47 protein-coding genes (1 of these 47 running past the window's edge) are annotated in these 48,239 nt (G+C 62.0%); 12 read left to right on the plus strand and 35 right to left on the minus strand.

Features of this window, described 5'->3' with window-relative positions; all coding sequences use genetic code 11:
* The 4 genes from uvrD to LOY33_RS25685 form a co-directional block, all read left to right on the plus strand.
* On the plus strand, positions 1-1,879 hold the 3' portion of the coding sequence (gene uvrD, locus LOY33_RS25670; protein ID WP_054916451.1) for a DNA helicase II. It extends 305 nt beyond the left edge of the window; 1,879 of the gene's 2,184 nt are visible here — the last part of the coding sequence; the start codon falls outside the window, past its left edge; the stop codon is at positions 1,877-1,879.
* 192 nt (positions 1,880-2,071) lie between these two features.
* On the plus strand, positions 2,072-2,923 hold the full coding sequence (locus tag LOY33_RS25675; RefSeq protein WP_043861520.1) for a Tim44 domain-containing protein: 852 nt from the start codon (positions 2,072-2,074) through the stop codon (positions 2,921-2,923).
* A gap of 111 nt (positions 2,924-3,034) precedes the next feature.
* Entirely contained in the window at positions 3,035-3,442 is a 408-nt protein-coding gene (locus LOY33_RS25680) for an SMI1/KNR4 family protein (protein WP_014720555.1), read from the plus strand.
* A 157-nt stretch (positions 3,443-3,599) separates the two neighbouring features.
* On the plus strand, positions 3,600-4,412 hold the full coding sequence (locus LOY33_RS25685; protein ID WP_258660533.1) for an alpha/beta hydrolase: 813 nt from the start codon (positions 3,600-3,602) through the stop codon (positions 4,410-4,412).
* Here LOY33_RS25685 and LOY33_RS25690 read toward each other — a convergent pair.
* On the minus strand, positions 4,409-6,169 hold the full coding sequence (locus LOY33_RS25690) for a cation:proton antiporter (RefSeq protein WP_054916449.1): 1,761 nt from the start codon (positions 6,167-6,169) through the stop codon (positions 4,409-4,411). The two genes, LOY33_RS25685 and LOY33_RS25690, sit on opposite strands and share 4 nt — an antisense overlap.
* 323 nt (positions 6,170-6,492) lie before the next feature.
* On the opposite strand from LOY33_RS25690, the gene LOY33_RS25695 reads away from it, so the two are divergent.
* Positions 6,493-6,978 (plus strand): acyl-CoA thioesterase, encoded by a 486-nt coding sequence (locus LOY33_RS25695; RefSeq protein WP_043861517.1) that lies wholly within the window; start codon positions 6,493-6,495, stop codon positions 6,976-6,978.
* Here LOY33_RS25695 and pdxY read toward each other — a convergent pair.
* Positions 6,975-7,847 carry a pyridoxal kinase PdxY gene (pdxY, locus tag LOY33_RS25700; protein ID WP_258660541.1) on the minus strand — a complete coding sequence of 291 codons (873 nt, stop codon included), beginning with the start codon at positions 7,845-7,847 and terminating at the stop codon, positions 6,975-6,977. The two genes, LOY33_RS25695 and pdxY, sit on opposite strands and share 4 nt — an antisense overlap.
* Before the next feature lie 117 nt (positions 7,848-7,964).
* Here pdxY and LOY33_RS25705 point away from each other — a divergent pair, with 117 nt between their 5' ends.
* A complete protein-coding gene (locus LOY33_RS25705) occupies positions 7,965-8,357 on the plus strand; it encodes a DUF3301 domain-containing protein (RefSeq protein ID WP_043861515.1) in 393 nt (130 codons plus the stop codon).
* Positions 8,358-8,411: 54 nt separating this feature from the next.
* Here the strand turns inward: LOY33_RS25705 and LOY33_RS25710 are convergent, their stop codons facing one another.
* The 3 genes from LOY33_RS25710 to zigA are packed head-to-tail and all read right to left on the minus strand — an operon-like array spanning position 8,412 to position 11,224.
* Positions 8,412-9,374 (minus strand): GTP-binding protein, encoded by a 963-nt coding sequence (locus LOY33_RS25710; RefSeq protein WP_258660544.1) that lies wholly within the window; start codon positions 9,372-9,374, stop codon positions 8,412-8,414.
* 42 nt (positions 9,375-9,416) lie between these two features.
* Positions 9,417-10,016: a DUF1826 domain-containing protein gene (locus tag LOY33_RS25715; RefSeq protein WP_043861514.1), complete on the minus strand. Its 600-nt coding sequence runs from the start codon at positions 10,014-10,016 to the stop codon at positions 9,417-9,419.
* A complete protein-coding gene (zigA, locus tag LOY33_RS25720; RefSeq protein ID WP_054916447.1) occupies positions 10,016-11,224 on the minus strand; it encodes a zinc metallochaperone GTPase ZigA in 1,209 nt (402 codons plus the stop codon). Before zigA ends, LOY33_RS25715 begins: the two co-directional genes overlap by 1 nt.
* A gap of 93 nt (positions 11,225-11,317) precedes the next feature.
* Here zigA and LOY33_RS25725 point away from each other — a divergent pair, with 93 nt between their 5' ends.
* Positions 11,318-11,695: a glutamine synthetase gene (locus LOY33_RS25725; RefSeq protein WP_123753557.1), complete on the plus strand. Its 378-nt coding sequence runs from the start codon at positions 11,318-11,320 to the stop codon at positions 11,693-11,695.
* Positions 11,696-11,770: 75 nt separating this feature from the next.
* Positions 11,771-12,670, plus strand: coding sequence for a GTP cyclohydrolase FolE2 (folE2, locus tag LOY33_RS25730; RefSeq protein ID WP_258660548.1), 900 nt, complete (start codon positions 11,771-11,773; stop codon positions 12,668-12,670).
* Here the strand turns inward: folE2 and LOY33_RS25735 are convergent, their stop codons facing one another.
* Entirely contained in the window at positions 12,671-13,198 is a 528-nt protein-coding gene (locus tag LOY33_RS25735; RefSeq protein ID WP_043861510.1) for a DUF3617 domain-containing protein, read from the minus strand.
* A gap of 128 nt (positions 13,199-13,326) precedes the next feature.
* Here LOY33_RS25735 and cls point away from each other — a divergent pair, with 128 nt between their 5' ends.
* Complete coding sequence (gene cls, locus LOY33_RS25740; RefSeq protein ID WP_258660549.1) at positions 13,327-14,766, plus strand: cardiolipin synthase; 1,440 nt, start codon at positions 13,327-13,329, stop codon at positions 14,764-14,766.
* A gap of 9 nt (positions 14,767-14,775) precedes the next feature.
* Here the strand turns inward: cls and cfaB are convergent, their stop codons facing one another.
* On the minus strand, positions 14,776-15,960 hold the full coding sequence (gene cfaB, locus LOY33_RS25745) for a C17 cyclopropane fatty acid synthase CfaB (RefSeq protein ID WP_258660550.1): 1,185 nt from the start codon (positions 15,958-15,960) through the stop codon (positions 14,776-14,778).
* 188 nt (positions 15,961-16,148) lie between these two features.
* On the opposite strand from cfaB, the gene lpdA reads away from it, so the two are divergent.
* On the plus strand, positions 16,149-17,549 hold the full coding sequence (lpdA, locus tag LOY33_RS25750) for a dihydrolipoyl dehydrogenase (RefSeq protein ID WP_258660551.1): 1,401 nt from the start codon (positions 16,149-16,151) through the stop codon (positions 17,547-17,549).
* A gap of 77 nt (positions 17,550-17,626) precedes the next feature.
* On the opposite strand, the gene hcnC is transcribed toward lpdA, so the two are convergent.
* The 3 genes from hcnC to hcnA are packed head-to-tail and all read right to left on the minus strand — an operon-like array spanning position 17,627 to position 20,582.
* On the minus strand, positions 17,627-18,871 hold the full coding sequence (hcnC, locus tag LOY33_RS25755) for a cyanide-forming glycine dehydrogenase subunit HcnC (RefSeq protein WP_043861506.1): 1,245 nt from the start codon (positions 18,869-18,871) through the stop codon (positions 17,627-17,629).
* Positions 18,868-20,271: a cyanide-forming glycine dehydrogenase subunit HcnB gene (hcnB, locus tag LOY33_RS25760; RefSeq protein WP_043861505.1), complete on the minus strand. Its 1,404-nt coding sequence runs from the start codon at positions 20,269-20,271 to the stop codon at positions 18,868-18,870. The genes hcnC and hcnB overlap by 4 nt, the downstream gene beginning before the upstream one ends.
* Positions 20,268-20,582, minus strand: coding sequence for a cyanide-forming glycine dehydrogenase subunit HcnA (gene hcnA, locus LOY33_RS25765; protein WP_043861504.1), 315 nt, complete (start codon positions 20,580-20,582; stop codon positions 20,268-20,270). The genes hcnB and hcnA overlap by 4 nt, the downstream gene beginning before the upstream one ends.
* 176 nt (positions 20,583-20,758) lie before the next feature.
* Between hcnA and LOY33_RS25770 the strand changes: the two genes are divergently transcribed.
* On the plus strand, positions 20,759-22,972 hold the full coding sequence (locus tag LOY33_RS25770) for an LTA synthase family protein (RefSeq protein ID WP_258660558.1): 2,214 nt from the start codon (positions 20,759-20,761) through the stop codon (positions 22,970-22,972).
* A 141-nt stretch (positions 22,973-23,113) separates the two neighbouring features.
* Here LOY33_RS25770 and LOY33_RS25775 read toward each other — a convergent pair whose 3' ends face one another.
* From LOY33_RS25775 to LOY33_RS25790, 4 genes are read right to left on the minus strand one after another with little or no spacing between them, the layout of a single operon-like run.
* Positions 23,114-24,331, minus strand: coding sequence for a pyridoxal phosphate-dependent aminotransferase (locus LOY33_RS25775; RefSeq protein WP_100634880.1), 1,218 nt, complete (start codon positions 24,329-24,331; stop codon positions 23,114-23,116).
* Positions 24,328-24,957 carry an RraA family protein gene (locus tag LOY33_RS25780; protein ID WP_116052434.1) on the minus strand — a complete coding sequence of 210 codons (630 nt, stop codon included), beginning with the start codon at positions 24,955-24,957 and terminating at the stop codon, positions 24,328-24,330. Before LOY33_RS25780 ends, LOY33_RS25775 begins: the two co-directional genes overlap by 4 nt.
* The gene (locus tag LOY33_RS25785; protein ID WP_258660562.1) at positions 24,954-25,619 is read right to left on the minus strand and encodes an RraA family protein; all 666 of its coding nucleotides are present in this window, start codon (positions 25,617-25,619) and stop codon (positions 24,954-24,956) included. The genes LOY33_RS25780 and LOY33_RS25785 overlap by 4 nt, the downstream gene beginning before the upstream one ends.
* A 1-nt stretch (position 25,620) precedes the next feature.
* On the minus strand, positions 25,621-26,283 hold the full coding sequence (locus LOY33_RS25790) for an RraA family protein (protein WP_100634886.1): 663 nt from the start codon (positions 26,281-26,283) through the stop codon (positions 25,621-25,623).
* Between the two features lie 108 nt (positions 26,284-26,391).
* On the opposite strand from LOY33_RS25790, the gene LOY33_RS25795 reads away from it, so the two are divergent.
* Positions 26,392-27,294, plus strand: coding sequence for a LysR substrate-binding domain-containing protein (locus tag LOY33_RS25795; protein ID WP_258660569.1), 903 nt, complete (start codon positions 26,392-26,394; stop codon positions 27,292-27,294).
* Between the two features lie 93 nt (positions 27,295-27,387).
* Here the strand turns inward: LOY33_RS25795 and glmS are convergent, their stop codons facing one another.
* The 21 genes from glmS to rpmH all read right to left on the minus strand — a co-directional run bounded on the left by glmS (position 27,388) and on the right by rpmH (position 47,636).
* The gene (glmS, locus tag LOY33_RS25800) at positions 27,388-29,223 is read right to left on the minus strand and encodes a glutamine--fructose-6-phosphate transaminase (isomerizing) (protein ID WP_058541969.1); all 1,836 of its coding nucleotides are present in this window, start codon (positions 29,221-29,223) and stop codon (positions 27,388-27,390) included.
* 11 nt (positions 29,224-29,234) lie between these two features.
* The gene (locus tag LOY33_RS25805) at positions 29,235-30,002 is read right to left on the minus strand and encodes a DeoR family transcriptional regulator (RefSeq protein WP_054916063.1); all 768 of its coding nucleotides are present in this window, start codon (positions 30,000-30,002) and stop codon (positions 29,235-29,237) included.
* Between the two features lie 192 nt (positions 30,003-30,194).
* On the minus strand, positions 30,195-31,562 hold the full coding sequence (glmU, locus tag LOY33_RS25810; RefSeq protein ID WP_054916062.1) for a bifunctional UDP-N-acetylglucosamine diphosphorylase/glucosamine-1-phosphate N-acetyltransferase GlmU: 1,368 nt from the start codon (positions 31,560-31,562) through the stop codon (positions 30,195-30,197).
* Positions 31,563-31,689: 127 nt separating this feature from the next.
* Entirely contained in the window at positions 31,690-32,109 is a 420-nt protein-coding gene (locus LOY33_RS25815) for a F0F1 ATP synthase subunit epsilon (protein WP_043860662.1), read from the minus strand.
* 44 nt (positions 32,110-32,153) lie between these two features.
* Positions 32,154-33,530: a F0F1 ATP synthase subunit beta gene (atpD, locus tag LOY33_RS25820; protein WP_043860663.1), complete on the minus strand. Its 1,377-nt coding sequence runs from the start codon at positions 33,528-33,530 to the stop codon at positions 32,154-32,156.
* Between the two features lie 27 nt (positions 33,531-33,557).
* Positions 33,558-34,418: a F0F1 ATP synthase subunit gamma gene (atpG, locus tag LOY33_RS25825; RefSeq protein WP_054916061.1), complete on the minus strand. Its 861-nt coding sequence runs from the start codon at positions 34,416-34,418 to the stop codon at positions 33,558-33,560.
* 50 nt (positions 34,419-34,468) lie between these two features.
* The gene (gene atpA, locus LOY33_RS25830) at positions 34,469-36,013 is read right to left on the minus strand and encodes a F0F1 ATP synthase subunit alpha (RefSeq protein WP_043860665.1); all 1,545 of its coding nucleotides are present in this window, start codon (positions 36,011-36,013) and stop codon (positions 34,469-34,471) included.
* A 21-nt stretch (positions 36,014-36,034) separates the two neighbouring features.
* Positions 36,035-36,571 (minus strand): F0F1 ATP synthase subunit delta, encoded by a 537-nt coding sequence (locus LOY33_RS25835; protein WP_043860666.1) that lies wholly within the window; start codon positions 36,569-36,571, stop codon positions 36,035-36,037.
* Between the two features lie 12 nt (positions 36,572-36,583).
* Positions 36,584-37,054, minus strand: a complete 471-nt coding sequence (locus LOY33_RS25840; RefSeq protein WP_043860667.1) for a F0F1 ATP synthase subunit B — start codon at positions 37,052-37,054, stop codon at positions 36,584-36,586.
* A gap of 57 nt (positions 37,055-37,111) precedes the next feature.
* Positions 37,112-37,369 (minus strand): F0F1 ATP synthase subunit C, encoded by a 258-nt coding sequence (gene atpE / locus LOY33_RS25845; RefSeq protein ID WP_003097235.1) that lies wholly within the window; start codon positions 37,367-37,369, stop codon positions 37,112-37,114.
* A gap of 142 nt (positions 37,370-37,511) precedes the next feature.
* Positions 37,512-38,381, minus strand: a complete 870-nt coding sequence (gene atpB / locus LOY33_RS25850) for a F0F1 ATP synthase subunit A (RefSeq protein ID WP_043860668.1) — start codon at positions 38,379-38,381, stop codon at positions 37,512-37,514.
* Between the two features lie 16 nt (positions 38,382-38,397).
* Complete coding sequence (locus LOY33_RS25855) at positions 38,398-38,805, minus strand: F0F1 ATP synthase subunit I (RefSeq protein WP_043860669.1); 408 nt, start codon at positions 38,803-38,805, stop codon at positions 38,398-38,400.
* A gap of 149 nt (positions 38,806-38,954) precedes the next feature.
* Positions 38,955-39,827, minus strand: coding sequence for a ParB/RepB/Spo0J family partition protein (locus LOY33_RS25860; RefSeq protein WP_043860670.1), 873 nt, complete (start codon positions 39,825-39,827; stop codon positions 38,955-38,957).
* A gap of 9 nt (positions 39,828-39,836) precedes the next feature.
* Positions 39,837-40,631 carry a ParA family protein gene (locus LOY33_RS25865; RefSeq protein ID WP_043860671.1) on the minus strand — a complete coding sequence of 265 codons (795 nt, stop codon included), beginning with the start codon at positions 40,629-40,631 and terminating at the stop codon, positions 39,837-39,839.
* Between the two features lie 18 nt (positions 40,632-40,649).
* A complete protein-coding gene (gene rsmG / locus LOY33_RS25870; RefSeq protein WP_258660573.1) occupies positions 40,650-41,300 on the minus strand; it encodes a 16S rRNA (guanine(527)-N(7))-methyltransferase RsmG in 651 nt (216 codons plus the stop codon).
* The gene (mnmG, locus tag LOY33_RS25875; RefSeq protein ID WP_054916064.1) at positions 41,297-43,189 is read right to left on the minus strand and encodes a tRNA uridine-5-carboxymethylaminomethyl(34) synthesis enzyme MnmG; all 1,893 of its coding nucleotides are present in this window, start codon (positions 43,187-43,189) and stop codon (positions 41,297-41,299) included. The genes rsmG and mnmG overlap by 4 nt, the downstream gene beginning before the upstream one ends.
* Before the next feature lie 514 nt (positions 43,190-43,703).
* Positions 43,704-45,074: a tRNA uridine-5-carboxymethylaminomethyl(34) synthesis GTPase MnmE gene (gene mnmE / locus LOY33_RS25880; protein ID WP_043860673.1), complete on the minus strand. Its 1,371-nt coding sequence runs from the start codon at positions 45,072-45,074 to the stop codon at positions 43,704-43,706.
* A gap of 83 nt (positions 45,075-45,157) precedes the next feature.
* On the minus strand, positions 45,158-46,840 hold the full coding sequence (gene yidC / locus LOY33_RS25885; protein ID WP_258660581.1) for a membrane protein insertase YidC: 1,683 nt from the start codon (positions 46,838-46,840) through the stop codon (positions 45,158-45,160).
* Positions 46,841-46,842: 2 nt separating this feature from the next.
* Positions 46,843-47,091, minus strand: coding sequence for a membrane protein insertion efficiency factor YidD (yidD, locus tag LOY33_RS25890; protein ID WP_078481305.1), 249 nt, complete (start codon positions 47,089-47,091; stop codon positions 46,843-46,845).
* Complete coding sequence (gene rnpA, locus LOY33_RS25895) at positions 47,084-47,488, minus strand: ribonuclease P protein component (RefSeq protein ID WP_196933215.1); 405 nt, start codon at positions 47,486-47,488, stop codon at positions 47,084-47,086. The genes yidD and rnpA overlap by 8 nt, the downstream gene beginning before the upstream one ends.
* A 13-nt stretch (positions 47,489-47,501) precedes the next feature.
* Positions 47,502-47,636, minus strand: coding sequence for a 50S ribosomal protein L34 (rpmH, locus tag LOY33_RS25900; protein WP_002551315.1), 135 nt, complete (start codon positions 47,634-47,636; stop codon positions 47,502-47,504).
* Positions 47,637-48,239: the final 603 nt, after the last annotated feature.

The following is a 48,239-nucleotide window of genomic DNA, read 5'->3' on the forward strand; positions in this document are numbered from 1 at the left end:
CCACTGGCAGGAAGCGGGGCTGAACCAGAACTTCCAGATCCTCGACAGCGACGACCAGCAACGCCTGGTCAAGCGGGTGATCCGCGAGCTGGGCCTGGACGAACAGCGCTGGCCGGTACGCCAGGCGCAGTGGTTCATCAACGGGCAGAAGGACGAAGGGCTGCGCCCGCAGCACATCCAGGCCAGCGGCGACCTGTTCCTGGGCACCATGCGCAGCATCTACGAGGCCTACGAGGCAGCCTGCCAGCGCGCCGGCGTGATCGACTTCTCCGAACTGCTGCTGCGCGCGCTGGACCTGTGGCGCGACAACCCGGGCCTGCTGCAGCACTACCAGCGGCGCTTCCGCCACCTGCTGGTGGACGAGTTCCAGGACACCAACGCCGTGCAGTACGCCTGGTTGCGCCTGCTGGCCCAGGGCGGTGACAGCCTGATGGTGGTGGGCGACGACGACCAGTCCATCTATGGCTGGCGCGGCGCCAAGATCGAGAACATCCACCAGTACAGTGCCGACTTCCCCGACACCCAGATGATCCGCCTGGAGCAGAACTACCGCTCCACCGCCGGCATCCTCAAGGCGGCCAACGCCCTGATCGCCAACAACAGTGATCGCCTGGGCAAGGAGCTGTGGACCGACGGCGGCGACGGCGAACCGCTGAGCCTGTACGCCGCCTTCAACGAACACGACGAAGCGCGCTATGTGGTCGAGACCATCGAGAGCGCGCTCAAGACCGGCATGGCGCGCAGCGACATCGCCATCCTGTACCGCTCCAACGCCCAGTCGCGGGTGCTCGAGGAAGCCCTGCTGCGCGAGCGCATCCCGTACCGCATCTATGGTGGTCAGCGCTTCTTCGAGCGCGCCGAGATCAAGAACGCCATGGCCTACCTGCGCCTGCTTGAAGGGCGTGGCAATGACGCGGCGCTGGAGCGGGTGATCAACGTGCCGCCGCGCGGCATCGGCGAGAAGACCGTGGAGGCAATTCGCGAACACGCCCGTCACGCCCAGGTATCGATGTGGGAGTCGATGAGCCTGCTGATCGCCAACAAGGGCCTCAAGGGCCGTGCCGCCAGCGCCCTGGCCGCGTTCATCGAGCTGATCGAGAACCTCTCGGCCAAGGTCATGGACATGCCGTTGCACCTGATGACCCAGACCGTGATCGAGCAGTCCGGGCTGATCATCTATCACCAGGAAGAAAAGGGTGAAAAGGGCCAGGCACGGGTAGAAAACCTTGAAGAACTGGTCAGCGCCGCGCGCAACTTCGAAAGCGCCGAGGAAGACGCCGAGCTGTCGCCGCTGGCTGCGTTCCTGGGCCACGCCTCCCTCGAGGCCGGCGATGCCCAGGCCGAGGAACACGAAGACAGCATCCAGCTGATGACCCTGCACAGCGCCAAGGGCCTGGAGTTCCCCCACGTGTTCCTGGTGGGCATGGAAGAGGGCCTGTTCCCGCACAAGATGAGCCTGGAAGAGCCCGGCCGCCTGGAAGAGGAACGCCGTCTGGCCTATGTGGGCATTACCCGCGCCATGCAGCAGCTGGTGATGACCTACGCCGAGACCCGCCGCCTGTACGGCAGCGAAACCTATAACAAGGTGTCGCGATTCGTGCGTGAGATCCCTGCGGGGCTGGTGCAGGAAGTGCGCTTGTCCAACAGCGTCAGCCGGCCGTTCGGCTCGGGTCAGAAACAGAATTCGAGCAGCCTGTTCGGTGCGGCGAACATCCCCGAAACCGCCTTCAACCTCGGCCAGCGCGTGCAGCACGCGGTGTTTGGCGAGGGCGTGATCCTCAATTTCGAGGGCGCCGGTGCCCAGGCGCGGGTGCAGGTGAACTTTGCCGAAGGCAGCAAGTGGCTGATGCTTGGCTACGCCAAGCTGGAGCCGTTGTAACACCCTCCGCCGGCAAGGCCGTCCCCTGTGGGAGCCGGCCTTGCCGGCGAAGGTGTCGGCCAATTCCTACACGCACTTGATAAACATCCCACAGCGCTAAGCAAAAGATAGAAACATTATGGCGCTAGTCATGTGTCCTACAACCTGTGCACCATGGCGCGCGTGCACTCCACAAAACGGGAATACCCTTCTATGCAACGTTTTCTTAGCATCGCCTTGGCGCTGTGCATCGGCCTTACGCTGAGCCTCGACGCCAACGCCAAGCGCTTCGGCGGCGGCAAGAGCTCGGGCGCCGCGCCGACCCACCAGACGCGCCAGGCCGCTCCGGCCACGCCGGCCGCCACGCCAAATGCGGCAGGCCGTCCACCGGCAGCCGCCAGCGGTGCTTCGCGCTGGCTCGGCCCTCTGGCCGGCCTCGCCGCCGGTGGCCTGCTGGCCTCTATGTTCATGGGCGACGGCTTCCAGGGCATGCAGATCTTCGACATCCTGATCATGGCGGTCATCGCCTTCCTGATCTTCCGTTTCATTGCCGCCCGTCGCCGCAAGCAACAGCCGCAGATGGCCGCTGCCGGTCACGCGCCGTTCCAGCGTGAAGTTCACGAGCAACCGGCTCAGCCGTCGATCTTCGGTGGTTCCGCTGCACCTGCCGCGGCCCGCCCGGTGATCAACGCACCAGCCTGGTTCAATGAAGAGAGCTTCCTGGCCGCTGCACGCAACCACTTCCAGACCCTGCAGCAGCACTGGGACGCCAACGAGATCGACAAGATCGCCGAGTTCGTTACCCCGCAGATGCTGCAGTTCCTGAAAAAGGAACGTGCCGAGCTGGGTGAAGGCTTCCAGTCCACCTACATCGACGACCTGAACGTGCAGCTGGAAGGCGTGGATGACCGTGCCGACCGCACCATCGCCACCCTGACCTTCAGCGGTGTGTCGAAAACCTCGCGTTTCGACCAGGGCGAAGTGTTCAGCGAAAGCTGGAACATGGAACGTGCCCAGGGCGAAAACCAGCCTTGGCTGGTCGCAGGGATCCGCCAGAACGGCTGATCTTGAGGCATTGCACAAAAAACCCCGGGCTTGCCCGGGGTTTTGCTTTTAGCGTAGCGTCCTACTAGGGTATAACGCGCAGCGTGTCGTCAAGGTAAGAGGATTGAACCCGTGGAAGAAATCATCGAGCAACTGCGTGAAGCCAACGAACCGGTACCCGTACCGCTTGAGTTGCCCGACGAAGACCTGCTGGTCGAGATTGAAGAACAGCTGTTCATCGATATCCCGTTCGTCTTCAGGGAGTTCCTGTTGACCGTCAGCGATGTGGTGTACGGCAGCCTGGAGCCGGTGACCGTTACCGACCCGCAATCGCATACCTACCTGCCTGACGTGGCGGCCAATGCCTGGGATGCCGGCGTGGACCGTTCGCTGATTCCGATCTGCCAGGATGGTGACGATTACTACTGCGTCGAGGAAGACGGCACCGTGGTGCTGTGGTCGGCCGAAGAAGAGCTGGTGACCGAAGAAACCTGGGAATCGGTATGGCACTGGGCGCGCGACGTGTGGCTGGAAAGCTGATCCGTCAGTTTGTCGGACAAAAATGATGGCTCTGAGCTATCAATCTTCGTAGAATCGCCGCGCCTTCCTGTGCGCGGCGGTGTTGCTACCGCTCCATCCCCTCGGATATACGACCCGCGCGCACAGGAATGCACCTTCACATGCCGGGGCCCTGTCGATGTACTCCAGACTGTTCACACTGCTCGCCCTGCTGCTGGCGAGCGGCTGCCAGGCGCCGCTGACACAGTTGCAGACCCTCAGCCAGGCCCATGGCCATCGTGTCGAGATCCAGCCTACCCAGCCCTTCCCGCTGGCGCTGAGCGTTCCGCTCAAGGCGCCAGGCGCCCTGCGCCTGCGTGTCTATCTGGAAGGTGACGGACGCGCCTGGGCCACCTCCAGCCAACCCAGCCTTGACCCCAGCCCGCGCAACCTGTTGCTGGCGCGACTGGCCCTTGAAGACCCACAGCCCAGCCTGTACCTGGCGCGCCCTTGCCAGTTCGTCAGTGCGCCTGGCTGCCGCGCAGCGATGTGGACCGACCAGCGCTTTGGCAAGGCAGTGCTCGATAGCCTGGACCAAGCCCTGAGCGGCATCAAGCAACGCTATGGCAACCAGGACTTCGAGCTGATCGGCTATTCCGGCGGGGGTGCGCTGGCCTTGCTGCTGGCCGCCCGGCGAAGCGACGTTACCCAGGTACAGACCCTGGCCGGCAACCTCAGCCCGCGGTACTGGGCACAGACCCTGCAACTGACGCCGCTGGCGGGCTCACTGGAGCCGCTGGACTATCGCCAGCGCCTGCGCGACCTGCCGCAGCGCCACCTTCTCGGGCTGCAGGACCGCAGCGTGCCGGCCTCGCTGTTCGAGCACTACCGCGTGGAACTAGGCAGTGCCCGCTGCATGCAGCAGGTTGCGCTGCCCGGTGTGAGCCACGCCGAAGGCTGGACACAGGCCTGGGCCCAATGGCGGGACCAGCCGCTGCGCTGCAAACCCTAGGGGTGATGTTCCTTCTGATTGTCGAGGGTTTCGAGCAGTGCGATCTGCATGCGCGTGTGCACCCGGATGAACCAGCGCCACAGCAACGCCACCACACCGGCCGCCACCACCGCGATCAGCAACAGCAGCTCGCTGGTGGGCAGGATGCTCGCCGACAACGCCGACAGAAGCAGAAAGATCACCAGCAGCGACAGCAGCGGGATCACCTCGGCGATCACCCGGCGCACGCGCTGGGTATGGCGCCCGGCCATTTCCGGCTTGACCCCCATTTCGGCCAGCAGCATCGACAGCGCCTTGAGCTTGCGATACGCGGCAATCAGGAACGGCAATGACAGCAGCAACGCCGCGCCCCAGATCAGCGCTTTCTGCTGGGCCAGGTCGGGCAACCATTCGCTCAGGTACTCGCCGATGCGTGCCGCGAAGTAACCTCCACTGAAGAAGATCGCCACCACCAGCGCCAGGTTGACCCCCACCTGCAGCAGGATGCGCCGGATCATCGCCGCCACCATCGCGCCCTCGCCTTGCGGCTGGATGCTGCGCAGCCATTCGCCGTACAGCGACAGCACCCGCGACAGGCGCTTGGGCACCACACTGGCAAGCTTGAGCGACAGCGGGTCGGCGGCGCGAATCAGGTAGGGCGTGAGCAAGGTGGTAATGGCCGACACCGCCACCGCCACCGGGTAAAGGAAGTCGCTGGTGACCTGCAGGGTCATGCCCAGCGCAGCAATGATGAAGGAGAATTCGCCGATCTGCGAAAGCCCCATGCCCACCCGCAACGAGGTGCGACCGTCGTTGCCGGCGATGAAGGCGCCCATGCCGCACGAGAGCATCTTGCCCAGGACCACCGCCACAGTGATGACCACGATCGGCCAGATGTACTCGATGAGCACGCTCAGGTCGATCATCAGGCCGATGGCGACGAAGAAGATGGCACTGAACAGGTCGCGAACCGGCTCGATCAACTGCTCGATCTTCAGCAACTGGCGCGATTCGGCCATGATCGCCCCGATCAGGAACGCGCCCAGCACCATGCTGTATTCGAGCTTGACCACCAGCAGGCAGAAGCCGAAGCACAGGCCCAGAACGGTAATCAGCAGCATCTCGTTGCTTTCGAACCTGGCCACGTAGGCCAGTACCCGCGGTACCAGCAGTATGCCGATGACCAGCGCCACGATCATGAACAGCGAGAGCTTGCCGACGGTGGAGAACACCTCGCCGGAACTGACCGCGCCGCTGACCGCAATGCCCGACAGCAGGGCAATGATGCCGATACCGAGGATGTCCTCGACGATCAGCACACCGAAGATCAGCTGGGCGAAGCGCTCGTTCTTCATCTTCAGGTCGTTGAGCGCCTTGACGATGATGGTGGTGGAAGAAATTGCCAGGATTGCGCCCAGGAACAGCGAGTCCATGGTGTTCCAGCCGAACCAGCGGCCGATCTCGAAGCCGATCCAGATCATCAGCACGATTTCGAGGAAGGCCGCAATGAACGCCGTGGCCCCCACCTTGAACAGCTTGCGCAGGCTGAACTCCAGCCCCAGGCAGAACATCAGGAAGATCACCCCGAGTTCGGCCAGCGTCTTGATCGTGTCTTCGTCGTGGATGAGGCCGAATGGCGGGGTGTGCGGGCCGATGATGAAGCCGGCGACGATATAGCCGAGTACCACCGGCTGCTTGAAACGGTGAAACAGGATGGTGACCACACCGGCAACCAGCATGATCACCGCCAGATCCTGAATAAAGCTGATGGCATGCACGGCGTGGAGCTCCTTACTTCGAACCGAAGAACAAGCCCGCCGCTCGATGACATGCCTGTCGTGGAGCGGCGGGGGAATTAGTCTGTCAAATGACGCCAGGCACCACATTGCATGGGCTTGGTCAGGTTAACACCGGCGCCTGCGACGAAAAGGCAGTGTAATATCAAGAAACAGATAGACCGGTAACACGCCACAGATGGCACGAACGGCGTGACGGCAACGGCGCTGTCAGCGTCCCGTTTTCATGGGATTCGAAATTGGGGAAAAGAAGCGTGACAACCACTCGCCACCCCGCCTCAGCGCAACCTTACCGTGAGCACACTATGGAACCTGGAAACGCCCAGCTGTCGATGACCGTCCTGATGACCCCGGACATGGCCAACTTTTCTGGCAACGTACACGGCGGCACCCTGCTCAAGTACCTCGATGAAGTCGCCTATGCCTGCGCCAGCCGCTACGCGGGCCGTTATGTGGTGACGTTGTCGGTGGATCAGGTGGTCTTTCGCGAGCCGGTACACGTGGGCGAACTGGTGACCTTCCTGGCGTCGGTGAACTACACCGGCAACACCTCGATGGAGGTCGGGATCAAGGTCGTCACCGAAAATATCCGCGAGCGCTCGGTGCGCCACAGCAACAGCTGCTTCTTCACCATGGTCGCGGTGGACGACGATCGCAAGCCGGTCGCCGTGCCTCCACGCCAGCCAGAGACCAGCGAGGAAAAGCGCCGCTTCGTGCAAGGCAAGCAGCGCCGCCTGATTCGCCAGGAACTCGAAAAGCGCTACCAGGAACTCAAGGGCGACGCCTTCTAGAGCGACAGTCGCCGCGCCTCGAAGCGCACCCGCGGGTGCATGATGCGGTCCTGAGCACGCACCAGCTCCAGCTCGTAGCTGGTGCAAGCCTGGGTTTCCAGCAGCACCTCGTGCACGGCCGCGGCAGTGAATTCGAAAGCCGCCACCCAGCTGTCACCCAGCAGCACCCGCGCCAGGAACAGGCCGGAGGTCAGGTCGCCGACCCCCACCGGCTGCCGCGCAAACGCCAGCAGCGGTCGTTGCAGGTGCCAACTGCCTTCGGCAGTCACCAGCAGCATCTCGAAGTCTTCGGCCTTGCGTCCCGGGTATGCCAGGTGCTTGACCAGCACAGCCTTGGGCCCGCGGGCGAGCAGGCTGCGCGCCATGGCCACGCAGTCCTCCAGCGACTCGGCCCGACGCCCGCAGAAGCTGTCGAGCTCCAACTGATTGGGGCACAGCACATCCGCCACCGCAACCGCTTCCTCGAGCAGGAAGTCACTGACCTCGGCGGGTACGATGCAGCCTTTTTCCGGATGCCCCATGACGGGGTCGCACAGGTACAGGGCGTTCGGGTTGACCGCCTTGATCCGCGCCACCCCAGTAAGAATCGCACGGCCCTGGGCGGCGCTGCCGAGGTAGCCGGAAAGCACCGCATCACAGTTGCCCAGCTCGCCGATCGTCGCAATCCCGTCCACCAGCGCCGGAATTTGCTCTGGCGCAAGCACTTCGCCGGTCCACTGGCCATACTGAGTATGGTTGGAGAACTGAACGGTGTTCAGCGGCCAGACATTGACCCCGACCCGTTGCATCGGAAACACCGCGGCGCTGTTGCCGGCGTGGCCGAATACCACGTGTGACTGGATGGCGAGCAGATGCGGTGTACGTTTCATGCAGGGCTTCCAAACGATCGAATGAAAAACAAGGCGCGCAGTATGGCGCCAAATGCCACCTGTACGACAGACCGGGGTGGCAGTTAAGCTGAGCCTATCTGGTTGGAGCGAACGTAGATGTTAACCCTCGAAAACCTTCTGGTGCTGATGCTGCTGGCCACCGCAGGCGCCTGGCTGTGGCATAACCACGGCCTGCGCGAAAAGGCACTGGAACGGGTCAAGCAGCATTGCGCCAAGCTCGACCTGGAACTGCTGGATGGCAACGTGGCGCTCAAGCGCATCGGTTTTGTGCGCGATGCCAACGGGCGCAAGCGCCTGGCCCGTGTGTACAACTTCGAATTCACGGTGACGGGCGAACATCGTCACCCCGGTACGGTGACGCAGTTTGGCGCGCATACGATGCAGATCGAACTGGCACCCTACCCGTTCGAGATCAAGCCGCCGGTGCAGGGCGGCAACGTGATCGAGATGAACCAGTGGCGCCAGGAGCACAATCGCTGGCGCCAGTGACGTTCCCTTCGTCTACCGGGGCCAGCCTTGCCTGCAAAAAGGCCGGCCCTGTCTTCAGGGAATCCGGCATTCCTGCATCCCCTGCTCCAAGGCCGCCACTGCCTGCGGCTGTGCAAAAATCAGCTCGATACGCGAGTCGCGCCGCCACTCGCTGGCCTGCCAGTGCAGCGCCTGCCCCTCCAGCGCATTGGCCGACTGCCAACCCTCCGGGCTGTGGATAACCAGTTTGGCCCTGCGCCACCCAAGGCCTGCAAGCCATTGCTGCAAACGCTGCGGGTGCAACTGCTGGCTCGGGTGCCAGCGCCAGCCAATGCTCCAGCCCTGCTCCAGCTGTTGATAAAGACAGATCGGCGTCAGCGGGTTTATCCACAGCGGCGTCGGCAACGGCCTGGCCTCCGGCAACTTGAAGTTATCCACCGGCAACGGATGCACACCAACGCCCGGCAGGCTGTTCAGCGCAATCTGCCCATGGTCCGTCCAAAGCTGGGGTACATCAGGCAACCCCTGGCTTATCCACAGGCGCGTGGCGGCCGCCAAGCCTTCAGATTTGTTGAGCACCAGCAGCCCCGCACCGTGCAGTGCCTGCGCCTGCGGCTGGGGTAATACCTGGCCTGCCGCCAATGCCTGGGCGTCCAGTACCAGCACCGACGGCTGAACCGCCAGCACGCCTTGCCAGGGTGCCTCGCCCAGCTGGGCCAGCAACTGGGCAGGATGACCCAGGCCCGAAGGCTCGATGAACAGTCGATGAGGTCGGGCCTTGCGCAACAAGCGCCCCAGGCCCACCTGGAACGGTGCGCCATTCACGCAGCACAGGCATCCGCCGGCCACTTCGCCCATCGCCACGCCATCATCGTCGGTGGCGAGCAAGGCGGCATCCAGGCCGATCTGGCCGAACTCGTTGATCAGCACCGCCCACCGCTCGTGGGCCGGGCGCTGGGCCAGCAGGTGCCGGATCAGGCTGGTCTTGCCGGCGCCCAGGGGGCCGCCGATCAGGTGGGTGGGTATGTTCTGCAGCATGCGCATCGATTCGTCAGGAAGGATACGCACTATGCTGCGCGCTCAGGCCATCCAGTCAAGCGTCAGCATAAGGCGGCGCTGCCCCGCAGGTACCGCCGGCGAACGGTGCACCAGCCCCTGCCCCTCATTGCCCAGCCACCTCTCGCCCTTGAGCACGGCCACATCACCGGTCGACAACTGCTCCACCTGCACCGCATCGGGCGCCGTCAGCCATTCACTGCCGGGGCCCGCATAGGTACAGATCAGCCGCGCCGGCACGTGGTCGACGTGAAAACGCGGGCACATTGCGCCCTCCAGTGCGCGCAGGCGCAGCCCCACCCGACGCGCGTCGAGCAGGCAGGCGTAGGCGCCCACCAGCCAGCGCACATCGCAGATGAACCCCTCATACCCCTGCAGATCGGCATACGCTGCCGCCAACCCGCGCAGGGCGGGTGCGTCGTCATCTGGCTGCAACTCCAGGGTCAGGGACTCGGCCAGCGGCTGCCCAAGGGACAACAGCACCTGGGCAAAATCGGCCACATGCACCGGCAACTGGCGCTGCCACACGGCCAGATTGACGCCATCCTGCAGCACCTCGGTCAGCACCTGGGGCGATTCGCCGACTGTTTGCCGGGCGCTGCCACGGCGTTTCAGGGCCAGCATCAGGCCGCCTCTTCGTCGTGCCAGTCGCCAAACGGGTCGGGCAGGCGTTGCCAGCCCTCGGCGCCCAATGCCATTTCTTCATCGCTCAGCAGGCAGGCGCCCAGCTCGGCATCCAGTTGCGCAAAGTCGATGTGCTGCCCGATGAACACCAGCTCCTGTCGGCAATCGCCGCATTCGGCCGTCCAGTGCTTGAGGATCGCCGCCGTGTCCTGCGGGTCCTGGGGCCATTGCCCGCGTGGTACGAAACGCCACCAGCGACCGGCAAAGCCGTGGCGCATCATGCCGCCGGCCTGGGACCAGCTGCCGGCTTCCTGGTGCTTGCTGGCCAGCCAGAAAAAGCCCTTGGAACGCAACAGGCGGCCGTTGCTCCAGGGCCTGTGGATAAAGTCGAAAAAACGCTGTGGGTGCAAGGGGCGGCGGGCCTGCCAGGTGGTGGCGGCAATGCCGTACTCCTGGGTTTCCGGCACATGCGTACCGCGCAGTTCCTGCAGCCAGCCCGGCGCCTGGGCAGCACGCTCGAAGTCGAACAGGCCGGTATCGAGAATCTGCGCCAATGGCACCTGCCCCATCACCATCGGCACGATCTGGGCGTGGGCATTGAGCGAGCGCAGAATGGCGCAGAGTTCTTCGCGCTCATCGCTGCCGATCAGGTCGATCTTGCTCAACAGGATCACATCGGCGAACTCGACCTGCTCGATCAGCAGGTCGCTGATGGAACGTTCATCGCCCTCGCCCAGGGTCTCGCCGCGCGAAGCCAGGCTATCGGCGGCCTGGTAGTCACCCAGGAAATTCAGCCCGTCTACCACCGTGACCATGGTGTCCAGCCGCGCCTGGTCGGCCAGGCTGCGGCCTTGTTCATCACGGAAGGTAAAGGTTTCGGCTACCGGTAGCGGCTCGGATATGCCGGTGGACTCGATCAACAGGTAATCGAAACGCCCCTCGCGGGCAAGCCGCGCGACCTCTTCGAGCAGATCTTCGCGCAGGGTGCAGCAGATGCAGCCATTGCTCATCTCGACCAGTTTTTCTTCTGCACGATTGAGGCTGACGTTGCGCTGCACTTCGCTGGCGTCGATATTGATTTCACTCATGTCGTTGACGATCACCGCCACCCGCAGGTTGTCGCGGTTACGCAGCACATGGTTGAGCAGGGTGCTCTTGCCGGCACCTAGAAAGCCGGACAGCACGGTAACGGGGAGACGGTCGGTCATGTCGCAAATACCTCATCAGGGCGTCGGAGCATTCGAAGGATGCCTTTTTCAATGTTATATTATAACAATGCAATTTAGCCAATCGGAGATTGGATGAAAACCTTCGTACTGCTTTCGCTCCTGCTGATCCCCGTCGCGACGGTTCACGCCGAGATGACGCGCAGTGAGCCTGCCCAATGCACGCGCAGCGCCAACCTGCTGGCCTGCCAAGATCGCGATGGCAATGTGTACAGCGTGCACAGCCAAGGCAACACCCAGTACGTGCGCGGCCTTGAGGTGCTGGGGCAGCGGCGCTGGGTACAAACCAACAGCCTCTATGGGCCGCTGACCTTCTACACGGGCCTGGCCAGCGACGGCGAAGCCTGGGTCGGCTATAGCCGCCGGGTGGGTTGGACCACGCAGAACCGGGTGTCCAGCTCCAGCGGCCAACGCTTCAGCCTGCGTTGCAATCGCCTTGGGGGCTGCGAGTGAGGACTCGGAAAAAGCTATGATGAATGAATCGTTATAATGTAACGTATCGGTTTTTAATTCAGCGATGGTTTCAGCATGAACGCCCTGACCCTTCCCGATATCGCCGCTCAAGCCAGCCAGCAATCCATGCCTCTGGAATGGGTTGGCATGTGCGGCATCGCACTGCCGATCACACTCGACGGCGTGCAGGTACGCGCCAGCGCCGATGCCGGCGTCAGCCTGGATGATGGAGCCTCGCGGGGGATTCACATGTCGCGCCTGTACCTCGCGCTGGAGGCATTCGAGCACGCGGCGTTTTCAGTAGGGTTGGTGCGCCAGGTCCTGGAACGGTTTATCGACAGCCATCAGGGCCTCTCTACCACCGCTTACCTGCGTCTTGGCTTTGAATTGCTGCTCAAGCGGCCTGCGCTCGTCAGCCCGCTGGCAGGCTGGAAGGCTTATCCGGTGAGTGTGGACGCGCGTTTGGAAAACGGAGTGTTCCACGTGGAACTAAACGCACAAGTCGAGTATTCCTCCACCTGCCCATGCTCCGCCGCGCTCGCCCGCCAGTTGATTCAGCAGCAGTTCGTCGATGATTTCGCCAACCGCAGTAACCTCGATCATGCTGCCATCCTGCATTGGCTCGGCACCGTCCAAGGCATCGTGGCAACACCACACAGCCAACGCAGCACGGCCCATCTGCACCTGCGCCTGGCCCCAGGCGAGGAGCAAATGCCCTTTCGACAGCTGATCGACCTGGCCGAGGCAGCTCTCGGCACTGCTGTGCAGACAGCCGTGAAACGAGCCGACGAACAGGCGTTTGCGCTGGCCAACGGGCAGAACCTGATGTTCTGCGAAGACGCCGCGAGGCGCCTGCATCTGGCCCTGCAACCGCTGCCGTGGATCGACGGCTTCAAGCTGCGTGTGGAACATGCCGAAAGCCTGCATGCCCACGACGCTGTCGCGCAAAGCCAATGGCAGTGGCACCTGCGCTGATCAGGTGCGCGGCTTGACCGTGCCGCAATCGTTGCCCAGCCACACCGCACGGGTGTTCATGCTGCCCTTTTGCTCAACACCGGACGCATTGAACGTGCCGCTGACCTTGGTCAGAAATTCCCGATCGCTGAGAAACTGCGCTTCACCGTTGCCTTGAGCCTTGGGGCAACTGAAGGTGAACTTCCACACATTGCCGTTGCGCTCGGTGATCTTCTGCGTGCACCCCGACTGCGGGTCCTGCAGCGGAATGTCGTTGGTCTGAACCTGCTCCTGGGTCAGGCACGAACGCACCCCTTTGCCCCCGACGCTGATGCCTTGCTTGGCCAGGCCACCCTCGATCATCGCGCGCTGCTCGGGCGGCAGGTTCTTCAACTGGCCGAGCATGAATTCCATGTCGGGCAGTGGCTTGCCATCGACCTGCATGTTGCTGCTGGTCAACTCCCACAGGCCCGGTTGCAACATCTGCGCATGCACCAACGGGCTCGCCAGGCCCAGTACCAGTGCCAGCATCGGCAGACGACTTTTCATGTAGTGACTCCTTCAGAATCCGGCCCCAAGCCGGAACACAGCTTAGACGCGTTTTCGTGCTTTCAGTTGCAAGTGCAGGCGCGAACGTGCTCTGTTAGCGGGCAGTGCCCTCGGATAGCAGAATGTGTATGGATTACCACAGCCCTTACTTCTTCGGTTACCTCATCGGTTTGATTCACCTGCTGGGCGTGATTGCCGCCCTACATGCCGTGTTCACCGTGCGCACTGCCCAAGGTGCAATTGCCTGGGCCATGTCGCTGCTGTTTATCCCCTACTTCACGCTGATTCCGTACCTGGTGTTCGGCAGTCGCACCTTCGACGCCTACATCCAGGCCCGCCGCCAGGCCAACCGCGAAATGCACGTGGCCATGGCCGACCTCAACTGGCGCCCCTGGGTGGAAGAGGCGCTGACCGCGCGCAACTCCGAATCCTATGCGGCGCTGCGGGCCATGCCCAAGCTTGGGCGCATGCCGTGCCTGGCCAACAACCAGGTCAGCCTGCTGATCGACGGGCAGGCCACCTTCGACGCGATCTTCAAGGCGATAGAAGCGGCTCACGACACGGTACTGATCCAGTTCTTCATCATCCACGACGACGGCATCGGCCGTGAACTCAAGGCGCTGCTGCTGAGAAAGGCCGCGGAAGGGGTGAAGATCTACGTGCTGTTCGACAGCGTTGGCAGTCACGCCCTGCCCTCCGCCTATATACAGAGCTTGCGCGAAGGCGGCGTGAACATCCGCGCCTTCGCCACCCGCCGCGGCTGGTTCAACCGCTTCCAGGTCAACTTCCGCAACCATCGCAAGATCGTGGTGGTCGACGGCATGCTGGGGTTCATGGGGGGCCATAACGTGGGCGACGAATACCTGGGCGGCAACCCCAGGCTATCGCCCTGGCGCGACACCCATGTGCAGGTCAGCGGCCCGGTGCTGGCCTGCCTGCAGGAATCCTTTGCCGAAGACTGGTACTGGGCGGCGCGCCAGTTGCCGCCACTGATACTGCCCGACACCTACCCCGACAACGGCGTACTTTGCCAGGCACTGGCCAGCGGGCCCGCCGATCCGCAGGAGACCTGTTCGCTGTTTTTTGTCGACGCCATCCACGCGGCGCGCGAGCGGCTCTGGATCACCAGCCCGTACTTCATTCCCGACGAGGCCGTGTCGGCCGCGCTGCGCCTGGCGGTGTTGCGGGGCGTCGACGTGCGTATCCTGATTCCCTCGCGCCCTGACCACCGTATCGTGTACGCCGCCTCCAGCCTGTTCGCCTTCGAGGCGGTGCAGGCCGGGGTGCGCATGTTCCGCTACGGGCCGGGGTTTCTGCACCAGAAGGTGGTGCTGGTCGACAACGAGGTCAGCGCCATCGGCAGTGCCAACCTGGACAACCGCTCGTTCCGCCTGAACTTCGAAATCATGCTGCTGACCGTAGACCTTGCCTTTGCCGCGCAGGTCGAAGCCATGCTCCAGCACGACTTCGACCAAGCGCGGGAAATCACCCCTGAGGACAGCCAGCAGACGCGTCGCCTGCAACAACTGGGGATGCGCATCGCCCGACTGATCTCGCCGATCCTCTGAGCGCGACTGTCAGCGGTACAGGTCCTCGCGGGTCAACGGGAGGTCGTGGCCACCATCGGCGAACGGCTTGACTGCCAGAATCTGGTGCAGGTTAATCCAGCCCTTGGCAAAGGCATAGGAGCAACCGGCCAGGTACAGCCGCCAGATGCGCAGGGCCTTTTCCGGCACCAGGCTCGCGGCCTTGTCCAGCTGGCTTTCCAGGCGATCGCTCCACTGCGCCAGCGTCCGTGCGTAATGCAGGCGCAGGCTCTCGACGTCGACCACTTCCAGCCCCGCTTCGCTGATACGCGCACTGATCATCGACAGGTGCGGCAGCTCGCCATGGGGGAACACATAGCGCTCGATGAAATTGCCCGCGCCGCGCCCCACCGGGCGCCCGTCCACATGCTTGGCGGTGATGCCGTGGTTCATCACCAGGCCACCTTCGCGCACCGCGCCGAACAACCGCTGGCAGTACAATGCCAGGTTGGCATGCCCCACGTGTTCGAACATGCCGACACTCACCACCTTGTCGAAGCGACCGTCCTGCGGCAGGTCGCGATAGTCGAGAATCTGCAGTTCCACCTGATCTTCAAGCCCTTCTGCCTTGACCCGTTCACGCCCCAACTTGAGCTGCTCCTTGCTCAGGGTGATGCCGAACACCTTGGCGCCGAACTCGCGTGCGGCATAACGTGACAACCCGCCCCAGCCACAGCCCACGTCCAACAGGTAGTCGCCCTGCTTGAGCCGCAGCTTGCGGCACAGGTGCTCAAACTTGTTCTGCTGGGCCTGCTCAAGGGTGTCGCCGAGGGTCTTGAAGTAGGCGCAGGAATACGCCATGTCGCGGTCCAGCCACAGCTGGTAGAAATCGTTGGACAGGTCGTAGTGGTAGGAAATGGCCGCCGCGTCGGTGGCCTTGTCATGCTCGCTGCGCACCGGCTGGTCTTCTTCCTCGTCCGTGAGCAACGCCTGACTGAGCTCGTCGCACACGCGGATGACTTCGCCGATGGTGCCCTCCAGTTCCAGCTTGCCCTCGACGAACGCCGCGCCCAGCTCATCCAGGCTGGGGTGGGTCAACTGGCCGATCAGCTGGGGATCCTTGACCACGATGGTGACCTGCGGCTGGGGGCCCAGATCGAATTCGTGACCATCCCAAAGCTTGAGTCGCAAGGGCAACCGCAGGCTTTGCAGAACAGGTGGAAGTTGCGCAAGCATGAAATGAGCCTCCCGTAATCTTCGGACGTCTGCACAAAAGGGTAGCCCATCCTCAAGAACAGGGAGGCATGCCGGACTATCGTCGTAGACCGGCCGATGCAAAAAGGTAGTGGCATAAATTGTATACAACCTCCAGATCGGCCCCTAACCTTGGCGGCATTGTCGATTCTTCATCCGGGAGTACAACAATGAAAACCTATGATGTCGTGATCATCGGCGGCGGCCCTGGCGGCTACAACGCTGCCATTCGCGCAGGCCAGCTGGGCCTGAGCGTGGCCTGTGTCGAAGGTCGCCCGACCCTCGGCGGCACCTGCCTGAACGTTGGCTGCATGCCGTCCAAGGCCCTGCTGCACGCCTCCGAACTCTACGAAGCGGCTGCCGGCAGCGAGTTCGCCAACCTCGGTATCGAGGTCAAGCCAAGCCTGAACCTGGCGCAGATGATGAAACAGAAGGACGAGAGCGTCGCGGGCCTGACCAAGGGCATCGAGTTCCTGTTTCGCAAGAACAAGGTCGACTGGATCAAGGGCTGGGGCCAGCTCGATGGCGTGGGCAAGGTCAAGGTCACCGATGACCAGGGCGCCGTGACCAAACTGCAGGCCAAGGACATCGTCATCGCCACCGGGTCCGAGCCGACTCCGCTGCCCGGCGTGACCATCGACAACCAGCGCATCATCGACTCCACCGGCGCCCTCGCCCTGCCCCAGGTGCCCAAACACCTGGTGGTGATCGGCGCGGGCGTGATCGGGCTGGAGCTGGGCTCGGTGTGGCGCCGCCTCGGTAGCCAGGTCACCGTGGTGGAATACCTCGACCGCATCTGCCCCGGCACCGACGAAGAAACCGCCAAGACCCTGCAGCGCGCATTGGCCAAGCAAGGCATGAGCTTCAAGCTGGGCAGCAAGGTGACCCAGGCCACGCCGTCGGCCGACGGTGTCAGCCTGACCCTCGAACCGGCCGCCGGCGGCACCGCCGAAACCCTGCAGGCCGACTACGTGCTGGTCGCCATCGGCCGTCGCCCCTACACCCAGGGCCTGGGCCTGGAAACGGTAGGCCTGCAGACCGACAAGCGCGGCATGCTCGAGAACCAGGGCCATCGCACCAGCGTGCCGGGCGTGTGGGTGATCGGCGACGTCACCAGCGGCCCGATGCTCGCCCACAAGGCCGAAGACGAAGCCATCGCCTGCATCGAGCGCATCCACGGCAAGGCCCACGAAGTGAACTACGGGCTGATCCCGGGGGTGATCTACACCCGCCCCGAACTGGCCAGCGTGGGCAAGACCGAAGAGCAGCTCAAGGCCGAAGGCCGCGCCTACAAGGTCGGCAAGTTCCCGTTCATGGCCAACAGCCGGGCCAAGATCAACCACGAGACCGAAGGCTTCGCCAAGGTGCTGGCCGATGCCGAAACCGACGAGGTACTCGGCGTGCACCTGGTTGGCCCGTGCGTCAGCGAGATGATCGGTGAGTACTGCGTGGCCATGGAGTTCTCGGCCTCGGCCGAAGACATCGCCCTCACCTGCCACCCGCACCCGACTCGCTCCGAGGCCTTGCGCCAGGCGGCGATGAACGTCGAAGGCATGGCCATGCAGATCTGACCCCGGTCAGCCTGCACGCTTGATCCGTGCGCCTGAACCGACGGCGACCATCACCGCAGGTTCAGGCACGCACCGGGTCAGGCCTGGGCGGCTTTGGGCTGAGTACCGAAGCGGTCCGCGAGGAACGGCGTCAGGTCCAGCGGCAGTGCCTCCTCATGCAGCACCTTGTCGATCAGCACGCCAGTGATCGCCGAGGTCAGGATGCCGGTACGAAAGTGCCCACAGGCATTGAGGTAGCCACTCACGCTCTGCACCGGGCCGAGAATCGGCAGCTCGTCCGGCGAACCGGGACGCAGGCCTGCCCAGCTGCGTTTGAGGTTGATCTGCGCCAGCTCCGGAATGCAGCGCACCGCGCCCTGCACCAGACCGTTGATTTCCGGATAGGTGGTGGTGACGTCGAAGCCCTTGTCTTCGGTGGTGCTGCCGATCAGGATCTCACCGTTGTCCTTCTGCGCCATGTAGCAATCGGCGGTGGTCAGGCAGCCCTGCAGCAGCTTGGGCATGCGCTCGGTGAGCAGGATCTGGCCCTTGACCGGCTTGACCGGAATGCTCAGGCCAGTGGCCATCTCGCTCAGTTCTGCCGCCCAGGCGCCGCCGGCGTTGATCAGGGTCTGGCAGTGAAACTCGCCTTCCACGTCGGTCTTGACCCCCACCACCCGGTCGCCCTGGTGCAGCACGCCGGTGACGTTGGTGTTGAGGAACAGGTCGACGCCGTTCTGCCGCGCACCTTCGGTGTAGGCATCGGCCAGACGGAACGGGCTGACCTGGTGATCGCACAGGAACTCCAGCGCGCCGTGGGCATGGTGGCTGACGGCAGGCTCGGCCTTGCGCAGGGCATCGCGGTCGAGCCAGCGAACCTCGTGGGCCAGGTGCGGGATCTGCGCGACGATATGCTCGGCGTACAGGCGGTCCTCGTCGTCGTAGATCACGTATTTGAGGCCGGTGCGCTCGAACTTGAAGTCCATGCCGTGGCGCTCCATCAGCTCCTGGTGCAGGCCGGGGTACAAGGCATTGGATTGCAGCGCGAAGTCGAAGAACGACTGCGGCAGGATGTGCGGGGTGCTGGAATCGACCGCCACGGCGGCGCCGTTGGCTTCGCGCTTGTGCTTTTGCGACATCATGCGAAAGAAGATCACCCCACAGCCCAGGCCGACCGATTCGCCGATCGCCCACAACCCGCCCGCCGAGGCACGGGTAGCGTTGCCGGGGCGCTTGGCGTCGATCAGCGCGATCCTGAGGTTGCCACGCTTGGACAACTGGTAGGCGCAGGAAGCGCCGATCACACCGCCGCCGGCGATGACCACATCATAGGTTCTGTTCATGCTTCAGCTTCCGTGCCGAGGTTCTTGAATGCGGAGAAAGGGATCGGGTCGATGGGGAACCGCGGGCGCAGCCAGCCCACATCGGCACGCCCGGTGGCCTGGCGCAGGCGATCGTTGCAGTAGCCCACGCACATGCGGCCCTGGCAATCGCCCATGCTCACGCGGGTGCGCATCTTCAGCCCGGCCATGTCCTGTACACCCTGCTCCAGGGCGCGGTCGATGTCGCTGCGGGTGACGTGCTCGCAGCGGCAGATGACGGTGTCGGGTGCGGGCAGCGTGATCTGCTCAGTGCCGCGCAGGGTGTAGCGGTCTACCCCGGCACGAAAGCGCTTGATCGCGGCCAGCTTGCCCAGGTAGCGCTCGCGCAGGTCCAGCGCCTGTTCGGGGGTGATGACCTGAGCCTGGTGCAGGATCGACACGGCGGCTATGCGCCCGGTGAGCATCGCGGCTTCGCCACCGCGAATCCCGCCCATGTCACCGGCCAGGTGAATGTGCGGCTCGCTGCTCTGTTGCCACACGTTGCTTTCGGCGCGCAGGTAGCCGTCTTCGTTGAAGCCGTGGGCCAGGCCCATCTGCTGGCTGAGCTGGGTGCGCGGAATGAAGCCGTAGCCCACGGCCAGGGTCTGCGCCGAGACGCGCTGCACACGGCTGATGTCCGGCTGCCAGTTGTCACTGTAGGGAGCCAGGCGCACTTCGGTGAGTTCGCCCTCGCCGTTGGCACCTACCACGCCCCAGCCGTAGTTCATGGGGATACCGTTGAGCTTCAGATAACCGAGCATGCTCAGGCCGTCGAGAAACAGCTGCGGCTTGTTCAGCAGCGCCAGGCTTTCCTTGGCGATCTTGCCGAAGGCACATGCCTCGTACACCCCTTCCACCTTGACCCCGGCCGCGTGCAGCTGGCATGCCACCAGGGGCAGCAGCGGGCCGGTGCCGGCGATGACGGTGGTGCCCAGCGGCTTGACCACGCCGCTCTTGATCTGCAACTGCAGACCGCCCAGCAGCATCACGCCGGGCAGGGTCCAGCCGGGGAACGGCACGTTGCGCTCATGGCAGCCGGCGGACAGTACCAGGTGGCTGTATTCCACTTCGTGCAGCTGCTCGTCGCTGTCCAGCACCATCAGGCGGTTGCCGCCTTCGCCCCCGACCACACGGGTTTCCAGGCGCACGTCGATGCGCTCGGCACAATCGGCGAACTCTTCGTGCAGAGTGTTCAGCGCGCTGGCATAGCGCTTGCCCAGGTAGCCCAGGTCGACGCCGCTGCGCAAAGGGCCGCGATAGACCACCCCACCCAGACGCGAAGCTTCGTCGAACAGCACGCTGGAGACGCCATGCCGGGCCAGTTCGATGGCAGCCGCCATGCCTGCCGAACCGCCGCCGACTATTACCGGACGCAGGCTCATTCGACACCCTCCACGTCGAAGCGGTTGACCCCGGTTTCGACCTGCATGCCCGGCTTGACGATGGTCTGGCAGGCGCGGCGCTTGGGGCGACCGTTGATCGACACCAGGCAGCAGTGGCACACGCCCATGCCGCAGAAGGCACCCGTGACCTGGCCATGGTCGTTGCGCGCCACCTGGCGCAGGCCCACCGCGTGCAGCACGTTGAGCACGCTTTCGCCTGCCGCGGCCGGTACCGGCCGACCGTTGAGCTCGATGGTCATGTCTGCCCGCGACAGGGGCTGAATATCATGATTGCGGTCCATTGACTGCATTGCGTTTCATCCTTGAAAAGAGTGGCAGGAATCCACCACGGTAAGCCATGAAGGCGCATTCGACATTGATCCAGGCCAGAAAACTGGGTTTCGACTTGTTGCCGGAATGCTGTGGAGATGTACTGCACTTGGTACCATCACCACATTTACATGACGACATGATGACGAACGCCCCCGTGAAACGTATCTATCGCTGGTTGCAGCACCCTCGCGCTTCGCTAGCCGCCCTGTTCGGGCTGCTGGTGGTGGTTCCTGTATGCCTGCGCGTGGCGAACGGCTGGGCCGATCCGCTGGGGTACCTGTCCGACGTGGGCCTCGGTGGTGCACTGGTCGTTCTGCTGTACCGTCGTCCGGTATGGCTGGCAGTGCCCGTGGTGCTGGCGTGGGGAGTGCTGAACCTGGCCAGTGCTGAGCTAGTGGCCGCAGTAGGCCGATTGCCGACCCCGGCCGACCTGCACTACCTCACCGATGTGCAGTTCATGGAAAACTCCGCCGGTGGCAGCCTGGCCAACCCTGGCTTCGCCATTGCCCTGGGGCTTGGGCTGCTGTTGTGGCTTGCGACCCGCTGGGCGGCCCGGGCCAGACCCGTCGCGCCATTGCCGCGGCACCTGTGGGCGGTGCCCGTGACCTGCCTGCTGGTGCATGCCGGTACCCAGGCCTGGGAACCTGCCGAAGCGGACGAGTGGCAGGTGTTCAATCTGCCACATCAATTGCTGGCGGTAGGCGTGGGTGAAAGCCAGGCGCGTATCGAAGACTGGCTGGAGGCCGATGTGGTCGACCCGCCCGTGGCCATGGCCGGCCTGACCCGCCTGGACCTGAGCGGCAAGCCGCTGCTCGACGCGCCCGGCAGCGCGCGCAACGTGCTGGTGGTCGCGCTGGAAGGCATCCCGGGGGCTTACCTGGACATCAACCGACGCACCCTCAACCCCGCCTACCAGGAACACCTGATGCCCAAGCTGAGCGCCTGGGCCGAACGCGGCATGAACACCCCCGACTACGTGCTGCATACCCACCAGACCATCCGTGGCCTCTACGCCATGCTGTGTGGCGACTACGACAAGCTCGACAACGGTACCCCCAAAGGGGTCGAGATGCTGACGCAGAACCAGCGCAACCAGGAATGCCTGCCGGCGCAATTGCGCGAACATGGCTTCAGCACGCACTACCTGCAGGGTGCCGGGCTGCGCTTCATGGCCAAGGACAAGATCATGCCGCACATCGGCTTCGATACCACCCTGGGCCTGGACTGGTTCAAGAACCCCAACTACCTGGACTTCCCGTGGGGCAAGGACGACAAGGCGTTTTTCGAAGGCGCGCTGGACTATGTCGGCCAACTGCAGAAGCAGCCTGAGCCATGGATGCTCACCCTGCTGACCGTGGGCACCCACCAGCCCTATTCCGCGCCGGCGGAGTACCTCGAACGCTACGCCACGCCCAAGCAGGCGGCAGTGGCCTACCTCGACGACGCTGTGGATAACTTTCTTGCCGGGCTGGAACGTCAGGGGGTACTCAAGGACACCCTGGTGGTGATCACCTCGGACGAATCCCATGGCATCGACGGTGTACGCCTGGCGTCTTCGTGGGGCTTCAACCTGATGCTGGCGCCCGAGCAGGCACAACTGCCACAGGTGAAATCCGGCGTGTACGGTCACGTCGACCTGACCGCATCGGTGCTCGACTATTTCGGCTTCCCGGTGCCCAACGCCCTCAGTGGGCGTTCGCTGCTGCGCGACTATGACAACGGGCGTGAAATCATGTCGTTCACCAACGGCAAGCTGCGCTATCACGATGGCAATGCCACCTTCACCGAATGCGATTTCCAGCAGCGCTGCCGGTCGTATGCCAGTACCGGCTTCATTGCCGAACGCGCCAACCTGACAGATCGCTTCCGTGGCCAGCGGGCACGCCAGGTGCAGGCGCGCGCCAGCGCACTGGATCAATCAGTGATGGGCTCACCGCTGAACCAGCACTACCAGTTTGGCAGCGCGACAGTGATCCCGCTGCAGCCGCAGATCAAGGATGACTGGGCCGACAACCTGATCGGTGCGCAGTACCTGGAGATGCCCAAGGGCTCGCACACCCGGGTGCGCCTGACGGTACGCTCGGCCGACCCCCAGCAGAACGCCTATATCGTGCTCAAGACCAAGGAGTTCGAGCAGGAGGTGCTGGTGGGGCTACCTACCGAGGAGATGCTGGTCACGCCGGATCAGCCCCTGGAAATGGAGTTCACGTTCGACAACAACGAGTCGCGCAAGGCGTTCTCGTTCCACCTGTTGGGGCATGGGTTGGGGGCGGTCGAAGTGAGCGACTTCAGTGTGGTGACCGAAGCGCCGGGGCAGATTGATGAGCTGGATGAAACGCTGGCGCGGTTGAACGGCAAACCCAGTTGATTCCCTGATTGTCGGTGGACAGTTCACCGGCCTTCAGCGCACAACGCGGCTGTTCAACCAGCAGAAGCGGCTGCCCGCTTTTTCCGGTGTGAAGCGTGGCGCTGGAGCTGGTCGACACTGTGATAGCTTGAGGCACGCGCCTCAAGGGAGCTGACGTACGCTGTGGCAAAAACGACCGATGGCCTCGCAGGCCGCTCGCAGCGACAGGTCATCCAGCGCGTAGGCAATGCGCAGATAGCCCGGCAGGCCAAATGCGCTGCCCTGTACGACGGCAACATCGGCCTCATCCAGCAGCGCCAGCGCTACCGCCTCATCGTCGACCAGCGTGCGCCCGCCCGGGGAGCACTTGCCAATCAACCCCGTACAGTCGGCAAAGGCATAGAACGCACCCGCCGGAAGTTCGCAACGGATGCCTGGCGCCTGATTCAGCAGCGCTACCATGAAATCACGACGACGCTGGAACACTTCGCGGCTGTGGGCGATGAATGCCCTGGGGCCGTCCAGCGCGGCTATCGCCGCATGCTGGGAGATCGAACATGCCCCCGACGTCTGCTGACCTTGCAGCTTCTGCATCGCGTCGAGCAACCAGCGCGGCCCCGTGGCGAAGCCGATGCGCCAGCCGGTCATGGCGTAGGCCTTGGATACGCCGTTCATGGTCAGCGTGCGCGGCGCCAGCTGCGGTTCTACCTGGGCCAGGGTAAGAAAGTCGCGGCCATCGAAGATCAGATGCTCATAGATATCGTCCGCCAGGATCAACACCTGAGGGTGGGCCAGCAGGACCTTTGCCAGCGCTTCGAGCTCTGCACGGCTGTATACCGCACCGGTCGGGTTGGCGGGCGAGTTGAGAATGAGCCAGCGGGTCTTGGGGCCGATAGCACCTGACAATGCCTGCGGCGTCAGCTTGAAGCCTGACCCCGCACCACAAGCGACAATGCGCGGCTCGCCACCACACAGCTGAACCATTTCGGGATAGCTCACCCAGTACGGCGCGGGGACCACCACCTCGTCGCCCTCGTTCAGCGTCGCAGCCAGGGCATTGAAGATCACCTGCTTGCCGCCACTGCCTACCAAGGTGTCCTGCCAACCGACATCCAGACCATTTTCGCGCTGGAACTTGCGCGCGATCGCTTCGCGCAGAGCGCGAAGGCCCGCCACCTGGGTGTAGCGGGTGTGGCCACTATTGATGGCCTGTATGGCTGCGGCGCGGATATGTTCCGGGGTGTCGAAATCAGGTTCGCCGGCACACAGCGAGATGATGCTGCGCCCCTCGGCGCGCAGCACGGCTACACGGTCGATGATGGCGTAAGTCGCCGAAGGCCTGGCGGCCTCCAGGCGATGATTCAGGGCTTCAAGGCTCATGGCTGCTCCTGCGGCCGGGTCAGCCCAAGCAGATCGAGCGTGGTGTGACCTTCGCGCAGCCTGGCCATCAACAGCGCCTCCTTGTCCGCACGTTGCCGGCCTTCGCGCAGGGTGCGCTCCACAGCGGCGACCGGAATGATGATCACGCCATCCTCGTCGGCAACCACCAGGTCGCCGGCGCAGACCGGGGCGCCGCTGAAGACGAACGGCTTGCCCACCGAAGGCGCGGTGGCCTTCACCGTCCCCTTGACCGAGATACCTCGCGCAAACACCGCGAAACCTCGCGCCTGGAGCGCTGCAACATCCCGCACGCCGCCGTTGATCACCAGGCCGACGATGCCGGCGGTTTCTGCAGCCACGGTCAGTACCTCACCCCAGTAGCCGGCGACGAAATCGGCGGTATCACACACCAGCACGCTGCCGCGTGGCGCCTTGGCCACGGCCAGGTGCAGGCCAAGGTTGTCCCCCGGCGCGCACTGCAGCGGGTAGGCCGGCGCGGCAATGAATGCACCGGGCCAGACGGCCCTGATCTGCCGGTCAACCGCGCACGGCAGGCCCGAGGCCTCGTAAAGGGTGGAACTGCCAAGGGCCTTGGCGATGGGTTGATAATCGTGTGGAAGGCTCATGGCTGCTTGCTCTGCAGGGTGTGATAACCGAGGGCGGCCCGGGCTTGCCTGAGGCCTTTGCCACCGGCCAGTTGCTGACGAATCTGCGCCTCGACCTGCTCGATACGGTGTGCTGTGTCGGCGACTTCCCGGGCGCGGCTGCGCGGTACGATGACCACACCGTTGGCGTCGGCCACGACGATATCGCGGGCACAGGCCCGGGCAGTGCCAACCGACACCGGCTGGTTGACGGTAGCCACTTCCACGCGGTCCTTGCCGGTGCGCATGAAGCGGCCTTTGCTGAACATCGGGTAACCGTCACCCAGTGTCTTGTTCACATCACGGCAAACGCCGTCGATGACCGTTGCGGCGACACCACGGGCCAGTGCGTACTGGGTCATGATGTCGCCCCACACCGTGCAATCGGTGCGTCCTTGATTGGCGATCACCACGACATCACCCGGGGCCACGTCATCCATGAAGTCGCCAACCGTGCCTGGCGGAGTGCCTGCGCTGACGTACTGCACGGTGAAGGCCGGACCTACCAGCACCTGGTCGTAGTTGGCCAGCGGCGCAATGCCGAAGGCCTGGCCAGCAAGGCCCAATCTGTCCAGGGCATCGGAGACGCCAGGGGTATCCAGGCCATCGAACAACGCGACGAGGTCTTTATCGGACAGGCTCATTTCAGTGCTCCGCCTTGATGGCTTCGAATTGGGCGTCATGCATCACGTGTTCGACCGAGCGGCCCGCCCGCACGGCATCGAGCATGCCGGCCTGGCGCCGGTCTATCCGCTCGGCCAGGGCCAGAACCTGCTCAATGACAGCGGCTTGAATGAAAACGGTGCCGCATTCGTCGGCGATCACGTAGTCATCTTCTTCGACCTCCACGCCGGCCATGTGCACCTTGACCGCAGCGTCGACTTGAATGAGCCGATTGCGTGCGCTGATCATGGTTATGCCGCGGCCAAACACCGGGTAGCCGATGTCTGCATTGGCGCGGATATCGCGGCTGAAGCCATCGGTGACCGTGCCACGGATGCCCTTGCATCGCGCCGCATTGGCGAGGATGTCGCCCCAGCTGGAAACGCCGTGGAGGCCACCGGCAATGACCAGAACGCGATCATCGGTGGTGATTCGCTCCACCACCGGTGTAATCAGGTGAACGTCTGGCGCCGTTCCCTGCTTGGGGCCGAGCTGCACGGTGCTGGCACGGCCGACGATTTGCGGGCAGTTCCAGAGCGGCATCAGCCCGTTGGTGGCGCCAGGAAGTTCGAGGAAGTCCAGCGCGTCCGACACGGTGTTGGTGTCGAGCGCTGCCAGGCGTTCAAGCGTGGCTTTCAGGCTCATCGGTTGCAGACCTCTTGGGAGATGAGGCCTGAGTATCGACAAGGTGTTTTGATACGTATATTCCTAAGAAACTAAGCTTGTCATAGCCCTGACATATGGAAGCACACTGTGATCAATTTCCGCCTGATACGTCATCTCTGGTTGTTCCTGGCCGTTGCCGAGGACCAGAACTTCAGCCGCGCCGCCAGGCGCCTGGGCATGTCGCAGCCGCCGTTGACCGAACAGATCCAGGCCCTTGAACAGTCCTTGCGCGTGCAACTGTTCACCCGCTCGCGCCGCGGCGCGCAGCTCACCGCAGTTGGGGCGGCGATTCTGCCGGCGGTGCGCAAGTTTGCCGACCAGCTCGAGCGGCTCGAGCTGGCGGTGCATGAAGCCGTGGCCGGTCATGCTGGCGTGCTGACGATCGGGGCGATCACCTCGGCCATGATCGATGTGCTGCCGCCATTGATCGAGCGGTTCAAGCAGGACCACCCACTGATTACGGTATCGGTGCGGGAAATCGACAGTGCAGAAGCCATCCCTGCGCTGGAGGCTGGGGATATCGACATTGCCTTTGCGCGTCTGGAGGGGAACCTGGGCCGCCACCTGCAATCCATGCCGCTGTCCGAGGATCGTCTGGCGGTGGCGCTAACCAACGACCATCATCTGGCGAAGTGTGCGGCGATCAGCCTAGGGGCGCTTGCCGATGAAACCCTAGTGATGGCTTCACGGGATGTGAGCCCGGTGTACTTCGACTGCCTGGTGGGGTTATGCAAAGCCAGCGGTTTCGCGCCACGCATCGTGCACCAGGTGCGCTCGGTATCTTCCCAGGTGGCGTTCGTCAGCTGCGGCCAGGGCATCGCATTGGTGCCCGCCTCGATGGACAAGCTGGCCCCTGAAAACGTACTGGTCCGGCCGTTGCAGCCAGAAGTGAAGGTGGTCACCACCGCCGTGGCCTGGCACGACGGGCACAACAACCCGCTGGTCGAGGCGATGATCGATCAGGCCAGGCAAGGCTTGTTGATGGATTGAGCAGCCGCCGCACGGGTGCGACAAGCAGGATCCGGGAAGGCGAACCTTCCCGGATCTTTTGGCGGTGTGGAGTGCCTGGGCCTGACCGGCCCCTTACTCCACCGTCACCGACTTGGCCAGGTTGCGGGGCTGGTCGACGTCGGTGCCCTTGAGCACGGCCACGTAGTACGACAGCAATTGCAGCGGGATGGTGTACAGGATCGGTGCCAGCGCATCGACGATGTGCGGCATGGCGATCACATGGGTGCCCTCGCCATTGCTCATGCCTGCCTTCTCGTCGGCGAACACGATCAGCTCGCCGCCACGGGCGCGCACTTCCTGCAGGTTGGACTTGAGCTTCTCCAGCAGCTCGTTGTTCGGTGCAACGGTAACGACCGGCATGTCGGCATCCACCAGCGCCAGCGGGCCGTGCTTGAGCTCGCCAGCCGGGTAGGCTTCGGCGTGGATGTAGGAGATTTCCTTGAGCTTGAGCGCCCCTTCCATCGCCACCGGGAACTGCGCGCCACGGCCCAGGAACAGGGTGTGATGCTTGTCGGCGAACAGCTCGGACGTCTTCTCGATGGTGGCGTCCATCGCCAGCGCTTCGCCCAGGCGTACCGGCAGACGACGCAGTTGCTCCACCAGTTCGGCCTCGACGCCAGCCGGCAAGGTGCCACGCACGCGTCCCAGCGACAGGGTCAGCAACATCAGCGACACCAGCTGGGTGGTGAACGCCTTGGTCGAGGCCACGCCGATTTCCGGGCCGGCACGGGTCAGCAGGGTCAGGTCCGATTCACGCACCAGCGAGCTGATGCCGACGTTGCAGATGGCCAGGCTGGCAAGGAAGCCCAGCTCCTTGGCATTGCGCAGCGCCGCCAGGGTGTCTGCAGTTTCGCCCGACTGGGAAATCGACACGAACAGGGTGTCGGGCTGCACCACCACCTTGCGGTAGCGGAATTCACTGGCCACTTCGACCTGGCACGGAATGCCGGCCAGCTCTTCGAGCCAGTAACGCGCAACCATGCCCGCGTGGTAGCTGGTGCCACAGGCCACGATCTGTACATTGCGCACCTTGGGGAACAGCTCGGCCGCCTTGGGGCCAAAAGCCTGCACCAACACGTGATCCGAACCCAGGCGGTCTTCCAGGGTGCGCTGCACCACGGTGGGCTGCTCGTGGATTTCCTTGAGCATGAAGTGGCGGTAATGGCCCTTGTCGGCCGCTTCCGCGCCTTCGTGATACTGCACCGCCTCGCGTTGCACCGGCTGGCCATCGACGGCCCAGATGGTGATCTGGTCGCGGCGAATCTCGGCGATGTCGCCCTCCTCCAGGTACATGAAGCGGTCGGTGACCTGGCGCAGGGCCAACTGGTCGGAGGCCAGGAAGTTCTCGCCGTGGCCCAGGCCGATCACCAGCGGGCTGCCGCTGCGGGCGGCCAGCAGGCGGTCTGGCTGGCTGGCGCTGATCACCGCCAGGCCATAGGCGCCATGCAGTTGCTTGACGGTCGCCTTGAGGGCGTCGGCCAGGTCCGGCAGGCTTTTGAGGGTGTGGTGCAGCAGGTGCACGATCACTTCGGTGTCGGTCTGCGAGGTGAATACGTAGCCCAGGCCCTTGAGCTGTTCACGCAGCACATCGTGGTTCTCGATGATGCCGTTGTGCACCACCGCCAGGTCGTGGCCGGAGAAATGCGGGTGTGCATTGCCTTCGGTTGGCGCGCCATGGGTCGCCCAGCGGGTGTGGGCGATACCCAGGTTGCCGACCAGCGGCTCGGCGGCAACGGCCGCTTCCAGCTCGCTGACCTTGCCGATGCGACGACGGCGTTCAAGGTGGCCCTGCTGGGTGAAGACAGCCAGGCCGGCACTGTCATAGCCGCGGTATTCCAGGCGCTTGAGGCCTTCGATCAGGATGGTGGTGATGTTGCGTTCGGCGACGGCGCCCACGATTCCACACATAGATGTTGCTCCTAGCTGATAGCGGCACAGATGAGGTTGATGCCGCGGGCTTGAATTTGATCGCGTGCCTCCTGGGGCAGGCGTTCGTCGGTAATCAGGGTATTCACGCTGGCCCAGGGCAGCTCCAGGTTGGGAATCTTGCGCCCGACCTTGTCCGACTCGACCATCACGATCACTTCGCGGGCCACCTCGGCCATCACCCGGCTCAACCCCAGCAATTCGTTGAAGGTGGTGGTGCCGCGCACCAGGTCGATACCATCGGCACCAATGAACAGTTGGTCGAAATCGTAGGAGCGTAGTACCTGCTCGGCAACCTGGCCCTGGAACGATTCGGAATGCGGGTCCCAGGTGCCGCCGGTCATCAGCAGTACCGGTTCGTGTTCCAGTTCGCTCAAGGCACGGGCCACGTTCAGCGAGTTGGTCATCACCACCAGCCCCGGTTGCTGACCCAGTTCGGGGATCATCGAAGCCGTGGTGCTGCCGCTGTCGATGATGATGCGCGCATGCTCGCGAATCCGCGCCACGGCGGCACGAGCGATGGCCTGTTTGTAGAGAGAGATGGGCTGGCCCTGGTCGGCGAACAGTTCCTGAGGCAGGGTCACCGCGCCACCGTAGCGGCGCAGCAGCAGGCCGTTGGCCTCCAACGCGGCGAGGTCCTTGCGAATGGTGACTTCGGAGGTTTCGAAACGCTTGGCCAGTGCATCCACACTCACCTCGCCCTGCTCATGCAGCAAGGCCAGGATGTTGTGGCGGCGTTGAGGTGTGTTTCGTTTCGACATGAGAAGTTAAGTTTCGATTCGAAAGATAATTACGTCAATCAAAACCTAAAGCTTTCATTTGGTCAAGCAGGCAATGAAATTATTTTTGTGGATAAGGCGTTGCTGGGGTCAGGTTATCCACACTCGAATGCCAGGCAAAAAAAAAGCCGACTTATGCACAATGCGGTCGGCTTTCTCAGAGCTGTGGACAACTCAGCTCTTCTTGATCTTCTCTGGCCGTTTCCAGCCATCGATATTGCGCTGACGACCGCGGGCCACGCCCAACTGGCCAGCCTCGACCGTCTGGGTGATGGTGGACCCTGCAGCGGTGGTGGCCCCATCAAGGATATCCACAGGCGCCACCAGCGAGTTGTTGGAACCGATGAAGACATCCTCGCCCAGTACGGTACGGAATTTGTTGGCACCGTCGTAGTTGCAGGTGATGGTGCCGGCGCCGATATTGGTGCGCGCCCCCACCTCGGCATCACCCAGGTAGGTCAGGTGGCCTGCTTTGGCACCTTCACCCAGGTGGGCATTCTTCAGTTCGACAAAGTTACCCACATGCGCTCGGGCATCCAGCACGCTGCCCGGGCGCAGCCGCGCGAACGGACCGGCATCGCTGCCCTCGCCCAGCACGGCACCTTCGAGGTGGCTGTTGGCCTTGACCACCGCACCCTTGCGCAGGGTGCTGTTCTTGATCACGCAGTTCGGGCCGATGACCACGTCATCCTCGATCACCACGCGGCCTTCGAGGATAACGTTGACGTCGATGAGCACGTCACGCCCCACGATGACTTCGCCGCGTACGTCGAAACGCGCCGGGTCACGCAGGGTCACGCCCTGGGCCATCAGGCGACGACCTTCGCGCAATTGATAATGACGCTCCAGTTCGGCCAACTGACGACGGTCGTTGGCGCCCTGCACTTCCATCGGGTCCAGCGGCTGCTCGGTGGCCACCACCAGGCCGTCGGCCACTGCCATGGCGATCACGTCGGTCAGGTAGTACTCACCCTGTGCGTTGTGGTTCGACAGGCGGCCCAGCCACTCGGCCAACCGAGCCCCCGGTACGGCAAGGATGCCGGTGTTGCCTTCATTGATCGCCTTCTGTGCGTCGCTGGCATCCTTGTGCTCGACAATGGCAGCCACCTGGCCCTGGTCGTCGCGCACGATACGGCCGTAGCCGGTCGGGTCGGCCAGGGTCACAGTGAGCAGGCCCAGTTGCTGCGGGTTTACCCTGGCCAGCAAACGCTGCAGGGTGTCCACCTCGATCAGCGGTACATCGCCGTAGAGGATCAGCACGGTGTCGGCACTGAGCGCCGGCAAGGCCTGGGCCACGGCGTGGCCTGTGCCCAGCTGTTTGTCCTGCAACACGAAATTCAGGTCATCGGCAGCCAGTCGCTCGCGAACCAGCTCGGCACCATGTCCGATCACCACGTGAATACCCTGGGGCTCGAGCTGGCGGGCGCTGTGGATAACATGGCCAAGCATCGAGTTGCCGGCGACCGGGTGCAGTACCTTGGGCACGGCCGAGCGCATGCGTGTGCCCTGGCCTGCCGCGAGAATAACGATATCGAGAGACATTGACTGGCTACCAAATCCGGGGAGAGGTCGATGAATGACCGAAATGAGATATGCAGAAAAAGAAAAAGGGTAGCCGAGGCTACCCTTTAACTCAATCGCGGCGAAAGCAATCAGCCTGTAGGCCGAATTACCTTCCCTTGCGCAACTGCTGGACGGTGCGCAGCTGAGCTGCGGCTTCGGCCAGACGTGCGGCAGCGGCGCCGTAGTCGAACTCTGCGCCTTTGGCGTTCAGGGCGTTCTCGGCAGCCTTGAGGGCTTCCTGGGCCTGAGCTTCGTCCAGGTCGGCAGCACGTTGCACGGTATCGGCAAGCACCTTGACCATGTTCGGCTGGACCTCGAGGAAACCACCAGAGATGTAGAACACCTCTTGGGCGCCACCCTGCTTGGTCAGCGTGATCGGACCTGGCTTCAGATTAGTGATCAGCGGGGCGTGGCCTGGAGCGATACCAAGATCACCCAGGTTGCCGTGCGCAATCACCATCTCGACCAGGCCGGAGAAGATCTCTCCTTCCGCGCTGACGATATCGCAATGGACTGTCATAGCCATCTGCTTGCCTCAACCTGATTAGCGCCCCTCGCGGGGCGCCGGGATTACAGTTTCTTGGCTTTCTCGACTGCTTCTTCGATGCCGCCGACCATGTAGAACGCTTGTTCTGGCAGGTGGTCGTAGTCACCGTTGAGGATGCCTTTGAAGCCAGCAATGGTGTCTTTCAGGGAAACGTATTTGCCTGGAGAACCGGTGAAGACTTCAGCCACGAAGAACGGCTGGGACAGGAAGCGCTGGATCTTACGAGCACGGGAAACCAGTTGCTTGTCGGTCTCGGACAGTTCGTCCATGCCCAGGATCGCAATGATGTCCTTCAGCTCTTTGTAGCGCTGCAGCACGTACTGAACGCCGCGAGCGGTTTCGTAGTGCTCGTTGCCGATCACGTTCGGGTCCAGCTGGCGCGAAGTCGAGTCCAGTGGATCGACCGCTGGGTAGATACCCAGGGAGGCAATGTCACGGGACAGTACGACGGTGGCGTCCAAGTGGGCGAAGGTGGTGGCTGGCGACGGGTCGGTCAGGTCGTCCGCAGGTACGTATACGGCCTGGATCGAGGTGATCGAACCTTCCTTGGTCGAAGTGATACGTTCTTGCAGAACGCCCATCTCTTCAGCCAGGGTCGGCTGGTAACCTACCGCCGAAGGCATACGGCCCAGCAGTGCGGATACTTCGGTACCGGCCAGGGTGTAACGATAGATGTTGTCGACGAACAGCAGAACGTCGTTACCTTCGTCACGGAACTTCTCGGCCATGGTCAGGCCGGTCAGCGCTACGCGCAGACGGTTTCCTGGTGGCTCGTTCATCTGACCGTAGACCAGCGCTACCTTGTCGAGAACGTTGGAGTCCTTCATCTCGTGGTAGAAGTCGTTACCCTCACGAGTACGCTCACCCACACCGGCGAACACGGAATAACCGCTGTGCTCGATGGCGATGTTACGGATCAGCTCCATCATGTTTACGGTCTTGCCTACACCGGCACCACCGAACAGACCAACTTTACCGCCTTTGGCAAACGGGCAGACCAGGTCGATAACCTTGATGCCGGTTTCCAGCAGGTCGTTGCCGCCTGCCTGGTCAGCGAACGAAGGTGCTTCGCGGTGAATGCCCCAGCGCTCTTCTTCACCGATCGGACCAGCTTCGTCGATCGGGTTGCCCAGCACGTCCATGATCCGGCCCAGGGTCGCTTTACCGACCGGTACGGAGATGGCTGCGCCGCTGTCGACGACGTCCAGACCGCGCTTCAAGCCTTCGGTCGAGCCCATCGCAATGGTACGGACCACGCCGTCGCCCAGCTGCTGCTGAACTTCCAGGGTGGTTTCCGCGCCTTGTACTTTCAGTGCGTTGTACACGCTCGGCACGCTGTCACGTGGGAATTCCACGTCGATGACGGCGCCGATGATTTGAACGATACGTCCGCTACTCATAGCTGGATCCTCTGAATATTTGAACCGTTAAACCGCGGCAGCGCCGCCGACGATTTCCGAGATCTCTTGGGTGATCGCAGCCTGACGCGCCTTGTTGTAGATCAGCTGCAATTCGCTGATCAGGTCGCCGGCGTTGTCGGTGGCGTTCTTCATTGCGATCATCCGCGCAGCTTGTTCGGCCGCGTTGTTCTCGACCACCGCCTGGTAGACCTGCGACTCCACGTAACGCACCATCAGGCCGTCCAGCAGCTCCTTGGCGTCAGGTTCGTAGAGGTAGTCCCAGTGGTGCTTGAGTTCTTGATCCGGGGTTGCAACCAACGGAATCAACTGCTCGACCGTTGGGGCTTGCGTCATGGTATTGATGAACTTGTTCGATACCACGGACAGACGATCGATACGACCATCCAGGTAAGCGTCCAGCATGACCTTGACGCTACCGATCAGATCATTGATCGACGGCTCTTCGCCCAGGTGGCTGATCGCTGCAACGACGTTACCGCCGTAGCTGCGGAAAAACGCCGCACCTTTGCTGCCCACCACGCACAGGTCGATTTCGACCCCTTGCTCGCGGTTGGCTGCCATGTCCTTGACCAGGGCCTTGAACAGGTTGGTGTTCAAGCCACCGCACAGACCACGGTCACTGCTCACAACCACATAACCGGCGCGCTTGACAGGGCGTTCGATCATGAAGGGGTGGCGGTATTCCGGGTTGGCGTTGGCCAGATGACCAATCACCTGGCGGATACGCTCCGCATAGGGACGGCTAGCAGCCATGCGCATTTGAGCCTTGCGCATCTTGCTGACCGCCACTTTTTCCATGGCGCTGGTAATTTTTTGCGTGCTTTTGATGCTCGCAATCTTACTGCGAATCTCTTTTGCGCCTGCCATGTAACACCTATCAGGTTAGCAAGCGGGGGCTGCAAAGCCCCCGCTGCGGCTTACCAGGTTTGGGTGGCCTTGAACTTCTCGATACCGGCTTTGATGCCAGCGTCGATTTCGTCGTTGAAGTCACCCTTCACGTTGATCTTCGCCATCAGTTCGGCGTGATCACGGTTGAAGAAAGCGATCAGCGCTTGTTCGAAGCTGCCGATCTTGGTGATTTCGACGTCGGTCAGGAACCCACGCTCAGCGGCATACAGCGACAGCGCCATGTCCGCGATGGACATTGGAGCGTATTGCTTCTGCTTCATCAGCTCGGTAACACGTTGACCGTGCTCGAGTTGCTTGCGGGTGGCTTCGTCCAGGTCAGAAGCGAACTGGGCGAATGCCGCCAGTTCACGGTACTGAGCCAGAGCGGTACGGATACCACCGGAGAGCTTCTTGATGATCTTGGTCTGAGCGGCACCACCTACACGGGATACCGAAACACCGGCGTTCACTGCAGGACGGATGCCCGAGTTGAACATGGCCGATTCCAGGAAGATCTGACCGTCGGTGATCGAGATCACGTTGGTCGGAACGAACGCGGAAACGTCGCCAGCCTGGGTTTCGATGATCGGCAGTGCGGTCAGCGAGCCGGTCTTGCCAGTTACGGCACCGTTGGTGAACTTCTCTACGTACTCTTCGGAAACGCGCGATGCACGCTCCAGGAGGCGGGAGTGGAGATAGAACACGTCACCTGGGTATGCTTCGCGTCCTGGTGGACGGCGCAGCAGCAGGGAGATCTGACGGTAGGCAACAGCCTGCTTGGACAGGTCATCGTAGACGATCAGTGCGTCTTCGCCGCGGTCACGGAAGAACTCGCCCATGGTGCAACCGGCGTATGGCGCCAGGAATTGCAGTGCGGCGGATTCCGAAGCACTGGCAACCACCACGATGGTGTTGGCCAGGGCGCCGTTTTCTTCCAGCTTGCGAACGATGTTGGCAACGGTCGAACGCTTCTGGCCGACAGCAACATACACACAGAAAATACCGGAGTCTTTCTGGTTGATGATGGCGTCGATGGCCATGGCGGTCTTGCCGATCTGACGGTCACCGATGATCAGCTCACGCTGGCCACGGCCGACAGGGATCATGGCGTCAACCGATTTGTAGCCAGTCTGTACAGGCTGGTCTACCGATTTACGCCAGATAACGCCCGGTGCAACCTTTTCTACAGCGTCGGTCTCGGTGTTGTTCAGCGGACCTTTGCCATCGATTGGGTTACCCAGTGCGTCGACGACGCGACCCAGCAGTTCCTTACCAACCGGAACTTCGAGGATGCGGCCGGTGCACTTGGCGCTCATGCCTTCAGCGAGGGTGTCGTACGCGCCCAGTACTACCGCACCAACGGAGTCTTGCTCCAGGTTGAGGGCCATACCGAACACGCCGCCCGGAAACTCGATCATTTCGCCGTACATAGCGTCGGCCAGACCGTGAATCCGCACGATACCGTCAGAAACGCTGACGACAGTACCTTCGTTGCGGGCTTGGGAGGCTACATCGAGTTTCTCGATGCGGCCCTTGATGATTTCACTAATTTCGGAAGGATTGAGTTGCTGCATTGCTCTGCTGCCCCTTCAAACTCAAGATTTCAATGCTTCGGCCAGTTTCGCGATTTTGCCGCGTACTGAACCATCGATAACCAGGTCGCCGGCGCGGATTACGACACCACCGATCAGGCTGGCATCCTCCGTCGCGTGCAGGCGCACTTCCCGGCTGAGTCGTGCACTGAGAACCTTGGCGAGTTTGTCTTGCTGTTCTTGGTTCAACGCAAAAGCACTGGTGACTTCCACGTCCACGGATTTCTCTTGTTCGGCCTTGTACAGATCGAACAGAGCCGAAATCTCCGGCAACAGCAGGAGACGTTCGTTTTCCGCGGCAACATGAATGAAATTCTGTGCCTGTGCATCGAACTTGTCACCGCACACGTCAATAAACGCGGCGGCCTTTTCTGCGCTCGTCAGTCGCGGGGCCTTGAGCAGGCGCTGCATTGTGTCGTCTTGAGACACTGCAGCAGCCAGGCCGAGCATGGCTGACCAATTGGCCAGTTGCTGATGGGCCTGGGCGTGCTCAAAGGCCGCCTTAGCGTAAGGTCGGGCCAACGTGGTCAGTTCTGCCATGATCGCCCTCGCTTAAATTTCAGCGGCCAGTTTATTAACCAGCTCCGCATGCGCGTTTTGATCGATTGTGGCGCCAAGGATCTTTTCAGCACCGTTGACGGCCAGGCTACCCACTTGGGCGCGCAGCGCGTCTTTGACACCGTTCAGTTCCTGTTCGATCTCGGCTTGAGCCTGGGCCTTCACACGGTCAGCTTCGACGCGAGCCTGGTCACGGGCTTCCTCGACGATCTGGTTACCGCGTTTCTTGGCTTGCTCAATGATTTCGGCTGCCTGAGCTTTAGCTTCGCGCAGTTGCTGACCCGCTTTATCTTGGGCCAGCTCCAGGTCGCGAGCTGCTCGGTTGGCAGCGTCCAGTCCTTCCGCGATCTTCTTCTGACGTTCTTGCAAAGCCGCGATGACCGGAGGCCACACGAACTTCATGCAAAACAGTACAAAAATGAAGAACGCAACGGACTGGCCAATCAGGGTTGCATTAATGTTCACGCCAACACCTCGCTCGTTCTAAGTCCATCACACCAATCCACTCGAAAATTCGAGTGATTAGCCAGCGATTTGACCAACGAAGGGATTAGCGAAGGTGAAGAACAGAGCGATACCAACACCGATCATGGTCACGGCGTCGAGCAGACCGGCGACGATGAACATTTTGACTTGCAGCATCGGAACCATTTCTGGCTGGCGAGCAGCGCCTTCCAGGAACTTGCCGCCCAGCAGGCCGAAACCAATGGCGGTACCCAGGGCACCCAGGCCGATCAGCAGAGCAACAGCGATAGCGGTAAGACCAACTACAGTTTCCATCTTTCCTCCCGACTTTTACGTCGTATTGGTTAGGTTTTTTAGTTTGAAGCGGTAAAACAAAATCGTTTGGTACAGCTGCCCTTGCGGACTTTTTCGGCCTCCCCCCACCCCGGCGGAGAGGCCTCAGACACGCCAGGCGGTCTTAATGGTTATCTTCGTGAGCCATCGACAGGTAGACGATGGTAAGCATCATGAAGATGAACGCTTGCAGGGTGATGATCAGGATGTGGAACACAGCCCACGCCCATTGCAGCACCACGCCCAGGCCGCTCAGCCACAGCAGACCGGCACCGAACATCACGGCGATCAGGATGAACACCAGCTCGCCGGCATACATGTTGCCGAACAGACGCAGGGCCAGCGAGATCGGCTTGGCGATCAGGGTCACGAATTCCAGCAGGAAGTTGACCGGGATCAGCAGGATCTGGACGAAGATGTTCTTGCTGCCGAACGGGTGCAGGGTCAGCTCGCCGATGAAGCCGCCGATGCCCTTGACCTTGATGCTGTAGAAGATGATCAGCGCGAACACGCAGAAGGCCATCGCGATGGTGGCGTTCGGGTCGGTGGTGGATACGGCACGGAACGGGATGTGCGGATCACCGGAGATCAGCATCGCCAGTTGCGGGATCCAGTCGACCGGGATCAGGTCGACGGCGTTCATCAGGAACACCCACACGAAGATGGTCAGGGCCAGCGGTGCGATGACCGGGCTGCGGCCGTGGAACGAATCCTTGACGCTGCCGTTGACGAATTCGACCATCACCTCGACGAAGTTCTGCAGGCCGCCGGGTTGACCGGAAGTCGCTTTTTTCGCCGCCATGCGGAACAGGAGGATGAAGATCAGACCCAGCGCAACGGACCAACCCAGGGTGTCCACGTGGAACGCCCAGAAGCCCATTGCCTTGGCTTCTGCTGCGGAATGGGCAAAGCCCCAACCGCCGTCTGGTAATTGCCCGAAGGTCAAGTTCTGCAAGTGGTGCTGGATATAGCCCGAAGCGGTTTCTGCTGCCATGTTTGCCTCAAACGCCCTAAGGTCTCGAAAGTCTCGTTTTTATCAGCAGGGGCGCGAACCAGCTGACCAACTGGGTCAGCAAGAAGACGCCGAATACTGCTAATGGCGCCAATGGCTTCACTCCTGCGAACGTCAATGCGAACAGCACTGCCGTCAAAATCAATTTGCCTGCCTCGCCAGCGTAGAACGACTTGACGATGGCCTGCGCTGCCCTGGCGCCGGTGTAACGGAACGCCTTGTAGGCAAAGTACAGATTCGGCAGCCAGGCGATCAGTCCTCCGCAGAGTGCCGAATAGCCGCTGACCACCCCATGCCACTGCCACACCCCCAACGATGCCAGCAGCAACACGACAAATTGAGCGAACAGTACCGGAAAAACCGCCCAGCGATGGAAAGGCAAGCGGTTTGGCGTGCGGGTCTCCATCACAACTGCTCCTCGAAAGTCGACCAACCAGTCAGTAATGACTTGGCATAATTTGTGCCGACAAAATGCGCGCAGAGTATAGGGGCGCTTGGACCCCTATTCAACTGCTGGGTAGTGATTTCCGACTGCGCGCTACAAAGCGAATTGTTTCAGCGGATGTGAGCAAGCACGCCCTGCAACTCGTCCAGGGAGTTGTAACGGATCACCAACTGGCCTTTGCCCTTGTTGCCGTGACGGATCTGTACCGCCGAGCCCAGCCGCTCTGCCAGACGCTGTTCAAGGCGGGTGATGTCCGGATCGGGCTTGGCCGGCTCCACCGGCTCGGGCTTGCCGCTGAGCCACTGGCGAACCAGGGCTTCGGTCTGGCGTACGGTCAGGCCTCGTGCGACAACGTGTCGCGCCCCGTCGACCTGCTGTTCTTCAGGCAAACCGAGCAGCGCACGGGCATGACCCATCTCCAGGTCGCCGTGGGACAGCATGGTCTTGATGACTTCCGGCAGCGAGATCAGGCGCAGCAGGTTGGCCACGGTCACCCGCGACTTGCCCACAGCATCCGCGACCTGTTGCTGGGTCAGCTGGAACTCCTGCTGCAGGCGCTGCAGCGCGATGGCCTCTTCCACAGGGTTGAGGTCTTCGCGCTGGATGTTCTCGATCAGCGCCATGGCGATGGCGGTTTCATCCGGCACATCGCGCACCATCGCCGGGATGGTCTCCATGCCGGCCTGTTGGCTGGCGCGCCAGCGGCGTTCGCCGGCGATGATCTCGAAGCGGTCGTCGCCGATCGGGCGGACCACGATCGGCTGCATCACGCCCTGGCTCTTGATCGAATGCGCCAGTTCTTCAAGGGCCTGCGGGTCCATGTCCCGACGGGGCTGGTATTTGCCGCGCTGGATCAGGTCCAGCGGCAGGTGTTGCAGTTCTTTCTGGTCGACCTTGACAGCCTGCTCTTCGAGCGCGCTGACGGTAGGACCACTGAGCAGTGCATCCAACCCACGTCCGAGACCTCGTTTCTTAACGGCCATGCGGATTCCTTAAGTTGCCTGTGCGGCAGTGCGGGTTTGACGGCGTTGACGGCGTACCAGTTCACCGGCCAGGGCCAGATAGGCCAGGGCGCCACGGGACTGCTTGTCGTAGGCCAGGGCCGGCATGCCGAAGCTCGGGGCCTCCGCCAGGCGGATGTTGCGCGGGATCACCGTATCGTAGAGCTGCTCGCCGAAGTGTTCCTTGAGCTGCGCGGACACGTCGTTGATCAGGCTCAGGCGCGGGTCGTACATGGTGCGCAACAGGCCTTCGATCTTGAGCTGCGGATTGAGCTTGGCAGCGATGCGCTTGATGTTATCCACAAGGTCGCTCAAGCCTTCCAGGGCAAAGTATTCACATTGCATCGGAATGATCACGCCATCGGCGGCCACCAGGGCATTGAGCGTCAGCATCGACAGCGACGGCGGGCAGTCGATCAGGATGTAGTCGTAACTCTCGCGGATCGGCGCCAGCGCTGTGCGCAGCCGGCTCTCCTTCATCTGCATTTCGAGCAGAACCACTTCGGCCGCAGTGAGGTCGCGGTTGGCCGGCAGCAGTTGATAACCACCGTGTTCGGACACGTGCATGGCCTGAGCCAGGTCGCACTCGCCGATCAGCAGGTCATAGACCGAATGTTCAAGGACGTGTTTATCCACACCGCTACCCATGGTGGCGTTGCCCTGTGGATCGAGGTCAATCAGCAGCACGCGGCGCTTGGTAGCCACCAGCGATGCAGCGAGATTGATGCAGGTGGTGGTCTTGCCCACACCACCTTTCTGGTTCGCGATCGCGAATACCTTAGCCATTCTTGCTTGTGTTCCCAGTCATGCCGTGCGGCGCAGTATCAGCAGATGGCGCTGGCCTTGGCAACCCGGAACGGTCAAGGCCTGCTCGCTATCCACTTTGAAATCTGCCGGCAATGCTACCAGCTCATCAGCCGGATGCAGCCCTTTCATTGCCAGCCACTGCGTCTGGGCGTCGCCAAGGTGGCGCGTCCAATTGGTGAAGTTCTCCATGCTGCTGAAAGCACGAGAAACAATTCCGGAGAAAGGCTGTTCCGGCTGGAACGCCTCGACCCGGCTGTGGATAACTTGCAGGTTATCCAGCTTCAGCTCCAGTTTCACCTGGGTGAGGAAGCGGGTTTTCTTGCCGTTGCTGTCCAGTACCGTGACCTGCTTGTGCGGATGCAGGATAGCCAGGGGAATGCCCGGCATGCCGCCGCCGCTACCGACGTCGAGCCAGCGCTCGGTGTCGCTGTGGATAAACGGCATGACGCTCAGGCTGTCCAGCAGGTGGCGGGACACCATTTCGTCGGGATTGCGCACTGCAGTCAGGTTGTAAGCCTTGTTCCACTTGATCAGCAGCGCCAGATAAGCCAGCAGTTGCGCGTGCTGGGCCTCGCTCAGCTCGACACCAAGCTGGCAGGCACCTGTGGACAACTCCTGGGCGTGTTGAGGGGTGACCATAGAACTCAAGCGCTTTGCTCCAACTCGCGGCCTGCGCCGCGTTTTTTCAGGTGAATCAGCAACAGGGAAATAGCCGCCGGGGTCACGCCGGGAACGCGCGAGGCCTGGCCGAGTGTCTCTGGGCGGGCCTGGCTGAGCTTACCCTGAATCTCCTTGGACAACCCGGAAATACCAGCGTAGTCGATATCCTCGGGCAGGCGGGTGTCTTCGCTTGCCCGCAGGCGAGCGATTTCTTCCTGTTGCCGGTCGATGTAACCGGCGTATTTGGTCTTGATCTCGACCTGCTCGGCCACCTGAGGGTCGATTTCTCCACCGCCGGTCACTTCCACCAACCCGGCATAGTCGATTTCCGGACGGGTCAGCAGGTTGAGCAGGTTGTATTCATGGCTGAGCGGCGTGCCGAACTTATCCACAATCGCCTGGCCCATCGCGGTATTGGGCTGAACCCAGGTGGACTTCAGGCGTTGCTCCTCGCGCTCGATGCTTTCGCGCTTGGCGCTGAACGCGGCCCAGCGTGCATCGTCGACCAGGCCCAGTTCACGGCCTTTTTCGGTCAGACGCAGGTCGGCGTTGTCTTCACGCAAAATCAGGCGGTACTCGGCCCGCGAGGTGAACATGCGGTACGGCTCCTGGGTACCCAGGGTGATCAGGTCGTCGACCAGCACCCCGATGTACGCCTCGTCGCGGCGCGGGCACCAGCTTTCGCGGCCCTGTGCACGCAGCGCGGCGTTGGCACCGGCCAGCAGCCCCTGCGCGCCGGCCTCTTCGTAACCGGTGGTGCCGTTGATCTGGCCGGCAAAGAACAACCCGCCGATGGCCTTGGTTTCCAGGCTGTACTTCAGGTCACGCGGGTCGAAGTAGTCGTATTCGATGGCATAGCCCGGGCGCACGATGTGCGCGTTTTCCATGCCGCGAATCGAACGCACCAACTGCAGCTGCACGTCGAACGGCAGGGATGTGGATATCCCGTTCGGGTACAGCTCGTGGGTATTGAGCCCTTCTGGCTCGATGAATACCTGGTGGCTCTGCTTGTCGGCAAACCGGTGGATCTTGTCTTCGATCGACGGGCAGTAACGCGGGCCGATGCCCTCGATCACGCCGGAGTACATCGGCGAACGATCGAGGTTGGAAGCAATGATCTCGTGAGTGCGTTCGTTGGTGTGGGTAATCCAGCAACTGACCTGACGCGGGTGCATGGCCTTGTCGCCCATGAACGACATCACCGGTATCGGGGTGTCGCCGGCCTGTTCGGTCATCACCGAGAAATCTACCGAACGCCCGTCGATACGCGGCGGCGTGCCGGTTTTCAGGCGACCCATGCGCAGCGACAGCTCACGCATGCGGTGCGCTAGAGCGATGGCCGGCGGATCGCCGGCACGCCCACCGGAATAATTCTGCAGACCGATGTGGATAAGTCCGCTGAGGAAGGTACCCGTGGTCAGCACCACAGAATCGGCATGGAAACGCAGACCCATCTGCGTGACGACGCCGCGTACCTGGTCCTGCTCGACGATCAGGTCGTCACAGGCCTGCTGGAATATCCACAGGTTGGGCTGGTTTTCGAGAATCTCGCGTACCACGGCCTTGTAGATGGCGCGGTCGGCCTGGGCGCGGGTTGCACGCACCGCCGGGCCTTTGCGGTTGTTCAAAACGCGGAATTGGATACCGCTCTTGTCGGTAGCCAGGGCCATGACACCGCCCAGCGCATCGATCTCCTTGACCAGATGGCTCTTGCCAATACCGCCAATGGCCGGGTTGCAGCTCATGTGCCCGAGGGTTTCCACGTTGTGGGTCAGCAGCAGGGTTTTCACACCCATGCGTGCAGACGCAAGCGCAGCCTCGGTTCCGGCATGGCCGCCGCCGATGACGATCACTTCAAAACGGGAAGGGAAATCCACCACGCACCTCGTGCCTGTTTCGGGAATAGATAGGAATAACGCACAAGTATAGGGACTTACCCCCCTTCTAGGAACCGCTTGAACAAAATTTAACCAGCCTGTGGATGAGTGGCTGACAATAGAAATAAAGAGAGAGAATTTTATTAAAGCTTTGTTTTTATGTTTATTCTTAGTGAGGCACATTTCTGTGGATAAACCTCTACAGCCCTTATTCCACCTTATGTACAGAGGTTCAAAAGGCTGTGGTCTAGTGGCCATGAGGGGTCTGGATAAGCGCCTTAAGCCTGTGGATGAAACACCAACTTATCAACAGGGGGAGTTATCTCCAGCCTTGAGGCCGGGTTATCAACCGAGCTGAGGCGGGGTTTTCCACAGGGCTTATTCTGCGGTTTGTGAGTAAGACAGGCACGCGAAAGCCCCGGAGCGTTCCGGAATTCTCGACAGGGGATAAAAAATTGAGGGGGATGACAGCCGACAACGAGGCCCTGGATCGGCCCCGTTGTGGATAAACGGACTACTTGCCGATGCAGAAGCTGGAGAAGATGCGCCCCAGCAGGTCATCGGAGCTGAAGGCGCCGGTAATTTCGCCCAGGGACTGCTGGGCCTGGCGCAGGTCTTCGGCCAGCAGCTCTCCAGCGCCCGCCAGGGTCAATTGCGCATGACCGTGGTCCAGGTGCGAACTGGCCTGGCGCAGGGCGTCCAGGTGGCGCCGGCGGGCACTGAAGCCGCTTTCGGCAGTCTGTTCGTAACCCATGCAGGCCTTGAGGTGATCGCGCAGCAGTTCCAGGCCCTGGTCGGCGCCCTTGGCACTGAGGGTGATGGTGACGTGACCATCGTCGGACAACTGCAGGCCCACGGGGTCGCCACTGAGGTCGGCCTTGTTGCGAATCAGCGTGACCTTGGCCGGGTCGGGGCGCTGTTCAAGGAATTCAGGCCACAATGCGAACGGATCATCGGCTTCAGGTGCCGTGGCATCCACCACCAATAGCACCCGATCGGCCTCGCCAATGGCTTTGAGGGCGCGTTCCACCCCAATCTTTTCCACATGGTCTTCGGTATCGCGCAGGCCGGCGGTGTCCACCACGTGCAACGGCATGCCGTCAATGTGGATATGTTCGCGCAGCACATCCCGGGTAGTACCGGCGATGTCCGTCACGATGGCCGCCTCGCGCCCGGCCAGTGCGTTGAGCAGGCTGGACTTGCCGGCATTCGGCCGCCCGGCGATCACCACCGTCATGCCGTCGCGCAACAGCGCACCCTGCCCCGCCTCGCGCTGCACTGTGGATAAACTCTCGCGCACCTCCTCGAGCATGCGCAGGACGTGGCCATCGGCAAGAAAATCGATTTCCTCTTCGGGAAAGTCGATTGCCGCCTCGACGTAGATACGCAGGCTGATCAGTTTTTCGGTGAGGTTATCCACACGGCGGGAGAATTCGCCCTGCAACGAGCGCAGCGCATTACGCGCCGCCTGTGCAGAACTGGCCTCGATCAGGTCGGCGATGGCTTCGGCCTGCGCGAGGTCGAGCTTGTCGTTGAGAAAGGCGCGCTCGCTGAATTCGCCCGGACGCGCCAGGCGGCAACCCAGTTCCACGCAGCGCTGCAGCAGCATGTCGAGCACAACCGGGCCGCCGTGGCCCTGCAGCTCCAGTACATCTTCACCGGTAAAGGAGTTGGGCCCGGGAAAATACAGGGCAATGCCTTCATCCAGTACCAGGCCATCGTCGCCCTTGAACGGGCCGTAATGGGCATACCGCGGGGTGAGCTCACGGCCGGTGATGGCCAACCCGGCCTTGCTGGCCAGCGGTCCGGAAATACGCACGATTCCTACACCGCCACGACCCTGGGCAGTGGCAATTGCAGTGATGGTTTCACGACGAGCATTCATCAGCGAAGGCCTCAGACAAAAACGACAGATAGCAAAACGCCCCACGAGGGGGCGTTTTATCCACAGGTTAGCTGGCTAACCCGTCAAGCGGTGGCTTTGTTGCTCGCCGCTTCGATCTTGCGGGTGATGTACCACTGCTGTGCGATCGACAGGCAGTTGTTCACAACCCAGTACAGCACCAGACCTGCCGGGAACCACAGGAAGAAGAAGGTGAAGATGATCGGCATCAGCTTCATCACCTTGGCCTGCATCGGATCCGGCGGCGTCGGGTTCAGGCGCTGCTGGATGAACATGGTCGCGCCCATGATGATCGGCAGGATGAAGAACGGATCCTTGATCGACAGGTCGGTAATCCAGAACATCCACGGGGCCTGGCGCATTTCAACGCTTTCCAGCAATACCCAGTAGAGCGAAAGGAAGACTGGCATTTGCACCAGGATCGGCAGGCAGCCGCCCAGCGGGTTGATCTTCTCTTTCTTGTACAGCTCCATCATGGCCTGCGACATCTTCTGCCGGTCATCGCCATGTTGCTCTTTCAGCGCGGCCAGTTTAGGTGCCACGGCACGCATGCGCGCCATCGACTTGTAGCTGGCAGCGGACAGCGGGAAGAACAGCAGCTTGATCAGCATGGTCAGGACGATGATCGACCAGCCCCAGTTGCCGAGCAGCTCATGGATATGTTGCAGCAGCCAGAAGATCGGCTGGGCAATGAACCACAGGATGCCGTAGTCGACGGTCAGCTCCAGGCCCGGGGACAGCGCCTTGAGTTTTTCCTGGCTCTTGGGACCGGCGTACAGCAGCGTGCTGGTTTCGCCCTGGGCGCCGGCAGCCACGTTCAGCTCCGGACCGGTGAACCCGATGATGTAGTTGCCCTGGCTGTCCTTGCGTGTCTGAACAACGTTGTTGTCCGACTTGTTGGGAATCCAGGCGGTCACGAAGTAGTGCTGCAACCAGGCAACCCAGCCGCCGGTAACATTTTCTTTCAAACTACCTTTGTCGATGTCCTTCATCGACACTTTCTTGTACGGCTCGGCACTTGTCCACAGGGCGGCGCCCAGATAGGTGGCGGTACCGGTGGCGGTGCTCGACGACGGATCGGAGCTGGCATCGCGCTTGAGCTGTGCAAACAGGTTGCCTGTCCACGGCTTGCCGCTCTGGTTGTCGATCATGTGAGTGACTTTCAGGTCATATTCACCACGGTTCAGGGTGAAACGCTTGATGTAGTTCACACCCGCGTCGCTGAACTTGAGGTCGACGACCAGTTGGTTCTGGCCATCGGCCAGTTGATAACTTTTCTGCTCGGCGGAATACAGCGGGCGACCAGCGGCACGTGCATCGGGGCCGTTGGCACCGGTCAGGCCGCTCTGAGCCAGGTAAACGCGCTCGCCGCCGTTATCGAACAGCTGGAACGGAATTTCCGGATGGTCCTGGCGACGTGGATATTTCGGCAGGGTCAGCTGCGCGATATCACCGCCGTTGGGGTTGATAGCCAGGTCGAGGACATCGGTCTTGACCCTAATCAGGTCTGTGCTGACAGCAACCGGTGCAATTTCTGCAGGGGTGGTTTCAGCAGTGGCGCTCGGAACATCAGCGCTGGCGCCGGATGTGCCAACGGTCGGGGTATCGGGCAAGCCCGGCGCGACGGTGCTGGCAGCAGTATTCTGAGTCGGCAGGGCAGCCTGGCCGTAGTCCTGGTTCCACTTGAGGACCATGACATAGGACACGATTGCCAGGGCGGCGATCAGGATCGTGCGTTTAATATCCATGATTACTCGGCTATCGAAGAAGAAGTACGGGAAGTGGGAGCAGGCGGAACCGGGTCATAACCGCCGGCATTCCACGGATGACAACGCCCGAGACGACGAGCGGTCAACCATCCACCGCGCAATGCGCCATGTGTTTCGATGGCTTCAATCGCATAGGTGGAACAGGTCGGATAGAAACGACAGTGGCTGGCCATCAGAGGGCTAATGGCGTAACGGTAAAACTGGATCGGAACGAGTACCAGTTTACGCATCTGGACGGTCTACCCCTGCAGATTCGCTGTTAACCACTGGAGCGGGCCGACTGCGTGCAAGGCGCTTCCAGAGCTTGCCAAAATGTTGGTGCAATTCTGGGTTTTCTACGTCGCCCAGGCCTTTGCGCGCGACGATCACGATGTCCCAACCGGCCAGCAAATGCTGGTGGAGACGAAACGAATCGCGCATCAAACGCTTCAAGCGGTTGCGTTGAACGGAGAGCTTGACGCTCTTTTTCCCGATCACGAGCCCCAGGCGGGGATGATCCAGGCCGTTCTCGCGGGCAAGGAGCAAGAGACTCTTGCCTGGCACCTTGCCGGATGGAGAGTCAAAGACCGCTTTGAAGTGTCGGGGTGTCAGAAGACGCTTTTCCCGACTGAAGTCCTGACTCACCACCTGTGCCGAAAAATCAAACTGCCAGACGCTTACGGCCTTTGGCACGACGGCGGGACAGTACGGCACGGCCGTTCTTGGTAGCCATACGGGCACGGAAACCGTGAGTGCGGGCGCGCTTGATGGTGCTTGGTTGGAAAGTACGTTTCATGGCGTGTTACCTGGTTCGTCGACAACGGGCCGGAATGGCCCCCGTTTTAAGAGACCGGCGATTCTAGAGAAAGCAGCGCCATAGGTCAATTTCCAACCAGCTTTTCCTTATGGATAAAAAACCGGGCGCCTTCGCATGCTCGTCCACAGGCCTGTGCCCCGGATGACAGGGACACAGCCTTGCCGGACGCTTAAACATAGAAAAAAGAAGAGAAGGTATTTAAAGCTTTTTTGTAAATCTTATAGAACTTAGGCAGCTGTTTTCTGTGGATAGAACGCTACAGGCCTTGTTCTACTTACTGTACAGAGAAAAGAAACCCTGTCGGGAAGCGGTGCTCTGGCTGTGCTGTGCAGGCGCAAAAGCTGTGGATTAAAAGGCCTGTTATCCACAGAGCAGTTATCCACCGATTTCGACCCCCAGTTGTGCAAAGTGCTCAGGCATGGTTATCCACAGGGCTTATTCACAGCGGTAAAGTGACGTTTTTGCCACTAACCTGCTGATTTATCGCCACCCTCGACACACCTGCATGTGGATAACTGCGCTGGTGGTCGGTACAATGGCCGCTTGTTTTTGCCTCACCGGCGTTCAACTCAGGGGATATCC

The sequence above is a fragment of the Pseudomonas sp. B21-036 genome (assembly GCF_024748925.1).
In the GTDB taxonomy this organism is placed as follows: Bacteria; Pseudomonadota; Gammaproteobacteria; order Pseudomonadales; family Pseudomonadaceae; genus Aquipseudomonas; species Aquipseudomonas palmensis.

Bases quoted from the DNA above. Each gene is read 5' to 3' on its own strand.
- hcnA (WP_043861504.1), bottom strand. From the start codon at position 20,582: ATGCAGTCAATGGACCGCAATCATGATATTCAGCCCCTGTCGCGGGCA.
- hcnB (WP_043861505.1), bottom strand. From the start codon at position 20,271: ATGAGCCTGCGTCCGGTAATAGTCGGCGGCGGTTCGGCAGGCATGGCG.
- zigA (WP_054916447.1), bottom strand. From the start codon at position 11,224: ATGACCGACCGTCTCCCCGTTACCGTGCTGTCCGGCTTTCTAGGTGCC.
- LOY33_RS25685 (WP_258660533.1), top strand. From the start codon at position 3,600: ATGTACTCCAGACTGTTCACACTGCTCGCCCTGCTGCTGGCGAGCGGC.
- atpE (WP_003097235.1), bottom strand. From the start codon at position 37,369: ATGGAAACTGTAGTTGGTCTTACCGCTATCGCTGTTGCTCTGCTGATC.
- LOY33_RS25705 (WP_043861515.1), top strand. From the start codon at position 7,965: ATGTTAACCCTCGAAAACCTTCTGGTGCTGATGCTGCTGGCCACCGCA.
- LOY33_RS25805 (WP_054916063.1), bottom strand. From the start codon at position 30,002: ATGTCGAAACGAAACACACCTCAACGCCGCCACAACATCCTGGCCTTG.
- LOY33_RS25725 (WP_123753557.1), top strand. From the start codon at position 11,318: ATGAAAACCTTCGTACTGCTTTCGCTCCTGCTGATCCCCGTCGCGACG.
- hcnC (WP_043861506.1), bottom strand. From the start codon at position 18,871: ATGAACAGAACCTATGATGTGGTCATCGCCGGCGGCGGTGTGATCGGC.
- yidC (WP_258660581.1), bottom strand. From the start codon at position 46,840: ATGGATATTAAACGCACGATCCTGATCGCCGCCCTGGCAATCGTGTCC.
- LOY33_RS25835 (WP_043860666.1), bottom strand. From the start codon at position 36,571: ATGGCAGAACTGACCACGTTGGCCCGACCTTACGCTAAGGCGGCCTTT.
- LOY33_RS25780 (WP_116052434.1), bottom strand. From the start codon at position 24,957: ATGAGCCTTCCACACGATTATCAACCCATCGCCAAGGCCCTTGGCAGT.
- LOY33_RS25860 (WP_043860670.1), bottom strand. From the start codon at position 39,827: ATGGCCGTTAAGAAACGAGGTCTCGGACGTGGGTTGGATGCACTGCTC.
- atpD (WP_043860663.1), bottom strand. From the start codon at position 33,530: ATGAGTAGCGGACGTATCGTTCAAATCATCGGCGCCGTCATCGACGTG.
- LOY33_RS25775 (WP_100634880.1), bottom strand. From the start codon at position 24,331: ATGAGCCTTGAAGCCCTGAATCATCGCCTGGAGGCCGCCAGGCCTTCG.
- atpB (WP_043860668.1), bottom strand. From the start codon at position 38,381: ATGGCAGCAGAAACCGCTTCGGGCTATATCCAGCACCACTTGCAGAAC.
- rpmH (WP_002551315.1), bottom strand. From the start codon at position 47,636: ATGAAACGTACTTTCCAACCAAGCACCATCAAGCGCGCCCGCACTCAC.
- atpA (WP_043860665.1), bottom strand. From the start codon at position 36,013: ATGCAGCAACTCAATCCTTCCGAAATTAGTGAAATCATCAAGGGCCGC.
- LOY33_RS25710 (WP_258660544.1), bottom strand. From the start codon at position 9,374: ATGCTGCAGAACATACCCACCCACCTGATCGGCGGCCCCCTGGGCGCC.
- LOY33_RS25715 (WP_043861514.1), bottom strand. From the start codon at position 10,016: ATGCTGGCCCTGAAACGCCGTGGCAGCGCCCGGCAAACAGTCGGCGAA.
- yidD (WP_078481305.1), bottom strand. From the start codon at position 47,091: ATGCGTAAACTGGTACTCGTTCCGATCCAGTTTTACCGTTACGCCATT.
- cfaB (WP_258660550.1), bottom strand. From the start codon at position 15,960: ATGCTTGCGCAACTTCCACCTGTTCTGCAAAGCCTGCGGTTGCCCTTG.
- atpG (WP_054916061.1), bottom strand. From the start codon at position 34,418: ATGGCAGGCGCAAAAGAGATTCGCAGTAAGATTGCGAGCATCAAAAGC.
- LOY33_RS25865 (WP_043860671.1), bottom strand. From the start codon at position 40,631: ATGGCTAAGGTATTCGCGATCGCGAACCAGAAAGGTGGTGTGGGCAAG.
- glmS (WP_058541969.1), bottom strand. From the start codon at position 29,223: ATGTGTGGAATCGTGGGCGCCGTCGCCGAACGCAACATCACCACCATC.
- LOY33_RS25790 (WP_100634886.1), bottom strand. From the start codon at position 26,283: ATGAGCCTGAAAGCCACGCTTGAACGCCTGGCAGCGCTCGACACCAAC.
- cls (WP_258660549.1), top strand. From the start codon at position 13,327: ATGGATTACCACAGCCCTTACTTCTTCGGTTACCTCATCGGTTTGATT.
- LOY33_RS25785 (WP_258660562.1), bottom strand. From the start codon at position 25,619: ATGAGCCTGTCCGATAAAGACCTCGTCGCGTTGTTCGATGGCCTGGAT.
- LOY33_RS25815 (WP_043860662.1), bottom strand. From the start codon at position 32,109: ATGGCTATGACAGTCCATTGCGATATCGTCAGCGCGGAAGGAGAGATC.
- LOY33_RS25735 (WP_043861510.1), bottom strand. From the start codon at position 13,198: ATGAAAAGTCGTCTGCCGATGCTGGCACTGGTACTGGGCCTGGCGAGC.
- LOY33_RS25695 (WP_043861517.1), top strand. From the start codon at position 6,493: ATGGAACCTGGAAACGCCCAGCTGTCGATGACCGTCCTGATGACCCCG.
- LOY33_RS25855 (WP_043860669.1), bottom strand. From the start codon at position 38,805: ATGGAGACCCGCACGCCAAACCGCTTGCCTTTCCATCGCTGGGCGGTT.
- glmU (WP_054916062.1), bottom strand. From the start codon at position 31,562: ATGTCTCTCGATATCGTTATTCTCGCGGCAGGCCAGGGCACACGCATG.
- mnmE (WP_043860673.1), bottom strand. From the start codon at position 45,074: ATGAATGCTCGTCGTGAAACCATCACTGCAATTGCCACTGCCCAGGGT.
- folE2 (WP_258660548.1), top strand. From the start codon at position 11,771: ATGAACGCCCTGACCCTTCCCGATATCGCCGCTCAAGCCAGCCAGCAA.
- LOY33_RS25675 (WP_043861520.1), top strand. From the start codon at position 2,072: ATGCAACGTTTTCTTAGCATCGCCTTGGCGCTGTGCATCGGCCTTACG.
- lpdA (WP_258660551.1), top strand. From the start codon at position 16,149: ATGAAAACCTATGATGTCGTGATCATCGGCGGCGGCCCTGGCGGCTAC.
- pdxY (WP_258660541.1), bottom strand. From the start codon at position 7,847: ATGAAACGTACACCGCATCTGCTCGCCATCCAGTCACACGTGGTATTC.